General features: G+C 64.0%; 40 protein-coding genes and 1 riboswitch (1 of these 41 running past the window's edge). Of the genes, 17 read left to right on the forward strand and 23 right to left on the reverse strand.

The window, feature by feature from the left end; all coding sequences use genetic code 11:
* The first annotated feature begins 1 nt into the window (after window position 1).
* A complete protein-coding gene (kduD, locus tag DM806_RS19600; RefSeq protein ID WP_179044842.1) occupies window positions 2–727 on the forward strand; it encodes a 2-dehydro-3-deoxy-D-gluconate 5-dehydrogenase KduD in 726 nt (241 codons plus the stop codon).
* 90 nt (window positions 728–817) lie between these two features.
* Window positions 818–2,374, forward strand: a complete 1,557-nt coding sequence (locus DM806_RS19605; RefSeq protein WP_179044843.1) for a carboxylesterase/lipase family protein — start codon at window positions 818–820, stop codon at window positions 2,372–2,374.
* Window positions 2,375–2,543: 169 nt separating this feature from the next.
* Here the strand turns inward: DM806_RS19605 and DM806_RS19610 are convergent, their stop codons facing one another.
* The 3 genes from DM806_RS19610 to DM806_RS19620 all read right to left on the reverse strand — a co-directional run bounded on the left by DM806_RS19610 (window position 2,544) and on the right by DM806_RS19620 (window position 5,410).
* The gene (locus tag DM806_RS19610) at window positions 2,544–3,482 is read right to left on the reverse strand and encodes a DUF4424 domain-containing protein (protein WP_179044844.1); all 939 of its coding nucleotides are present in this window, start codon (window positions 3,480–3,482) and stop codon (window positions 2,544–2,546) included.
* A 105-nt stretch (window positions 3,483–3,587) separates the two neighbouring features.
* Window positions 3,588–3,986, reverse strand: a complete 399-nt coding sequence (locus DM806_RS19615; RefSeq protein ID WP_179044962.1) for a cupin domain-containing protein — start codon at window positions 3,984–3,986, stop codon at window positions 3,588–3,590.
* Window positions 3,987–3,988: 2 nt separating this feature from the next.
* A complete protein-coding gene (locus DM806_RS19620) occupies window positions 3,989–5,410 on the reverse strand; it encodes a pectate lyase family protein (RefSeq protein ID WP_179044845.1) in 1,422 nt (473 codons plus the stop codon).
* Between the two features lie 481 nt (window positions 5,411–5,891).
* Here DM806_RS19620 and DM806_RS19625 point away from each other — a divergent pair, with 481 nt between their 5' ends.
* Both DM806_RS19625 and DM806_RS19630 read left to right on the forward strand, forming a co-directional pair.
* Window positions 5,892–8,744 (forward strand): TonB-dependent receptor, encoded by a 2,853-nt coding sequence (locus DM806_RS19625; protein WP_179044846.1) that lies wholly within the window; start codon window positions 5,892–5,894, stop codon window positions 8,742–8,744.
* Between the two features lie 117 nt (window positions 8,745–8,861).
* Complete coding sequence (locus tag DM806_RS19630) at window positions 8,862–10,457, forward strand: family 43 glycosylhydrolase (RefSeq protein WP_179044847.1); 1,596 nt, start codon at window positions 8,862–8,864, stop codon at window positions 10,455–10,457.
* Window positions 10,458–10,779: 322 nt separating this feature from the next.
* Here DM806_RS19630 and DM806_RS19635 read toward each other — a convergent pair whose 3' ends face one another.
* The 5 genes from DM806_RS19635 to DM806_RS19655 all read right to left on the reverse strand — a co-directional run bounded on the left by DM806_RS19635 (window position 10,780) and on the right by DM806_RS19655 (window position 16,543).
* Window positions 10,780–11,511, reverse strand: coding sequence for a LuxR C-terminal-related transcriptional regulator (locus DM806_RS19635; RefSeq protein WP_179044848.1), 732 nt, complete (start codon window positions 11,509–11,511; stop codon window positions 10,780–10,782).
* Between the two features lie 576 nt (window positions 11,512–12,087).
* Window positions 12,088–14,208 carry a TonB-dependent siderophore receptor gene (locus DM806_RS19640; RefSeq protein ID WP_179044849.1) on the reverse strand — a complete coding sequence of 707 codons (2,121 nt, stop codon included), beginning with the start codon at window positions 14,206–14,208 and terminating at the stop codon, window positions 12,088–12,090.
* 103 nt (window positions 14,209–14,311) lie between these two features.
* On the reverse strand, window positions 14,312–14,635 hold the full coding sequence (locus tag DM806_RS19645; RefSeq protein ID WP_179044850.1) for a DUF3325 family protein: 324 nt from the start codon (window positions 14,633–14,635) through the stop codon (window positions 14,312–14,314).
* A complete protein-coding gene (locus DM806_RS19650) occupies window positions 14,625–16,238 on the reverse strand; it encodes a PepSY-associated TM helix domain-containing protein (protein ID WP_179044851.1) in 1,614 nt (537 codons plus the stop codon). Before DM806_RS19650 ends, DM806_RS19645 begins: the two co-directional genes overlap by 11 nt.
* Window positions 16,235–16,543 (reverse strand): iron transporter, encoded by a 309-nt coding sequence (locus DM806_RS19655; protein WP_179044852.1) that lies wholly within the window; start codon window positions 16,541–16,543, stop codon window positions 16,235–16,237. Before DM806_RS19655 ends, DM806_RS19650 begins: the two co-directional genes overlap by 4 nt.
* Window positions 16,544–16,635: 92 nt before the next feature.
* Between DM806_RS19655 and DM806_RS19660 the strand changes: the two genes are divergently transcribed.
* Window positions 16,636–18,942, forward strand: coding sequence for a TonB-dependent siderophore receptor (locus tag DM806_RS19660; RefSeq protein ID WP_179044853.1), 2,307 nt, complete (start codon window positions 16,636–16,638; stop codon window positions 18,940–18,942).
* 70 nt (window positions 18,943–19,012) lie between these two features.
* Here the strand turns inward: DM806_RS19660 and DM806_RS19665 are convergent, their stop codons facing one another.
* Entirely contained in the window at window positions 19,013–19,783 is a 771-nt protein-coding gene (locus tag DM806_RS19665; RefSeq protein ID WP_179044854.1) for an AraC family transcriptional regulator, read from the reverse strand.
* Between the two features lie 86 nt (window positions 19,784–19,869).
* Between DM806_RS19665 and DM806_RS19670 the strand changes: the two genes are divergently transcribed.
* Window positions 19,870–21,090, forward strand: coding sequence for an MFS transporter (locus DM806_RS19670; protein ID WP_179044855.1), 1,221 nt, complete (start codon window positions 19,870–19,872; stop codon window positions 21,088–21,090).
* Window positions 21,091–21,142: 52 nt separating this feature from the next.
* On the opposite strand, the gene DM806_RS19675 is transcribed toward DM806_RS19670, so the two are convergent.
* Entirely contained in the window at window positions 21,143–23,053 is a 1,911-nt protein-coding gene (locus DM806_RS19675; protein ID WP_179044856.1) for a CocE/NonD family hydrolase, read from the reverse strand.
* Between the two features lie 180 nt (window positions 23,054–23,233).
* Here DM806_RS19675 and DM806_RS19680 point away from each other — a divergent pair, with 180 nt between their 5' ends.
* Window positions 23,234–24,349 (forward strand): MFS transporter, encoded by a 1,116-nt coding sequence (locus tag DM806_RS19680; protein WP_179044857.1) that lies wholly within the window; start codon window positions 23,234–23,236, stop codon window positions 24,347–24,349.
* 12 nt (window positions 24,350–24,361) lie between these two features.
* Here the strand turns inward: DM806_RS19680 and DM806_RS19685 are convergent, their stop codons facing one another.
* The 3 genes from DM806_RS19685 to DM806_RS19695 all read right to left on the reverse strand — a co-directional run bounded on the left by DM806_RS19685 (window position 24,362) and on the right by DM806_RS19695 (window position 28,606).
* Window positions 24,362–25,657, reverse strand: a complete 1,296-nt coding sequence (locus DM806_RS19685) for a glycoside hydrolase family 28 protein (protein ID WP_179044858.1) — start codon at window positions 25,655–25,657, stop codon at window positions 24,362–24,364.
* 91 nt (window positions 25,658–25,748) lie between these two features.
* Window positions 25,749–27,182: an alginate export family protein gene (locus DM806_RS19690; RefSeq protein WP_256869408.1), complete on the reverse strand. Its 1,434-nt coding sequence runs from the start codon at window positions 27,180–27,182 to the stop codon at window positions 25,749–25,751.
* 83 nt (window positions 27,183–27,265) lie between these two features.
* Entirely contained in the window at window positions 27,266–28,606 is a 1,341-nt protein-coding gene (locus tag DM806_RS19695) for a dicarboxylate/amino acid:cation symporter (RefSeq protein WP_179044860.1), read from the reverse strand.
* Between the two features lie 207 nt (window positions 28,607–28,813).
* Between DM806_RS19695 and DM806_RS19700 the strand changes: the two genes are divergently transcribed.
* The 3 genes from DM806_RS19700 to DM806_RS19710 all read left to right on the forward strand — a co-directional run bounded on the left by DM806_RS19700 (window position 28,814) and on the right by DM806_RS19710 (window position 33,137).
* Window positions 28,814–30,565 carry a sensor histidine kinase gene (locus DM806_RS19700; RefSeq protein ID WP_179044861.1) on the forward strand — a complete coding sequence of 584 codons (1,752 nt, stop codon included), beginning with the start codon at window positions 28,814–28,816 and terminating at the stop codon, window positions 30,563–30,565.
* The gene (locus DM806_RS19705) at window positions 30,562–31,884 is read left to right on the forward strand and encodes a sigma-54-dependent transcriptional regulator (RefSeq protein WP_179044862.1); all 1,323 of its coding nucleotides are present in this window, start codon (window positions 30,562–30,564) and stop codon (window positions 31,882–31,884) included. The genes DM806_RS19700 and DM806_RS19705 overlap by 4 nt, the downstream gene beginning before the upstream one ends.
* A gap of 43 nt (window positions 31,885–31,927) precedes the next feature.
* A riboswitch (SAM-I-IV-variant riboswitch) is annotated at window positions 31,928–32,035 on the forward strand.
* Between the two features lie 10 nt (window positions 32,036–32,045).
* Complete coding sequence (locus DM806_RS19710) at window positions 32,046–33,137, forward strand: threonine aldolase family protein (RefSeq protein ID WP_218647584.1); 1,092 nt, start codon at window positions 32,046–32,048, stop codon at window positions 33,135–33,137.
* 5 nt (window positions 33,138–33,142) lie between these two features.
* Here the strand turns inward: DM806_RS19710 and hutU are convergent, their stop codons facing one another.
* Genes hutU through hutI form a run of 4 tightly spaced genes read right to left on the reverse strand, consistent with a single transcriptional unit; the run spans window position 33,143 to window position 38,349 of the window.
* A complete protein-coding gene (hutU, locus tag DM806_RS19715) occupies window positions 33,143–34,810 on the reverse strand; it encodes a urocanate hydratase (protein WP_179044863.1) in 1,668 nt (555 codons plus the stop codon).
* Window positions 34,811–34,823: 13 nt separating this feature from the next.
* Window positions 34,824–35,627, reverse strand: a complete 804-nt coding sequence (gene hutG, locus DM806_RS19720) for an N-formylglutamate deformylase (protein ID WP_179044864.1) — start codon at window positions 35,625–35,627, stop codon at window positions 34,824–34,826.
* Window positions 35,624–37,153 carry a histidine ammonia-lyase gene (gene hutH / locus DM806_RS19725; protein ID WP_179044865.1) on the reverse strand — a complete coding sequence of 510 codons (1,530 nt, stop codon included), beginning with the start codon at window positions 37,151–37,153 and terminating at the stop codon, window positions 35,624–35,626. Before hutH ends, hutG begins: the two co-directional genes overlap by 4 nt.
* Window positions 37,150–38,349: an imidazolonepropionase gene (gene hutI, locus DM806_RS19730; RefSeq protein WP_179044866.1), complete on the reverse strand. Its 1,200-nt coding sequence runs from the start codon at window positions 38,347–38,349 to the stop codon at window positions 37,150–37,152. Before hutI ends, hutH begins: the two co-directional genes overlap by 4 nt.
* Before the next feature lie 73 nt (window positions 38,350–38,422).
* On the opposite strand from hutI, the gene DM806_RS19735 reads away from it, so the two are divergent.
* The 5 genes from DM806_RS19735 to DM806_RS19750 all read left to right on the forward strand — a co-directional run bounded on the left by DM806_RS19735 (window position 38,423) and on the right by DM806_RS19750 (window position 42,603).
* Entirely contained in the window at window positions 38,423–39,790 is a 1,368-nt protein-coding gene (locus tag DM806_RS19735) for a formimidoylglutamate deiminase (RefSeq protein WP_179044867.1), read from the forward strand.
* A complete protein-coding gene (gene hutC / locus DM806_RS19740; protein WP_179044868.1) occupies window positions 39,787–40,485 on the forward strand; it encodes a histidine utilization repressor in 699 nt (232 codons plus the stop codon). The genes DM806_RS19735 and hutC overlap by 4 nt, the downstream gene beginning before the upstream one ends.
* A gap of 147 nt (window positions 40,486–40,632) precedes the next feature.
* Window positions 40,633–40,812 (forward strand): hypothetical protein, encoded by a 180-nt coding sequence (locus DM806_RS19745; RefSeq protein WP_179044869.1) that lies wholly within the window; start codon window positions 40,633–40,635, stop codon window positions 40,810–40,812.
* Complete coding sequence (locus tag DM806_RS27420; protein ID WP_256869409.1) at window positions 40,809–41,156, forward strand: hypothetical protein; 348 nt, start codon at window positions 40,809–40,811, stop codon at window positions 41,154–41,156. Before DM806_RS19745 ends, DM806_RS27420 begins: the two co-directional genes overlap by 4 nt.
* Complete coding sequence (locus DM806_RS19750; RefSeq protein ID WP_256869410.1) at window positions 41,110–42,603, forward strand: hypothetical protein; 1,494 nt, start codon at window positions 41,110–41,112, stop codon at window positions 42,601–42,603. Before DM806_RS27420 ends, DM806_RS19750 begins: the two co-directional genes overlap by 47 nt.
* A gap of 104 nt (window positions 42,604–42,707) precedes the next feature.
* On the opposite strand, the gene DM806_RS19755 is transcribed toward DM806_RS19750, so the two are convergent.
* The 6 genes from DM806_RS19755 to DM806_RS19780 form a co-directional block, all read right to left on the reverse strand.
* Window positions 42,708–44,855, reverse strand: a complete 2,148-nt coding sequence (locus DM806_RS19755; RefSeq protein ID WP_179044964.1) for a dipeptidyl-peptidase 5 — start codon at window positions 44,853–44,855, stop codon at window positions 42,708–42,710.
* A 214-nt stretch (window positions 44,856–45,069) separates the two neighbouring features.
* Window positions 45,070–47,871 carry a TonB-dependent receptor gene (locus DM806_RS19760; RefSeq protein ID WP_179044870.1) on the reverse strand — a complete coding sequence of 934 codons (2,802 nt, stop codon included), beginning with the start codon at window positions 47,869–47,871 and terminating at the stop codon, window positions 45,070–45,072.
* Window positions 47,872–48,189: 318 nt separating this feature from the next.
* Window positions 48,190–49,521 carry an oligogalacturonate lyase family protein gene (locus DM806_RS19765; RefSeq protein ID WP_372859645.1) on the reverse strand — a complete coding sequence of 444 codons (1,332 nt, stop codon included), beginning with the start codon at window positions 49,519–49,521 and terminating at the stop codon, window positions 48,190–48,192.
* Between the two features lie 17 nt (window positions 49,522–49,538).
* On the reverse strand, window positions 49,539–52,241 hold the full coding sequence (locus DM806_RS19770; RefSeq protein WP_179044872.1) for an exo-rhamnogalacturonan lyase family protein: 2,703 nt from the start codon (window positions 52,239–52,241) through the stop codon (window positions 49,539–49,541).
* A gap of 124 nt (window positions 52,242–52,365) precedes the next feature.
* Window positions 52,366–53,031: a DUF6250 domain-containing protein gene (locus DM806_RS19775; RefSeq protein ID WP_179044965.1), complete on the reverse strand. Its 666-nt coding sequence runs from the start codon at window positions 53,029–53,031 to the stop codon at window positions 52,366–52,368.
* A gap of 26 nt (window positions 53,032–53,057) precedes the next feature.
* Entirely contained in the window at window positions 53,058–55,811 is a 2,754-nt protein-coding gene (locus tag DM806_RS19780) for a TonB-dependent receptor (RefSeq protein ID WP_372859647.1), read from the reverse strand.
* 410 nt (window positions 55,812–56,221) lie between these two features.
* Here DM806_RS19780 and DM806_RS19785 point away from each other — a divergent pair, with 410 nt between their 5' ends.
* Both DM806_RS19785 and DM806_RS19790 read left to right on the forward strand, forming a co-directional pair.
* Complete coding sequence (locus tag DM806_RS19785) at window positions 56,222–57,160, forward strand: ABC transporter substrate-binding protein (RefSeq protein WP_179044873.1); 939 nt, start codon at window positions 56,222–56,224, stop codon at window positions 57,158–57,160.
* Window positions 57,157–57,671 carry the 5' portion of a molybdopterin-dependent oxidoreductase gene (locus tag DM806_RS19790; RefSeq protein WP_179044874.1) on the forward strand. The gene runs 1,780 nt beyond the window's last position, so 515 of the gene's 2,295 nt are visible here — the first part of the coding sequence; the start codon lies at window positions 57,157–57,159; its stop codon lies off the right edge, out of view. Before DM806_RS19785 ends, DM806_RS19790 begins: the two co-directional genes overlap by 4 nt.

Genomic DNA, 57,671 nt, shown 5'->3' on the forward strand with positions numbered 1-57,671 from the left:
GGTGGCGATCGTCACCGGCGCCAACACCGGCATCGGGCAGGCGATCGCGCTGTCGCTGGCGGCCGCCGGCGCCGACATCGCCGCCGTGGGTCGCACGCCCGCGCAGGACACCGTCGATCAGGTCCGCGCGCTGGGCCACAAGGCGGAGATCGTCTCCGCCGATCTTTCCAGCATCGAGCCGGTCCAGCGCGTCATCGACGAGACGCTGGAGAAGCTTGGCGGCCTCGATATCCTGATCAACAATGCCGGCATCATTCGCCGCGCCGACAGCGTCGACTTCACCGAGGAAGACTGGGACGCGGTGATCGACACGAACCTCAAGACCACCTTCTTCCTCTGCCAGGCGGCGGGTCGCCACATGCTGGCGCAGGGCAGCGGCAAGATCGTCAACATCGCCTCGCTCCTGTCCTTCCAGGGCGGCATCCGCGTGCCGAGCTACACCGCGTCGAAGAGCGGCGTCGCGGGCCTGACCAAACTGCTCGCCAACGAGTGGGCGGCCAGGGGCGTCAACGTCAACGCGATCGCGCCGGGCTATATCGCCACCAACAACACCGCCGTCTTGCAGGCCGACGAGACCCGCAACCGCCAGATCCAGGAGCGCATCCCGGCCGGCCGCTGGGGCGATCCCCGCGACATTGGCGGGGCGGCCGTGTTCCTCTCATCCAGCGCGGCGGGCTATATCCATGGCCATACGCTGGCGGTGGACGGCGGATGGCTCGCGCGCTGATCTGAATGTGCCGTGCTCCTGCGAAAGCAGGGGCAGGGATACCCAAGAGGAGGGATAAACCCTCCCGCATCCACAGGTAGAGGAGCACCAATGCCCGAATTCGACAGGCGAACTGTGATCGGCGCAGGATTGGCGCTGGCCTCCTCTCCGGCTTGGGCGGCGAGGGGCGATCCGGTCGTCATGACGCGCAATGGGCGCATTCGGGGAACGCGCGAAGGCGGGCTGAGCGTGTTTCGTGGGGTGCGCTATGCGCAGGATACGGCGCACCATCGGTTCCGTGCACCGGTTGCGCCGGAGCCTTGGCGCGATGTCGTGCCTGCCACCAGCTTCGCGCCGTCCTGTCCGCAAAAGGCTAAGCAGGACGCAACCAGCGAGGATTGCCTGTTCCTCAATATCTGGACGCCGGGGCTGGAGCCGGCCGCCCGGCGGCCGGTCATGCTCTATATCCATGGCGGCGCCTATTCCAACGGGAGCGTAGTCGATCCGCTGAATGACGGGCGACATCTGGCGAGCCGCGACGCGGTGGTGGTGACGGTCAACCATCGGCTGAATGCGCTCGGCTATCTTTATCTGGCGCGGCTCGATCCGCGCTTTGCCGATAGCGGCAATGTGGGGCAGCTGGACCTGATCCTGGCGCTGCGCTGGGTGCGGGACCATATCACTGCATTCGGGGGTGATCCGGACAACATATTGGTTTTCGGTCAATCCGGCGGCGGGGCGAAGATCACGACGATGATGGCAATGTCGGCGGCCCAGGGACTGTTCCACCGCGCCATCACCATGAGCGGGCAGCAGGTAACGGCGAGTGGGCCGATCAATGCGTCGCGCCGGACGACCGCCTATCTGGCGAAGCTGGGGGTGGCTTCCGGCGATCTCGATCCGTTGCTGACCATGCCGATCGAGCGGCTGGTCGAGGGGCTAGAGGCGGAAGATCCGATATTGGGCGGGGGCGTCTATATGGGGCCGGTGCTCGACATGCTATGGCTGGAGCGGCATCCCTTCTGGCCTGACGCCGCGTCGCAGGGCAATGCCATCCCGATGATGCTGGGCAACACGCTGGACGAGACGCGGGCCTTCATTGATCCCGACGGGCCGCTGCTGCGCGGGTTGGACTGGAGCAATCTTCCCGATCGAATGGCGAGGGAGTTGCGCATGGACCTGTCGCCCGAATGGATCGTGGCGCAATATCGGGCGCACTATCCCGACTGGTCGGCGGAGCGGATATTCTATGCCGCGACGACGGCCGGGCGAAGCTGGCCGGGGCAGGTGATCGAGGCGGAAGCGCGAGCGCGGGCGGAGGCCCCGACTTGGGTCTATCAGGTGGACTTTCAGTCGCCGACCCAGCCGAAGCGCGGTGCGCCGCATACCATGGATATCGCGCTGGCCTTCGGGACGCTGGATGCGCCGGGGTCGTTCACCGGCATCGGGGAGGGAGCGCGGAAAGCGTCGGAGGCAGTGATGGCGCGCTTTGCGGTCTTCGCGCGGCAGGGCGATCCCAATGGCGCCGGACTGGCGGACTGGGAGCAATATCGACTGGACCGACGGACCACGATGCTGTTCGACGTGGAGAGCCGACCGACCGACAATCCGAGGGGTTGGGAGCGCGAATTGTTCGCGCGGGCGCCCTATATCCAGCCTGGCAGTTGATAGGAAATATGGCGCTTAACTTCGCATATTTCCTGTGGATTCTGAAATGATATTCCCAATGTAGGAAATCATATTTCCTACATGGCGGCGGTGGAGCGAACGGGTGAAAGAGCCGCCTGGCTTCTACCATGCTCGGGACCGATAGGACAGGCTGGCGACACCGCGCGCGTCAATCGCCCCGACGGGTGAGGAAGAGGATGGAGAGATCTCTGTCGGGGCGCCAGTTGCTCTTCTTCATCTCGAAACGGGTCGGGCCGATCTTGCGGACGCCCGATCCGCAGAAGCTGACCAGATCCTCGGGCCGTTCCTTGTCGACGATCAGGCGAAACTCGCCGATCGGCTTCTTCCAGTTGCCACCGGTGACGAGAATATAGTCCAGCCATTCTTCCGTGTAGAGCGTATCGGTCGCGGCTGCGCGGCGCAGGGTCGCGAGCAAGGGCGGTTCGACGCAATGGCGGGCGATGGTCTCGCGCTCCTCGCCGGAGCCAAGCATCGTCCCCACCGTGCCGCCAACCGAGGGCTGGTAGTGATGCTCGACGATGACGGGCACGCCGGCAGGGAAATGCTGGACCCAATGATAGGTCGTGTGCAGTTCCCAGCCGGGATAACCGTCCGGGTCGATCAGGCCGAGCTTCGTCGCCTCGTCCCCCAGTGGCGCGGAAAGGCGGTCCAGCGCTTCCTGCGCATCGCCGCGATGTGGCGCGAGCGGAATGGCGTGGGCGCGCAGCCATGCGGCATGGTCGATCTTGTTCACCATCGCCTTCTGCTCCATCTCCATGGCGACCGGCTTGCCGTCGATCAGCGTGGTGAAGCCGAGGAAATTGTCGGGCGCATCGACCGGAATGGCGATGTCGACCTCGAAAAAGGCGCGGCCACCGACGGGAGGCAGGGGGAAGGCGACACGGCTGGTGACGTCCTTGCCGCTCCTATTGACGAAGACATAGCGGACATTGACCGCAGAACGGGATATTTCCAGATCTTCCCGCTGCATCTCGATCCTGTCGCTGCGCGTGAGGACCAGCCCGCCAGCGGCAAGTTGGGCGCTGGAGTCATTGGCCAGAGCCGAGGCGGGCAGGAGCGACAGGACGAGGGTTGTGAGGGCTTTCATACGCTTGGGATAGGCCGCTGCGACGCCGGCGTCACATATATTGAGCCTAATATTGGCATATGTTCCTATGCAGCCTCAGCCGTAGCGCCGAGGCGAGCCTGATCCCTACTTCTTGTCCATCACCGGATAGGAGATGATCAGCGCCAGCGGCTCCGTCCCTGTCTGCCTGATGCCGACGACCGCACCGTCATAGAGATAGGCTGCCATACCAGGGGTCAGCTTTCGGGTTTCGCCGTCGGAGGTGACGTCGCCGGTGCCAGAGAGGACATAATAGACCTCATCATGGGCGATGGGATGGAGGCCGATCGCGGCGCCGACATGGAGGATGCGCTTGCGGAACTCCATGCGGCGGGGCTGGGGCACCGCGTCGCTGATGCGATAGGCGGTGCTCATGCCGATCTGGCCATGGGGCGTCGGTTCCTCACGGCGGACGTCCTTCTCGTCGATCACGGCCATGGGCGGCGCGCCGGATGCGGCGGCCGCGGCCAGAAGAAGCATGGTCATGCTCATTTGCGATCTCCCGTCTGTTCACCCTGCCGCATCATCTTGTCGCGATCGGACAGATGTTCGGCGATTTCCGCCTTCTGGCCGGGATAGCGGCCCGATTTCGGTTCCATTATGTCGAGATTCCAATCGGCCTCGACGAAGGGTGCGCGAGTTTCGGCCATTTTCGGATAGCCGCCGACCTGTTTTTCATCGTCGATGATCTCGCCGCGCCCTTCCGCCACGAAGAAGAGGACGCGCAGATCGTCGGCGTCGCGGTCCCATGGGCGGGCGCCAGCATGGGCGAGGACATGGGTTTCGACCTCGCGCGTGGGAAGAAGCTGCGTGCCGGGCCACCAGATCGGCGGGGCGGGCAGCTCGTTCAGTTTTGCGCGGGTTTCGCCATAGCGGCCGAACATGGGGAGCGGCTGGCCGAACCTGTCGACGGCGATATTGTCCTTGCCATGATAGTCGAGGTCGCCGTCGCCGCCAAGCGTCAGGAAGGGCAGGCCGGCCGCAGTCGACACGCCGCCGCGCATGACGTTGCCCACGGCCGCGATCTTGCCGGTCTGATAGGGGTGATCGCCCCATTCGAGCGCCATGAGATTATAATGGACCGCGCGTTCGCCCGGATCATAGAGGATGTTGTTGACCAGTTCGACCTGACCGCCGCCCTTCACCAGCGGATTGCGCTCCACATTATGGGCGTAGAGATTGCGGTAGATGAGGATTTCGCTGGCATTGTCGTGGATCAGCGTGCCCTTGCTATGCTCACCCTTGGGGTGGCTGGCATTGGCGAGACCTTCGGCCGCGATATTGTAGGAAAAGGTGATGGCGTGGCTGGTATGCTGGCGCCATTCTTCCGGCGTCCTGCCCTCGAACCGGGGACCGGAGGCGGACATATTCTCGTCGATCGCCCAGGTGAAGGTGCAATGGTCGATGACGACATGATGCGCACCGACCGTCGACATGGCGTCGGCTTCCCAGCCGCTGAGCTTCGGCTGGCCGTCTACCCCGGTGCGGACGCGAATGTGGCGGATGACGACATCATGAGTGGCGATGTCGATGCCGGTCTTGATCAGGGTGATGCCGGGCGAAGGCGCGGTCTGGCCGGCGATGGTGAGATAGGGTTCGCTGATCTTCAGCGTTTCGCGCCCCATGTCGATGATGCCGGCGACCTCGAACACGACGATGCGCGGTCCCTTTGACTCGATCGCGGCCTTGAAGCTGCCAGGGCCGTCGCGGGCGAGGGTGGTGACGCGGATGATGCGGCCACCACGTCCGCCGGGCGTGGTCGCGGCCCAGCCGACAGCGCCGGGGAAGGCGAGTTGGGTGGCGTCAGCCTTGCGCGGGGCAGCGTCAGCGAGGGCGGGAAGAGCCAGTGCGGCGACCTGGAGCGGCAACAGGGCCAGCAACGGCAAAAGTGGGCGTGCCATTAGTTTCATTCTCCTCTCGCGAGCTTTCTTGACATCCTCGCCCGCGCGTTGCAACAAATTCTGACACCGGTGTCCATTCTTCTGGTCTCCGGCCCTGCATGAAAGGGATGCGGGTAAGGGGTCGGTCGGAGTCTGCACGCTCTGGCCGGCCCTTTTTGATGGCGCGGCATTGTATCGATCTGGCCGGTCTTGCCTGCATTTCCAATGGTCTGGGCGCTCGGAACGACTTTCAAAAATAGTTGATGTGGAATCAGCGGTTTGCGGGCCGCAGCCAGCGGGTGGCGAGAAATGGCTATCGGAGCATATTGACAGATATAATCCATCGGCGCATTCATGACACCGGTTTCCGCGAGGCGCCAATGACCAGCCAGAGCTGGCGGCGCGCGGGTCGGGAGAGGATGCGGCCAAAGGGAGGTGCGCTTCTTTCCGACCGGGATTGCCCGGAAATCACCTGCGCCAACGTCGCAGAGTAGATTTGGGAAGGGAGTGGATGAACGTGCGGAATCAGCAGGATAAATTTGCGGCTCGGCGCTGGTTGGCGGGGGCTTCCTTCGCGGCCATGGCGCTGACTTTGTCGACTGGCGCGCTGGCGCAGGATAGCACGCAGGCTGACGCTGCGCCGCAGACCGCCGCCGAGGGCGAGGTTGCCGATATCGTTGTCACCGGTTTCCGGCAGTCTCTGGGCGCGGCCATCAATCTGAAGCGCCAGACGGTGGGATCGGTCGATGCGATCGTGGCCGAGGATATCGCGAAATTCCCGGACCAGAATCTGGCGGAATCGCTCCAGCGCATTCCCGGCATCTCGATCCAGCGCGATGGCGGCGAAGGGCGCGCCATCACCGTGCGCGGCCTGGGCGCGCAGTTTACGCGCGTCCGGGTGAACGGGCTGGAGACGGTCGCGACCTCGACCGACGGGGCCAGCTCCAACCGCGACCGCGCGTTCGATTTCAACGTCTTCGCGTCCGAACTTTTCAGCTCGCTGGTGGTGCACAAGACGGCCGAGGCGTCGCTGGACGAAGGATCGCTGGGCGCCGTGGTGGACCTCAACACCGGCAATCCGCTGGCGGGGAAGAGTGGTTTTACGTTCGTCGGGTCGGCGACCGGCTCCTATAACGACCTGAGCAAGAAATGGGGGCCGCGCCTGGCGGGGCTGCTGTCGTGGAAGTCGCCCGACGGGCAATGGGGCGTGGCGCTGTCTGCGGCCTATTCCAAGCTCGACACACTCCAGATGGGCAATAATACGGTGCGCTGGTCGCAAGCGCGGTTCGACAGCGTCGATGGCACGCGCTGCTTCACGGCGCCCAATAGCGGCGGCAGCTATATTCCGAGCGCCGCGTGCGACGAGGCGGCGCTCGCCTTCCATCCGCGCATCCCGCGCTATGGCGAGATTGCGCAGGAGCGCGAGCGTCTGGGCGTGACCGGATCGATCCAGTGGGCGCCTTCGGACGCGACCAAGGTGTCGATCGACGGCCTCTTCTCCCGCTTCCGCGAGACACGCGAGGAGAAATGGGGCGAGGTGCTGCTGCGCTCCAACGAGCGGTCGATCGACGTGGTGAACCCGGTCTATGACAGCAACAACAATATGGTGTCGGCGACGCTGAACGACGCCTGGGTGCGGACCGAACATTATCTGCGCAAGTCGCAGACCAAATTCTACCAGCTGGGCGCGACTTGGGATCAGGATGTGAGCGACAGCTTGCGCTTCACCCTGCTCGGCGGCTTTTCCAAGTCGGACGCGTCGATCCCGGTCGAAACCACCCTGGTGTTCGACGACCGCGATGCGCAGGGCTATAGCTATGACTATAGCAATATGCGGCGTCCGGTGCTGACCTTCGGCACCAGCGTCACCGATCCGGCCAATTTCCAGCTCGCTGAAATCCGCGACCGGCCATCGTCGACCGTCAACAAGTTCCGCACCGCGCAGCTGCGCACCGAATGGGACGTGACCGATGGCTTCACGGTGAAGGCGGGCGCGGTGTATCGGCGCTTCTCCTTCGATACCGAGGGCTTCACCCGCGACACGGTGGTGTGCGGCAATGGCGGCGTCGACCGGGTGCTGGGGACGGTGAACTGCTCGCCGAGCAGCGCGTTCGGGCCGGGCGCCATCTATGGCCTGCCGGTGACGTCGGCGCTGGCGGAACTCTATACGCTCAAGGGCGCGAATGCGCCGGCGGGGACGACCACCCAGTGGCTGGTGCCCAATCTGGCGGCGGGTACCGACTACACCAATCTCTATGAGCGGGCGTTGGCGGTCGATGCGGGCAATACCCGCGGCGTGGTGGAAAAGACCACGGGCGGCTATATCCAGTTCGACGCCAAGGGCGATATTTTCGGGCTGGAATATGCGGCCAATGCGGGCATCCGTTATGTGAAGACCGACCAGAGTTCGACCGGCCTCAACAATGGTCAACTGGTCGGCGTGTCGCGGTCCTATGAGGACTGGCTGCCGGCGGCGAACATCGCTTTCTTCCCGCATCGCGACATCATCATCCGAGCGTCGGTGGCCGATGTGATGACGCGTCCGAGCCTGGGCAATCTGACGCCGGGTGGTTCGGTCGACGGCTTCAACTATCGCGTTAGCTTCGGCAATCCCTATCTCAATCCGTTCCGGGCGACCGCCTATGATCTGGCGTTCGAATGGTATTTCGCGCCGCAGTCCGTCTTCTCGGTCGCGGCATTCAAGAAGGATGTGCAGAGCTTCCCGATCAGCCAGACGATCACCGGCACCTTCGCTTCGACCGGCCTGCCGTTGTCGGTCATCCCGCCAAGCTCGCCCGCGGCGATCCAGCCGGAGCGTGCCGAGGGCTGGGCGATCAGTACGATCGTCAACGGCACGGGCGCAAGCCTGAAGGGGATCGAGTTGTCGGTGCAGGCGCCCTTCACCTTCCTGCCCGGCTTCCTGTCGCATTTCGGCGGCATCGTGAACGCTACCTTCGTGGATTCGAGCGCGGACTATACCGTGTCGGGACCGGCGATCGTGCCGGGCGGCGGCAATATCGCGGCGGTGCGCAACGCCACGCTGTTCGGCTTGTCGAAGCGCGCGTTCAACGGCACGCTCTATTATGAAGACGAGAAATTCTCGGCCCGCGTGTCGGCCAGCTATCGCAGCAAATATATCGACCAGAATAGCGGTACCGGCAATGTGTTCGAAGGCTATAACAGCACGATCAACGTCGACGCTTCGGTCCGCTACAAGCTGACCGACTGGATCGAATTGTCGCTGGAGGGCATCAACCTGACCGACGATTATCGCGATCGCTACACCGATCTGGACGCCAATCGCAATTATGAGCAGCTGCATTTCGGCCGCACCATTCAGCTGGGCGCGCGGTTCAAGCTGTAACTGCTCGGCCGGGCCGCCTCTGCACGGGCGGCCCGGCCTTTTTGGACTTTGTTGCCGCATCGCTTTTTGCGCAAAACCGGTTTCCACTTTTGCGCGCGATGCTCTGAAGGAGAGATCATGACCATCAGTCGCCGCGACGCCATGACAGCCGCTCTTGCGGGGAGCGCGCTTGCGCTGGGAAGCGGGCGGGCAGTGGCATCGGAAGCCGCACCAGCTCAGACGGTCGACTGGAAACGCGGCCTGGACAATCAGCGGATCGCCGATCTGGGCGAAGGGCGTTTCCTCAATCCGTTGATTTCGGGCGATCGCCCCGACCCCGCCATCCTGAAGGACGGCGCGGATTATTACATGACTTTCTCGACCTTCGAGAGCTATCCCGGCATCACCATCTGGCATAGCCGCGACCTGATCAACTGGCAGCCGCGCGGGGCGGCGCTCACCAGGAATATCGGGTCGGTCTGGGCAGTCAGCCTGGAAAAGCACAAGGGCCGCTATTTCCTCTATATTCCGATCAAGGCCGAGCCGAACAGCATCTTCGTCATTCATGCCAACAGCATCGACGGGCCATGGAGCGACCCGATCGACCTGAAGCTGCACAACCATATCGACCCCTGCCACGCGGTGGGGGAGGATGGCAGCCGCTGGCTGTTCCTGTCGGGCGGCGACCGCATCCGTCTGTCCGACGACGGGCTGTCGACGGTCGGCGCGGTCGAGCATGTCTATGATCCCTGGCGCTATCCCGACACTTGGGATGTCGAGGGGTTCGCGCCTGAAGGACCGAAGATCCATCGCCATGGCGACTGGTTCTACATGCTGACCGCCGTGGGCGGCACGGCGGGGCCGCCGACCGGGCATATGGTGATTGCCGCGCGATCGCGATCCATCCATGGGCCTTGGGAGCAGCATCCGAACAATCCGCTGGTCCATACCGAAAGCGCCGAGGAACGCTGGTGGTCGCGGGGCCATGCCAGCCTGGTCGAGGCGCCGGACAAGAGCTGGTGGGCACTCTATCATGGTTATGAGAATGGCCTCTGGACGCTGGGGCGGCAGACCTTGCTCGATCCGGTGGAATGGACCGCCGACGGCTGGTTCCGCATGACCGGCGGCGACCTGTCGCAGCCCATCGCGAAGCCGCGCGGCGGGCAGGCCTTGCCGCATGGCATGGCGCTGTCAGACGATTTTCGCGACCTGAAGCTGGGCGCGAAATGGAATTTCTTCCGCCCGGCGCCCGACGAGGCAAGCCGGGCGCGGGTGGAGAAGGGCGCGCTGATCCTGAAGGGACGGGGAACGGCGCCGGTGGACTCCTCCCCGCTGCTGCTGATCGCGGGTGATCCGGCCTATGAGTTCCAGTGCGATATCGAGATTGCGCCGGGCGGGACGGCGGGGCTGCTGCTTTTCTATGACGACAAGCTCTATTGCGGGCTGGGCTTCGACGAGACCCGCTTCGTCACCCATCAATATGGGATTGAACGCGGGCGACCGGCCAATCCCCATGGCCGCCGGATGACCATGAAAGTGACCAACCGGCATCATGTCGTTTCCTATCATCTGAGCGGCGACGGCGGGAAGACATGGAGCCGGTTCGACCGGGGCATGGAAGTGTCGGGATATCATCATAATGTGCGCGGCGGATTTCTGATGCTGCGGCCGGGGCTTTACGCCGCCGGGCCAGGCGAAGCGCGCTTCCGGGATTTCCGGTTCCGGGCACTCTGACCCCGTGTTTCCGGCAAAGACTCGCTCGAACGCCGCCGAGGGCAGCAGGAGCCAGGAATGATGATCGCGATCTCGCTGATCGTGTATGTGAAGATGCGCGACACGGCGCAGCACAGCCTGATCCGTGAGGATTGAAGGCGCGCGGCTGTGAAACCGACAGCGATCTGGACAATCCCATCGGGGTTTTATGCGCGGTTGGGATGAGGGATGGATTTAACATAATCCTTATTATCGATCATTTCGATAATAAGTGCCGGCGGTTAATCGACCCGATCGACCAACCGCCGGCACTGGAACGGCACTCGAAACCCGCAGCCCCTCTTCAGTTCGCCATGGCCAGCTTCAGATTGGCGGCCGGCCTTGCCGAACCCATTACGGGAGCAATGGATGCCATGTCGCTGGCGTCACCCGCCATGCCGCGGCTGACGGCCCAGATTGCGGCCTGCGTGCGGTTGCGGACCCGCAATTTGCGCAGGATGGCCTTGATATGCACCTTCACCGTGGCATCGGCGATCTGGAGCCGGCGGGAAATGACCTTGTTCGGTTCTCCTTCCACTAGGCAGCGCAGGATATCGACCTCCCGGGTCGAGAGGCTGTTGCCGATCGCCCCCGTGCTCCAATGATTGGGCAGTGACGAAAATTGCGATTTTCCAAGGGATTCAGCGATCTGCGACGGAAGAACCTTTTCTCCCAACGCCGTCAGCCTGAGCGCACTGGCCAGCGGCCGGCAGGATATCTGCTTGACGATATAGCCATCGACGGCACCGGTCATGAATGCGCGCGAGACATCTTCCAGTCCATATTCGTCCGCCATTATGACGATCCGGGAACTGGGAAAGCGTGCCCGCACTTCTTCACATGTAGCGAGGCCGTCATTGATATCGATCGCGTCGACGACGATTACCGTGTCCCCGTCCATTTCGCCATCGAGATCGAGCGGCCGGGAAACGGCATCATCGATCAGAAAATCTTCATCGATCAGGATTCGCCTCAATCCTTCCCGAATAATTTCATTCTTGCCCACAATGGCCAAATGAACTTGTGTGTCCAACATGTCCGATTTCCTCCCCACAGACGGTAACCACGGAACATGCGACCAATACAGGGAATTATCATATTCCCATTTTTATGATTCTATGGTGTTAGACTTAGCATAAATTTGTCATCAAAAAATATAGCAGTTTAAGATTCCCTTATCACCTGAAGAAATTGGTGGATGTACCAAAGCGGGATGAGATGCTTCAGGGGAAGTATCCTCCCCCTGTCCTTCACCGGCTTCATTCCAAGGATGGATTAGGGCCAAAGTCGGCCGAACGCATCAGGGCGCGAATGGCGACATGGTCGATCGAACGGGTAATGCGATCACATGCCGCCTTGACGCTGGCGGAAGACCAGGCCCCTCATCCCAAAGCGATAATCAAAAGACAGATGGAGCCGTAACGAAATAATCCCATCGTTCGCACGCCTAGTGGTCCGATTCTGACATTCGGCACCGCTGGAGGCCATGTCGCACACGAATGTCAGAATCTGTTCGGACCACTAGAAATATGTGATTCTAGTGGATTTTACGATTTTGACATTTGCAGACCCATCCCAGCCGCCAGGGGATGCAAATGTCAAAATCAATCCACTAGAATCTCCGGTTCAGGCTGATCATGAACGTCCGCGGTTCGCCGGGGGTCGTGCGAGTCAGGGACGCGGTCGGGAAATAGCGGGCGTTAAAGATATTGCGGACATTGGCCTGCAGCGACCAGTCATCGATCGTGTAGAACAAGGCCGCATCTACCAGCGTATAGGCCTTGAGCGCAAAGGGTGCGGTTGCGCCCACGACTGCGGAGGCGGTACTCGCCATCCGGCCGCTTTCATGATGCACCCCCAGCCCCGCCCCCAGATTGGCCAGCGCTCCATCCTGAATGGTGTAGCGGCCCCAGGCGTTGGCGATGTAATGCGGAATGGAGCCTAGTCTGGACCCGACCTGCAACCGGTTGTCGGCTGTGACGATGGCGTCCAGATAGGTGAAGGCGCCGGTCAGTTCCATGCCCGGCGCCGGTCGCCATGCCGCCTCGGCCTCGACGCCGCGGGTTCGCTGTTCGCCGGTCAGCACATAGACGTTGGGCAGCACGGCGTCCGCAGTCGCCACATTGGTGCGGGTGAGCTGGAACAGCGTGACCATGCCGGTCAGGCTGCCGTCGCCCCGCGCCAGCTTCACGCCGCCTTCATAATTGACGCCGCGCTCGGGCGGCAGCGGCGTACCGTCTGCCGATTTGTAAGTGCCTTGCGGATTGAAGGATTTGGCATAGTTGACATAGAATGATGCCCAGTCGGTCAGTGCCAGCGTGGCGCCCGCGCGCGGACTGAAGGCATTGTCGTTCACTTCCGGGCTGGGCGTGCCATTGCTGTTCGTGCGGCTGATCGCCTTGTCCCAGCGACCGCCCAGCGTGACCGTCAGCCCCTCGCCGAGCTTGACATGGTCCTGTATATAGATGCCGCGCTGCCTGGACAGGATGGCATAGGTCGTCGACGGAACGGCGGGATTATGGCTGCTGACCGTACCATAGACCGGATCATAGAGGTCCAGCGCATAGGGCATGCTGGTATCGTAGAGGTTGGTGTCATGGGCCGAACGTCGGCCATAATCCACGCCGATCAGCAGATAATGGTTGAGCGACCCGGTATCGAACCGCAGGCTGGCATTGGTGTCGACGCGGAAATATCTGCCATGCTGGTCATAAGGGCCATAGAAGGCGCGTGTCACTGTCCGGCGATCAGCGGATATGCCGGTGATGAACAGCCAGTTGTCCCAGCTGTTATGGAAGTCCTGATAGCGCAGCGACTGGTGGATGGCGACAGCATCGCTTAACTTATGGTCGAATACATAGCCCAGATTCCAATAGTCATTGTTCTGGACCGCCGGATATTCACCATCATTGATCGACAGGCGCCGGCTGAGTTTGCCGTTGGGATTGGGCAGCGCCGTGCCATAGGCCGTGGTCGGGGACCAGGGATTGATATGGTCGTCGACATAGCGGCCGAGCAGCGTCAATGTCGTGTCGGCATCCGGTTTCCAGGTGAGTGAAGGCGCCAGGAAAATCCGGCGCTGCCCCGAATGATGGACGAAGAAATCCTGGTCGCGATAGACCACGGGCAGCCGGGCCAGCAGCGTCCCGGCTTCGTTCAACGGGCCGTTGGCGTCCAGCGTGATTTCCTTGAAATCATAGGAGCCGCCGGCAATGCCCATATCGAGGAAGGCCTGATCCTGCGGGCGCTTGCTGACCAGGTTCACCATGCCCGAAATCGGTCCCTGACCGAACAGCCCGGATGCCGGCCCCTTGACCACCTCGACCCGTTCCAGCGCCGTCATCTCCGACGTGCCATAGCCGGTATCGTCGAGCAGGCCATCCAGATAGGTCGCGCCGGTGGATGCATTGAATCCGCGGATGTTGAAGCCGTCGAAAAAGCCGTAATTGTTGCTGCGGGACACGCCGGCGACATTGAAGAGCGCATCGGCAATGCGGCGCACCCCCTGCCCCTCCAGCAATTCGCGGGGAATGACCGAGATGGCCTGGCTGCTTTCTAGGGGCGCTATGTCCGCCTTGGCTGCGATGGGCGCTTCGAGCAGTTGGGCCGTAACGGTTATGTCATCGCGGGTTGCCGCCATCGGCGCGTCGTCGGATGATGCGCTCGCGACGGCGGGCAACGACATGGCGGATAGGATCAGCAGGCTGCTGGAGATCGACAGGCATGTTTTCATAAAGCCCCCATTATGTGGAGGGCGGCCTAGTATTATTGCTATAGACTCGCAATAGCTAAATTGCAATCATGCCGTTTTCGACTGCCGACCATATGCGCCGGCCTCATGCGCCGATCATCATCAGCAATGGCGCGAGAAGTAGCGAAGGCACCGCCAGCGTCAGGGCCAGCCGCGATCGCCAGGACTGGAGCAGCACGAAGAGCGCGCCGGCGACGCACATCTGCCAGATCCAGGCCACCAGCCCCTGCGACGGCCCGACACGCCATATGGCCACGATCAGCGCCGCGGCCAGCAACAGCCAGCCGATCAGCCGGGCCGTGCGCGGGGATGGCATCGCCGGTAGAGGCGGCGCCGGGCGATGCTTCTTGACGGCGAGCGCCAAGCTGACAAGCGCGGCATAGCTGATCAGGCCGGTTTCAAGCGACATCTGCAGCCTCCCGGGCTGGGGCGACCGCCGGCATGGCGGTCGGTCGGGGCGTCCGTCGCTTCGATGCCGGAGCGGTCTTGACCTGACCCGCACGCCACGCGCCGAAACCCAGCAGCGCAGCGATGGCGATCATCGCTCCATCGAAGGACAGGAACAACCAGTCTCCACCCGCGATGCTGGCGAACAGGCCGCGATCGGTCGTCGCCATATTGACCAGCGGCAACGCGGCAAAGGCGGCGGCGGACAGCGCCAGCGCCTCGACCCAGGCGCGCCGCACCGGGCGCAGCAGGGCCAGCGCCGCCATCCCGAACCAGGTCCAGAACATCGCCTTCACCTCCAGCTCCGCCCGCCCCTCCAGTCCGGCCGGGATCAGCCGGTTGGAGAGCAGGAAGGCGGCCATGCCGGCGGGCAGGCAGGCGATGGTGGCGATGTTCAGTCGCTCCACCAGGCGGAAGCCGAAAAAGGGCCTGGCGCCCGGCTTGCGCCGCTTGGCGGTCCAGAGCAGCAAACCCGTGCCGACCATGGCCGTACCCGTGAGGCCCAGCAGGAAATAGGTCCAGCGCAGCACCGGCCCGGCGAAATTGCCCAGATGCAGGCCCAGCATTACGCCGGCGGTCGTCAGCGCCGGTCCCGGCGGCGCCGATTGCGTCAGCTTCGCGCCGGTCGCGCCCGAATAGGTGATGGATTCGCCGCGCGCGTTCAGCCGTTCTGCGCCGCTGCGCAGGATCGTCACGGTCGCCGCCGCGTCATTCGGATTGCGGATGACGATGGTGCGCGGACGCCCACCCTGCCATTCGCGCGAGGCGGCGTCGACCAGCGGGCCGATCGGCTGGAGCGGCACGGCTTTGCCCAGCGCCTTGCCGTCGGGTTCGGTGCCATAGGCATCGGTGTAGAAGGCCGCCGGCTTGGGATAGTTGGCCGCGATCGGCCAGGGCATGTACATGACGAACAAGGTGATAAGCCCGGTATAGGTAATCATGGCGTGGAAAGGCAGCGCCAGCACCGCCGAGACATTATGCGCGTCGAGCCAGCTCCTCTGCCCCTTGTTCCAGCGCAGGGTGAAGAAATCGACGAAGATCCGCTTATGCGTGATCACACCGGATATGATGGCGGTCAGCATGAAGATGGCGCACAGGCCGGCAAGCCAGCGGCCCCAGGGATGGGGAAGCTGAAGCTGGAAATGGAAGCGGTAGAAATGCTCGCCGCCCCGCGTTTCCCGCGCGTTCAGCGGTTCACCGGTGGCTGGGTCCAGGTTGATCTCCGCCCTGCGCTTGCGCGGCGCCTTCGCCTCGGCGTCGGGCTTGGGCATGGCGAAGATGCGCGTTTCCGGCGTGCGGTCGTCGGGCAGATAGATATACCATTGCAGGTCGTCGGGCGACGTCGCCTGCATATGCGCAACGGCAGTTTCCGCCGCCTGTCGCGGGGCCACCGGCGCGAGATGCAGTTCCGGCTGCATCCAGCGGGTGATTTCGGGCCGGAAATAGCTGGCCGTACCGGTCAGGAACATGGCGAACAGAATCCAGCCGGCCAGCAGGCCCAGCCAAGTGTGGATCCACGCCATCGACTGGCGCAACCCCTTCTCGTCCGATGCCGCCTTGCTCATGGCCGCGACCCGATCGCGATCGTGAGGCCCGCCGACAGCAGCGCGCTTCCCCAGATGACCAGCGCTACCTTGAGCAGGCTGCGCTCGTGAAAGGCCCAGAGGCCGAACGAGGCGAGGATCAGGAAGGAGAGGATCATGCCCCAGAGCGTTGCCTCCACCCGTGCGATCGGCAGCAAACGTGCGCCCAAGGAAGCGATACCGGCGGCTGCGGCATAGCCGCCCACCAGCGCGGTGACGCACCGCGCGATCATATGCCAGGCACGGCGCGACGGCAGGAAAGATGGCAATAGGCTTTGGCGGTTCATACCGGTCCCCTGTGGCATGTGGGGTTGCGCATAGCCAAGCATGGCCCTAGTGGCAAACGCGAATTATTATCATTCGCAAACATGGGGGATTTATGCGACATTATCGGAAGGCCGCCCTGCTGGCCGCAACGGCCTGCATTTCATTGCTGGCGCCCGGCCTGGCCTGGGCCGAGGATGCCGCCGAATCGAGCGCCGACACGATCATCGTCACCGGCGTCAACGACAGCAAGGCGAGCACCGGCACCAAGACCGACACCCCGCTAATCGCCACGCCGCAGAGCATCACCATCATCGATCGCGAGGAACTGACCCGCCGGAACGCGCTGTCGATCAACGAAGCGCTGGGCTATGTCGCGGGCGTGTCGACCAACCAGCGCGGCGCGCTGGCGACCCGCTATGACCAGCTGGTGCTGCGCGGCTTTTCGCCCGGCGTCTTCCTTGACGGCATGCGCCTGATCGCCGGTCCCTATTCGACGCCGCAGATCGACTTCAACCGGGTCGACCATATCGACGTTGTGAAAGGGCCGGCCTCCGTCCTCTACGGCAACTCCACCCCCGGCGGTCTGGTGAACCTGACCAGCAAGATGCCCGAAGCGACCGCCTTCGGTCGGTTCGAGGGGCAGGTCGGCAATTATGACACGTTCCGCTTCGCCGGCGACGTCAACCAGCCGCTCGACAGCGAGGGCCGGCTAAAGGCCCGTCTTGTCGGCGGCTGGCAGAAGAGCGACAATCTGGCCGAGGGCGCCTTCAGCGAGCGCTGGCACGTCAGCCCGATGCTGACCTTCTCCCCCGATGCGGCGACCAGCCTGACCCTGATCGCCACCTATCAGCATACGCCCCATGGCGGCGGCTATTCGGGAACCCCGGCGGCTGGCACGGTGCTGCCAAACCCGTATGGCATCCTGCCGCGCAATATGAACACCGGCGATCCGGGCTATGAGCGCTATGACCACAAGGCCAAGTCGATCGCGGCCTTCTTCCGCCATGATTTCGACGAACATCTGAGCTTCGCTTCGAATCTGCGCTATCAGAACAACAAACTGTCCTATCGGCAGATCTACACGTCGGGCTTTGCCACCACCGGCACGGGCGCCAGCCGCAACAGCGACTATTCGACCATCATACGCGGCGGCGGCGGCGCGGACGAGGATTTCGATACGCTGACGATGGACAATCACCTGAACGCCAAGTTCGCCACCGGCTTCATCCAGCACAACCTGCTGGTCGGCGTCGATTATCAGCGCATCACCGGCGAAAATGTGCAGCAGTTCAACAGCGGCGTTACCGCCAATCCGCTGACCAGCATCCCCAATCTCAGCCTGTTCGCGCCAGTCTATGGCGGCACGCTGCCCAGTTTCGACCTGACCATCCTGTCGCCCAACTATACCAACACTTATGGCAAGCGCGACCAGCTCGGCGTCTATTTCCAGGATCAACTGGCGATCGGTCGGTTGCAACTGATCGCCAGCGGGCGTCAGGACTGGTATGAGCAGACCTCGCTCAACCTCAATCCGACCACGGCGGCGGCACGGGCCGCACCGGTGACGAAGCTGTCGCAGAGCGCCTTCACCATGCGCCTGGGCGCGCTTTACGAGTTCAAGTTCGGTCTGTCGCCCTATGTCAGCTATTCGGAATCCTTCGAACCGCAGGCCGGCACCCGCTATGTGACGGCGACCGAGACGGCGCCCTTCGTGCCGATCACCGGCCATCAATATGAGGCCGGCCTGAAATATCAGCCGCCCGGGATCAATGCGCTGTTCACCGCGTCGGTCTACCAGCTCAAGCGGCAGGGCAATCCGGTGTCCGACCCGCGCGCAGGCCAGAATGGCATCCCCGCCAATGCGACCGTCCAGATCGGCGAGACCCGCGTGCGCGGCGTCGAATTCGAGGGTCGCGGGGAAGTCATCCCCGGCTTCGATATCGTGGCGACCGCCAGCTATACCGACGCGATCATCACCGAAGGCACGGCGGCCATCGCGCCGACCGCCACGAACAGCGGCACGCCGACGACCACCGGCACCCGCCAGCTGGGCACCCCCAGATGGAACGCGTCCACCTTCCTCTCCTATGATTTCGGCAAGGCGCAGAATGTCGCGGGACCGCTGTCGGGTCTCAGCTTCGGCGCGGGCGTGCGCTATGTGACCGGTTCGGACGGCACGACCAACTATGCGGTCATCAACGGCGTGACCACCTTCCAGCGCTTTCATACCGGAAGCTTCGCGCTGGTCGATGCGATGCTGGGCTATGATCTGTCGAAGGTCGGGCTGAAGGGCTGGAGCGCGTCCGTCAACGCGGCCAATCTCTTCGACAAGACCTATATCAGCGCCTGCCCCTTCCTCAACAGCTGCTATTATGGCGGGCCGCGCACCGTCGTGGGATCGTTGCGCTTCAACTGGTAAGGCCGACGATCGGGCGGGACATGCAGCCCCGCCCGATCGGCTTTGCCCCATCCGCCCAAGGAAAAGCCCGTCAGGATGGGCGATAGCGGCTGGGAGGAACGCCCAATATACGCTTGAACATCGTGGAAAAACTGGCCGGACCATCATAACCCAGGTCGAGGGCGATCGTCGTGATCGCCTCCCCCTCCGCAAGCCGCGGCAGCGCGACCGACAGGCAGGCCTGTTGTCGCCATTCGGCAAAGCTCATCCCCGTTTCCTGCCGGAACAGACGGGTGAAGCGGCGGCGGTTCATCGCCAGGCCGTCGGCCCACTGGTCGATCGTGACGGTGGCGCGGGGCTGTTCCATGAAGGCATGGCATCGGGCCGCCAGCATCGCATGGCGCGGAAAGGGCACGGCGATCGGGATGACCGGCGCCCTGTCGACTTCCGCGACCAGCAATTGCATGACGAGCCCGTCACGTCCCTCCTCCGCATATTCGACCGGAATATCGGCTGCCGCGACCAGCAACTGACGCAGCAGCGGCGAGACGCCGACGATACGGCAGGCATCGGCAAGCGTCGGGCAGGCGGCCGGATCGATCAGCACGCTGCGGGTCTGCACCGATCCGACCATCCGCACGGCGTGCGGCGTGCCACCCGGTATCCAGATTCCCCGTTCCGGCGGCGCCACCCATGCGCCGTCGGGCGTGCTGACCGCGACCACGCCGCTCGCCGCATAGAGAAATTGCCCGCGCCGGTGCCGGTGCTCGGCAAGTTCGAAGGAGGGCGGATAGTCATTGCCGATCCCGACCACGGGCCGTGCCACATCTTCGAAATCATCCGGACGACGATGCTCGGTCATTGTCCCATTCTCAAAAACGAATGGCCCATATGCCGAAGCGGGACAAAAAGGAAAAGGCTAATCGCCCTTCCTGAAAGGAACGGACAATGCGCAACATAGTCGAAACAGCAGAAAGACCCCAGGCAACGGCGAGCGGCACGGTATTCGGCGTGATCGTGGCGATCAGCTTCTGCCATCTGCTCAACGACATGATGCAATCGCTGCTTCCCGCCATCTATCCGGGCCTGAAGACCGATCTTGGCCTCAGCTTCGGCCAGATCGGGCTGGTGACATTCGTCTATCAGATTACCGCGTCGATCCTGCAACCGCTGATCGGCCTTTATGCCGACAAGCGGCCCACGCCGCTGGCGCTGCCCGGCGGCACGCTGTTTTCGCTGGCGGGCCTCGCCGTCCTGTCGATCGCCCATGATTATGGGCTGGTGCTGGTCGGCGCTGCGCTGTTGGGCATGGGATCGTCGGTGTTCCACCCGGAATCCTCGCGCGTGGCCCGCATGGCGGCCGGGGGGCGGCATGGACTGGCGCAATCCCTGTTCCAGGTCGGCGGCAATGCGGGCCAGGCGCTGGGGCCGCTCGCCGCCGCGCTGGTCGTGATGCGCTGGGGCCAGTCCAGCCTTGCCTTCTTCGCCCTGCTGGCGCTGCTGTCGGGCGCGGTGCTGTGGAATGTCGCGACCTGGTACCGGCATCACGGCCTGTCGCGTCTGAAGACCGGCGGACATGCGTCGCTGGCGATCGCCCTGCCCAGGGGGCAGGCCAGGCGGGGCATCGCCATCCTGCTGGCGCTGATCTTCTCCAAATATGTCTATCTCGCCAGCCTGACGAGCTATTTCACCTTCTACCTGATCCACCGTTTCGGCGTGTCGGTGCAGACGGCGCAATTGCACCTGTTCGCCTTTCTGGCGGCGGTTGCGGCCGGCACCATCGCGGGCGGGCCGCTGGGCGATCGCTTCGGGCGGAAATATGTGATCTGGTTCTCGATCCTGGGCGCCCTGCCCTTCACGCTGCTGCTGCCCTATGCCAACCTGTTCTGGACGGCGCCGCTGACCGTCGCGATCGGCCTGATCCTGGCATCCGCCTTTCCGGCGATCGTCGTCTTCGCGCAGGAACTGGTGCCCGGCAAGGTCGGCATGATATCCGGCCTGTTCTTCGGCTTCTCCTTCGGCATGGGCGGATTGGGCGCCGCGCTGCTGGGATGGCTGGCCGACTGGATGAGCATCGAGACGGTCTACCGGATCTGTGCCTTCCTTCCCGCAATCGGCTTGCTGACGGCTTTTCTGCCCAATATCGAGGGAAAGCGGAACCAGGGCTGATGACCGGCAAGGGCACCGGCGGCATTTGCGGCCGGGCCATTGCTGCCTTTTGTCACGGCGCGATCGGCAACCATATCGCGCTCGCCGCGTCGCCGCCCCAGTGGATCGTCTCCGTGGCTTTCACATAGTCGCCGGGCCTGGCCTCCATGATCGATGGCACCCAGCTTTGCGGGTTGCGGTCATAGAGGGGGAAGAGGCTCGACTGGACCTGCACCATGATCCTGTGCCCCGGCAGGAAGACATGGTTCGCGTTGGGCAGCGACCATGTGAAGGCATAGGTCTTGCCCGGTTCCAGCGGCGCAGGGCTTGAAAAGCCGTTGACATAGCGGCCGCGGAAAATCTCGATCCCGATGCCCAGCTGATAGCCGGCCATCGTCGGGTCGGCGGAATTTTCCTGCGGATAGACGTCGATCAGCTTGACCACGAAATCGCTGTCGCGCCCGCTGGTTGCCGCGCGCAGGTCCACCCTGGGCGCGCCCATGATGTGCACCGGCTTGTCGAGTACCCCCGTCGTATAGCTCAGCACGTCGGGCCGACCATCGACGAAGCGCTGGTCATGGACCAGCCAGGTGCGCCATTCCTCCCCCTGCATATGGACGGGGCGCGGCAGCATCGGCACCGGCTTGGCCGGGTCGGAGACATAGCTGTCGCTGCCTTCCGACGGCTTGGTCCAGGACAGGCCGAACCCGCTCCCCAGATAGAGCGGCGTGTAATTCCCCGCCGGCCATCGCTGCGACACGTCCCAGCGATTGTCGCCCATCGCATAGGTCAGCACCGGCGGCGTGTCGCATTTGGGTGCATCGGTTTTGAGATGGCAGTCGAGGAACGGCTTCATGTAGCGGGTGCGGAACTGCAACCCGGTGTCGCCCTCCCATTTCAGCGGACCCAGCTCGCGCGCTTCATAATTGACCTGGCTGTGCCGCCACGGTCCGATCACCAGACTGACCATGTCGTTATTGGCGTCCTGCTTCTCCAGCGCCTGGTAGACGGCCGGCGCGCCATAGCTGTCCTCCTGATCCCATTGGCCCACGACCAGCATGGTCGGCACGGTCAGCTTGCGGTTTGCCAGCAGCTTGTCGACCGCCTGCCCCTGCCACCAGGCGTCATAGCTCGGATGTTCCAGCACCTTGCGCACCACCGGCAGGTCCATCAGCCCATAGGCCCGCGCATAGTCCGCCGCCGACCCGGCCGCCAGATAGGCGCTATACTCATCGCCCGTTCCCTTGGGCACCGCTCCGCCGCCCTTCTTCACCGTCTGGCCCAGATCGTAGTCGAAGGCGAAGGTGCGGAAGGCGCCATTGTGGAACCAGTCGTCGCCCATCCAGCCGTCGACCATCGGGCTTTGCGGCACGGCGGCCTTCAATGCCGGATGCGGATCGATCAGGGCCATGAGCGAGGTGAAGCCGAGATAGGAGGAGCCGGTAATGCCGACCCGTCCGTTGCTTTCCTTCACATTCTTCACCAGCCAGTCGATCGTGTCATAGGCGTCGGTGGCATGATCGACCTTGGTCGGGTTGAGCGGTCCGCGCAGCGGCCGGTTCATGACATAGTCGCCCTCCGACCCGTCGAGGCCGCGCACGTCCTGATAGACGCGGATATAGCCGTCATTGACGAATTCGGCGTCCATGACCGGCAGGATTTCCTCGATCCTCTGGCTGCGATTGCGGCTGGTCGCCTTATCCGCATTATAAGGCGTGCGGCTGAGCAGGATCGGCGCGTCCTTCACGCCCTTGCGATAGACGATAACGGTATAGAGCTTCTTGCCGTCACGCATCGGCACCATCACCGTGCGGCGGACATAGTCAGCCTGCGGCCGAACCCAGTCATAGGCCTTGACCTGCTCGTTGAGCATGGTGTCGGTCGCCGCATGCCCGCCATCCTGCGCGGAAACGGGTATGGCGGACAGGGTGATGGCGAGCGCGGCAAGAGCGGTGCTCGCGGCGATGCGGAACGTCTTTTTCATGGTTTCAGGAGGTGACTCTTCCATCGCGGCCGGTCAAGCGGGCAGATGATGCGACGGCCCGATATCCGCCGATGCGGCCTTGACCCGCGCGCGACTTTCAGGAAGGGCCATCGCATCCCGTTTCGGCGGAGGTGACGCTGGTCGCTACCGCCCCATCCGTCTGAAAGAATGATCGTGCGCTTGAGCCTCCTGACAGCAACGCGACTGGCCTTCATAGTGCCGGGCTATGCTATCTCAGCTTGGGCGCCGCTGATCCCGCACGTCCAGGCGCAGATCGGGCTGAACAACGCGCAGTTGGGCATGGCCTTGCTCGCGCTGGGCGCGGGATCGATGACGACCATGCCGATCGCGGGCGGGCTGGTGGGCAAGACGGGCTGCCGTCGGCTGTTCGCGGCATCGGGCTTTGCGGTTGCGTTCATCCTGCCGCTGCTGGCGATCGTGCCATCGGCATTGCTGCTCGCCATCACCCTTTTTGCGCTTGGGGTGGCGATGGGACTGCTCAGCTGCGCGCGCAACCTGCACGCCATTCATACCGAGCGGGCGCTCAACAAGCGCCTCATGTCCGGCTTCCATGGCTTCTACAGCGTCGGATGCATATTGGGCGCGGGCAGCATGAGCATCCTCATGGGGTCCGGCGTCGCGCCGGCGCTGGCGATCCTGACCGTCGCCATCGCGATCATGATTGGCGTCACCCTGTCCGCACGCCATATCACCGACGAGAGAAATGCGTCCGGTCCGGCCTATGCCCGGCCGCGCGGCGTCGTGCTGGCCATCGGCATCCTGTGCTTCATCGCCTTCATGGCGGAAGGGTCCGTGCTCGACTGGAGCGCGCTGCTGCTGTCCGGGCATTTCCGGCTCGACGCCGCGCGCGCGGGGCTGGGCTATGTCGCCTTCGCCACCACGATGACGGGCGGGCGGCTGTTGGGTGATCGGCTCGTTCGACGCTTCGGGGACCGGCTGATGCTCATTTCTGGTCCCGTGATCGCGGCCGCTGGTTTCGTGGTCGCCGTGCTGCCGCTGCATTGGACGCTGGCAGTGTTCGGCTTCGCCCTGGTGGGCGCGGGATTGGCGAATGTCGTGCCGCTGCTCTACAGCGCGGTCGGCCGCCAGACGATCATGCCGCAGAATCTGGCGCTTACCGCGGCGGGATCGATCGGCTTTGCCGGCATCCTAACCGGGCCGGCCGCGATCGGCTTCATCGCGCAATGGACCAGCCTTTCGACCTCCTTCCTGATCCTTGCGCTGCTGACGACGCTGGTCGCCCGCTATGCGCCCAGAACCATATCCAGAGATTGAAAAGTCGGAGCGTCAGGCCGACACAGGCCTTCCGTTCACTATGACATTTTCAAACCGCAAATTGGTCGCCCCCGACACCGCCAGCCTGTCCTGCGCGAGCTGAAGGTCGATATCCCGAAACAGGATATCGCTGATCGCGGTCTGTCCAGGGTTGGGCTTGACGACGCCAAACGCGCCGAAGCGCCCCTTCACGCCTGACAGCGTGACATTGCGGACGATGGATTTGGGCGGCTCCGCGCCACCCAGATTCTTGTACTGGCTCCACGGCTCGACCGAAATGACCATGCCGCCGGGATTGTCCAGTTCCATATCGCGAATGAGGATATTCTCATAGCGTTGCGGCGTGTCGGGACGCAACTTCAGCCGCACCAGCACGATGTCGCCCGTCACCCGGCAATTTTCCATGACGACGTCGCGAACGATCGTCGCCTCGCTGCCGCAGGCCAGCGCATGATGACCGCGCCGGAAATGGCAGTTGACGATCCGAAGATGCTCGACCGGCGGGCTGTCCTTGTCCTCCATGGCGTGCGGTCCCTTCGACCCCTTCGCCGCCACGCAATCGTCGGTCACGGAGAAATAGCAGCCATCGATGGTGACGCGCTGGCAACTGTCGACATCGACCCCGTCGGTGCTGGGCGCTTGCTTGTAATCGTCGGGCACCTCGAACCGGGCGCCGCGCACCAGCACATCCTGACATTTGTAGAGATGCAGGTTCCAGAACTGCGAATCCTTGAAGGTCACGCCCTCGACGGTCACGTTTCGGCTATTCTCGATCAGCGCCAGACGCGCACGAGGCAGGCCCAGATTGGGAAAGTTGGCGGGATCGGGCGCGGCATCATGCAGCTTCCAGAACAGATCCCAGATGGGCCGCCCCGCGCCGTCCAGCGTTCCTTCCCCGCTTATCTTCAGCCCGTCGCATTCGCTTGCGTTGATAAGGGCCGGCGTGAAATTTTCCTCGAAATGCCCCTCGATCCGTGTCCGCCGGGGCGGGAAATGCGCCATGTCGGTCGTGCATCGAAGCACGGCGCCCTTGTCCAGATGCAGATGGACCTTGGGCTTCAGGAACAGCGCGCCGCTGAGGAACAGGCCCGGCGGCACCACGACGGTGCCGCCTCCCTGCGTCGCCAGACGGTCGATCGCCGACTGGATCGCCTTCGTATTGATCGTGCTGCCATCCGCGCGTGCGCCAAAGTCCAGGATCGACACGGGCTTGCCTCCGGGCTGTTCCGCTTGCGCGAATGACGCGGCAAGCGGCGTGGTGAGGATCGCAGACGTGAAGGCGCGACGGGTGCAATTGCCAAGGGTCATGATCGCGCCTCTCCGGAACCGACCATGGAGATTATCCCACATGGTGCTTATCAATTCCATGATATAGAGTTCGCGCGGGACGGCAAGCGGATCAGAAGCGAAAACTGATCCAGCTCCCCAGAAAGGCCGAATTGGCATAGCCCGCGCGCCGCAGCACCGTATCCGCCCGCAGATATTCCGCCCGCGTCGTCAGCGTCAGCCGCGGCGCGATGCTGTAGATCAGCTGGGCGCGGAGCAACTGGGCGACGGCCTTGCCAGCGACCTTCTCCGTCCCGACATAGGGTGTGTAGTTGGCGCGGTAGACGGCGTCTTTCTCATCGTCGCGCCAGGTAAATTGATATTCCAGCGATGCGCGCAGCTTGTCGGTCGGGTTGAAACTGATGTTGGGCGCCACCGCGATCATGTTAGTCGCGGTCAGGAACAGGCCGTAGCTGAAATAAATATTGTTGCCATAGGGCGCATAGGCATTGCGCAGCGTGCCCTTGTCATAGCCGCCGCCCCCGCTGCCATAGTCGACATGCACGCCGATGCGCGGCGCGGCTTTGTCCTCGCCCAGCCGCCAGTTCTGCGCGAAAAAGGCCTGCCATGCCCGGATCGGCCGGTCCTCGAACTCGCCATATTGGTGGACCAGCGTCCAGTCGAGGTTGAGCCGTCCCACATCGCCCCACAACCGTGCGCCAGCATAATAGCGCACCGCCGGCGCCACGACGCCGCCCCAGGTGCCGACCCGGTTGCGCCGCCGCCAGAAGAAGGGGTCGAAGAACAGTTTCGATCCGCCCAGCCAATGGTTCGGCACGACAAAGCCCGCCGAAACGCCGCTGAACCGCCGATTTTTGTCCGGCACATCATCGCCCAGCCCGCCATTGCCGAGGTCGGTGGTTTCGAAATCGAACAGCGTCGCGCGCATCGTCGGCGTCCGCGCCCAGACGCGCGTGCCGTTCAGTACGAAGCGGATGGTGTTGTTGTCGCGCTGCGAGATCAGCAGATTGGGACCGTCGGTGAACTCCTGACGCCCATAACGCACGCCCAGATCGACATTGGCGATCCGTCCCTTCGCCTCGGCAAAATATTGCTGACGCACGAAGCTGTTTTTGAACGTGCCCGATGGCGTGCCAATATTCTTACCGTCGATCTGGCCATGGGCGACCTCGCCATAAAAGCGCAGATGCTCCCCGATATGCAGGTCGGCGCCGGCGACGAGACGGACGATATCCTGCCGTTGCTCCGGCCCCTCGATCAGTTGCGGATTGCTGGTCAGGTTCATGCGCAACCGCGCTTCGCCGCTCAGCGTCAGATAGATGTCCCCGTCGTCATCGAGCGGCAGATATTTGAGCCGGTCGAGCAGATCGTCGCGCCTGGCGGGATCGCGGTAGACGCGCCAGTCTTCGGCCCAGCGCGACAGATTATAGCCGTTGACGGTGGCGCCGTCGCCTTGCGCTGCGGCGGGGTAGATTGCGGGCGGGGTTTCCGCCAGAGCGGGGGTAGCGCAGGCGAGCGCCACCAGGCCCAGGAACGGGCGAGCCATCATGTCATCCTCTCCAATATGGAGGCGCTGCCCTCTCCGGGGGCGCCTTCCTTCTATATCTCAGTTCGTGATCTTAGTTTATGTCAGGCCGCCGCCAGTTCGCGCACGTCCTGCGTCGTCACCGGCGCGGACAGGCGACCGGACAAAGCGTCGTCCAGCTTCTGGCGATCCAGCGCCCCTTCCCACCGCGCGACGACGATGGTCGCCACGGCATTGCCGATGAAGTTGGTGAGGCTGCGGCATTCGCTCATGAAGCGGTCGACGCCCAGGATCAGCGCCATGCCCGCGACCGGGACCGTCGGCACGATCGACAAGGTCGCCGCCAGCGTGATGAAGCCAGCGCCGGTGACGCCAGCCGCCCCCTTGGACGACAGCATCGCCACGCCCAGCAGCAGGATTTCCTGCCACAGCGTCAGTTCAACGCCCGTCGCCTGCGCAATGAACAGCGCCGCAAGCGTCATATAGATATTGGTGCCGTCTAGGTTGAAGCTATAGCCGGTCGGCACGACCAGCCCGACCACGGACTTTTCGCAGCCGGCGCGCTCCATCTTCTCGATCAGGTTGGGCAGAGCGGCTTCCGACGAGGAGGTGCCCAGCACCAGCAGCAGTTCCGCCTTCAGATAGCGCAGCAACTTGAAGATCGAAAAGCCGGTCAATCGGGCAACCGTGCCCAGTATGACGATCACGAACAGCGCCGAAGTCAGATAGAAGGTCGCGACCAGCGCGCCCAGGCTGGCGAGGCTGCCGATACCATATTTGCCAATGGTGAAGGCGATCGCGCCGAAGGCGCCGATCGGGGCCGCGCGCATCAGGATCGACACCAGTTTGAAGACGATCAGGCTCAGCCGCTCCAGAAAGCGCACGACCGGCTCGGCCGGCTCGCCGACCAGACTGATGGCGATGCCGAACAGGATGGCGATCAGCAGGATCTGAAGGATATTGCCGCCGGTAAAGGCCCCCACCAGCGTCGAGGGGATGACGTCCAGCAGGAAGCCGGTCAGCGTGCTGTCATGCGCCTTGGCGGCATAGTCGGCAACCGCCGTGCCATCGAGCGTCGCCGGGTCGATGTTCATCCCCGCGCCGGGCTGCACGACATTGGCGACGATCAGGCCGACGACCAGCGCCAGCGTGGAAAAGGTCAGGAAATAGGCGAAGGCCTTGCCCGCGACACGGCCGACCGACCCCAATTCCTTCATGCCTGCGATGCCGGTGACGATGGTCAGGAAGATGACCGGCGCGATGATCATCTTCACCAGCTTGATGAAGGCGTCGCCGAGCGGTTTCAGCGCCTCGCCATAGGTCGGCCAGAAATGACCGAGCAGCGCGCCCGCCATGATCGCGACCAGCACCTGCACGTAAAGCTGCGAGGCTATGCCGCGCTTCTTCGGCGGCGCAGCGGCGGTCGGAAAATTCTGAGTGATCATTGCAGGCGCTCCATCTCCACGGCCGCAGGCTATGATTGCGAACGGCCATATTCAGCTTCGCGCGGCGCTGCTGATCGGGCAAGAATTTCGATAAATCATTTATATTACTGATATTATTAGATAATATCTCACGTCCGGTGATATTTTTGTGGAAACCGTGTCGATTTCGGCATCACGGCAAAGCCATTTGTGTGATAATCCACACAAATGCTGTCTACCCGAGTCTTCCGGCTATGGCCCATATTGCTCATTGCCACGCTCGCGGCGGCCTGCTGGTTGTTTGCCGATCGCTACGGCCATAATGCGCGCAGTCAGTTTCTGGCGGACCAGCGCAGCGACGCCGCCATGCAGTCCCGGTCGATGCTGCGCCTGCTGGAATCGGAATTACAGAAATTCCGCCTGCTTCCGGCCGTACTCGGCGAATATTCGGATGTGCGCGCTGCGCTCCAGTCGGGCCATGCCGGGGCAGCGCTCAACGATAAGCTCGCGTCGCTCGCCGACAAGACCGGTGCGGCCGCCATTTATGTCCTGAATGCGCGCGGCCTGTCGGTCGCCGCGTCCAATGCCGACCAGCCGAACAGCTTCGTCGGACAGGATTACAGTTTCCGTCCCTATTATCAGTTGGGATGGCGCAAGGGCGGCGGCGAATATTTCGCCCTCGGCACCGTCAGCCACCGCCCAGGCCTCTATCTGTCGCGCCGGGTCGAAGGACCGAAAGGACCGATCGGGGTCATCGTCGTCAAGGTCGAATTCGATGCGATCGAGCGCGCCTGGGCCGATCGACGCGCCTGGACCTTCATCGCCGACCAGAATGGCATATTGTTGCTGAGCAGCGATCCCGCCCGCCGCTTCCATGCGCTGCACCCCGTGTCGCCGCACCTGCGCGCTCGCATCCAGCGCGCGCTTCAGTTCGGCAGCGCACCGTTGACCCCATTGGGCATGACGATCGCACAGGACGGCCAGACGCGCCTGCGCGACGGCAGCGAGGCGATGACCGCCATCCTGCCCGTGCCGGTTGCCGGATGGCGCCTCTATCATGTCGTGCCGATCGATGCCGGCCTGGCTGCGGCCGGTCGCCAGACCCGGATCGCGACGCTGCTGTTCGCGGCGCTTCTTCTGCTGCTGATCGGCGCCGGCATGTGGCTTGCGGCGCGGCGTCGCCGGACCACACGCGACCGCGCCAGGCTGGAACGGGAAGTCGCGGTGCGGACCGAGGCGCTGGCGCATGAAATGGAGGCGCGGACGCTGGCCGACCGCCGCTATCGGCAGGCGCGCGAGGAACTGGCGCATGCCAACCGGCTCGGAACCCTTGGCACCATCTCTGCCGGCGTGGCGCATGAAATCAACCAGCCGGTGGCGACGATCCGCACTTTCGCCGAGAATGCGGCCCTGTTCCTCGACCGGGATCGCCCGGACAAGGCGGGCGCGAACCTGCATGAAATCGTCGCCATGACCGACCGGATCGGCAGCATCACCGCGCAGCTTCGCCGCTATGCCCGGCGCGGTGTCGGGGAAATCGGGCCGGTATCGCTCGCCGATGCGATGGATGGCGTGCGACTGCTGGTTGCGGACAGGTTCCGCAGCGCAGGCGTGCGGCTGACCCTGCCCCAGCCCGATCCGAAGCTGCAAGTTCGCGCCGGTCGCATCCGCCTGGAGCAGGTGCTGGTAAACCTTCTCAACAATGCGCTAGAAGCAGTTGTTGAACAAGAAAATTCCTGGGTCGAGGTCGTGCTGAACGACAAAAGCGAGCAATTGTTGCTGGACGTGCGCGACAGCGGGCCGGGCATAGCCGAAGCCCTGCGCGACGATCTTTTCATGCCCTTCGCCACCTCCAAGCCGGGCGGGCTGGGCCTTGGCCTGCATATCGCGCGCGACATCATGGTTGAGTTTGGCGGCGCGCTCGACCTGATCCCCGACGATCCGCACACCTTGTTCCGCATGACATTGGTAAAGGCATGACCGACACCCCTTCCCTGCTGTTGATCGACGACGATGACGCGCTGCGCACGGCACTGGCGCAATCCTTCGAACTGGCGGACCTGCCGATCCACTGTTTCGCCGACGCGGCCGAGGCGCTGGCACGGCTGGATGCCGGGTTCGACGGCGCGATCATCTCGGACATCCGCATGCCGCGCATGGACGGGCTGGAACTGTTCCGCCGCATCGCCGCGATCGATCACCAGATCCCCGTCATCCTGATGACCGGCCATGGTGACGTGTCCATGGCGGTGTCGGCATTGAAGCAGGGCGCCTTCGACTTCATCGCCAAGCCCTTCGCCACCGATCATCTGATCGCCGCCGCCCGCCGCGCGCTGGAGATGCGGCAACTGGTGCTCGACAACCGCCGCCTGCGCGCGGCGGCGGACGAAAGCGCGGCGGGCGAGCCGCTGATCGGCGAAAGTCCCGCTATGGTCCGCCTGCGCGAGAATATGCGCCAGATCGCCGAAGCCGATGTCGACGTGCTGATCGAGGGCGAGACAGGAACGGGCAAGGAACTGGTGGCGACGTTGCTGCATCGCTGGAGCCGGCGGCGGGGGCGTCCTTTCGTCGCGATCAACTGCGCCGCGCTGCCGGACACGATCGCGGAGGCCGACCTGTTCGGTCAGGAGGGGCGCACGCAACTCACCCAGTCGGGCCGCATCGCCCGCGCCCATCGCGGCACATTGTTCCTCGACGAGATCGAAAGCAGCCCGGCGCGGCTCCAGGGATCGCTGCTGCGCGTGCTGGAGGAGCGGGAAATCCATCCCGTCGGCGCGGAGCAGCCGCAACCGCTCGACATGCGCGTGATCGCCGCGACCAAGCCGGGGATCGAGACGAGCGTCGCCGAAGGCCGCTTCCGCGCCGACCTGCTCTACCGCCTCGACATGGTGCGGCTGCGCATCCCGCCGCTGCGCGACCGGCGGGAGGATGTGCCGTTGCTGTTCGGCTATCTGCTGCATCAGGCGGCCGAACAGATGGGGCGTGACGTGCCGCAGGTCGGGGCAGACGTCCGCGCATGGCTGACCGAGCATGACTGGCCGGGCAATGTGCGGGAACTGGCCAATTACGCCAAGCGCATCCTGCTGGGCATGCAGATGGATGGCGGCGCGGCGGAGGACCGGATGCCGCTCAGCCAGCGAGTCGAACGCTATGAGGCGGCCGTCATCCGCAAGGTGCTGGAACGGGTTCAGGGCGATGCGCGATCGGCCATGGCGGACCTGCACCTGCCGCGAAAGACCTTCTACGACAAGCTCAACCGCCACGGGATAGAGATTGACGATTATCGACGGCGGGACTGACGACCGGCGCATTGACGCGCCATCCGCGCGCGGTTAGAGGCGCGTCCAGCATCAAGAGTCGGGTCGACGCCCGACACCAACCTGCTCCCGAGCAAGGTGGTGCCCCGTTCCGACGGGGGATGTGGCCGGACCGGCAACAAACGGGACAACAAGCCACATATATGCGTCGGCCCGCCTCGATCGAGGAAGGACAAGACGTGACGAACAAGACGCAACAATTCGCCAGCGACAATTATGCCGGCATCTGCCCCGAGGCATGGGCGGCGATGGCGGAGGCGAACCGGGATTCCGCGCCCGCCTATGGCGAGGACAGCTGGACGGAACGTGCTTCCAATGCCTTCCGTGCCCTTTTTGGTACCGATTGCGAGGTATTTTTCGCCTTCAACGGCACGGCCGCCAACTCGCTGGCGCTGGCGGCTCTGTGCCAATCCTATCATAGCGTCATCTGCGCGGCGTCGGCCCATGTCGAGACCGACGAATGCGGCGCGCCGGAATTCTTTTCCAACGGGTCCAAGCTGCTGGTCGCCGCGAGCGAAGATGGCAAGCTGACGCCCGAGGCCATCCGGTCGCTGGCGACGAGCCGGTCGGACATCCATTTCCCCAAGTCGCGCGTCGTCACCATCACCCAGCCGACCGAGACGGGACGCGTCTACACCGTCGAGGAAATCCGGGCCATCGCGGCCGTGTGCCGCGACCTCGGCCTCAAGCTGCACATGGACGGCGCGCGCTTCGCCCATGCCTGCGCCACGCTGGGTTGCGAGCCGGCGGATATCACATGGCGGGCGGGTGTCGACGTGCTGTGCTTTGGCGGCACCAAGAACGGCATGGCGGTGGGCGAAGCCATTCTCTTCTTCGATCCGGCGCTGGCGCAGGATTTCGACTATCGCTGCAAGCAGGCGGGACAACTTGCCTCCAAGATGCGGTTCCTGGCGGCGCCATGGGTCGGCATGCTGGAAAGCGGCGCATGGCTGAGGAACGCCGTCCATGCCAATGCAATCGCAACCCTGCTCGCCGACCGCATCGGCGATCTTCCGGGCGTCGACATCGTCTTTCCCGTCGAGGCGAACGCGCTGTTCCTGCGCGCGCCCGATCCTCTGCTCCAGGGTCTGCGGGACCGGGGCTGGCGTTTCTACAGCTTCATCGGCGGGGCTGCGCGCTTCATGTTCGCATGGGACGCAGATCCTGCAATCGTCGAGGCGTTGGCGGCGGACATCATCGACCTCGCTCTTGTAGAAACGATGACGGCCGCCTGATCGCCTCAGCCCAATATGCCGGGCAGGTCCAGTCCCTTGTCGCGCGCGCAATCGAGCGCTTCGGCATAGCCCGCATCGGCATGGCGCATCACCCCGGTGGCCGGATCGTTCCAGAGGACACGCTCCAGCCGCCGCGCGGCCGCTTCCGTGCCGTCGGCGACGATCACCATGCCGGCATGTTGCGAATAGCCCATGCCGACGCCGCCGCCATGATGGAGCGATACCCAGGTCGCGCCGCTGGCGGTGTTGAGCAGGGCGTTGAGCAGCGGCCAGTCGGACACGGCGTCCGAGCCGTCCCGCATCGCTTCCGTCTCGCGATTGGGGCTGGCGACCGACCCGCTGTCCAAATGGTCGCGGCCGATGACGACCGGCGCCTTGAGTTCGCCCTTCGCCACCATCTCGTTGAAGGCGAGGCCGAGCCGGTGCCGATCCCCCAGCCCGACCCAGCAGATGCGCGCGGGCAGGCCCTGGAAACGGATCTTCTCCCGCGCCATGTCGAGCCAGCGGTGGAGATGCGCATTGTCGGGCAGCAGTTCCTTCACCTTCGCGTCGGTGCGGTAGATATCCTCCGGATCGCCCGACAGCGCCGCCCAGCGGAAAGGCCCGATACCCCGGCAGAAGAGCGGGCGGATATAGGCCGGCACGAAGCCGGGGAAGTCGAAGGCGTTGGCGACGCCCTCATCCTTTGCCACCTGTCTGATATTGTTACCATAATCCACGGTAGGCACGCCGGCCGCCTGGAAATCCAGCATGGCGCGGACATGGATCGCCATCGATGCCTTAGCCGCTTTCGCCACGGCCTCCGGCTCGCGCTCGCGCCGTTCGATCCACTCGGCGACGGTCCAGCCGGCGGGCAGATAGCCGTTGACCGGATCATGCGCCGACGTCTGGTCGGTCAACAGGTCAGGGCGGATACCGCGCCGATGAAGTTCGGGCAGGATTTCGGCGGCATTGCCGAGCAGGCCGACCGAAACCGGTGTCCTCGCGGCAACACTCTCCTGGATGATCGCCATCGCTTCCTCGATGGTGTCGGCGGCGCGGTCCAGATAGCCGGTGCGCAGGCGCATCTCGATCCGGCTGCGCTGGCATTCGATCGCCAGACAGGAGGCCCCGGCCATCACGGCCGCCAGCGGCTGCGCACCGCCCATGCCGCCCAGCCCCGCCGTCAGCAGCCAGCGCCCCGACAGGTCGCCGCCATAATGCTGGCGCCCCATTTCGACGAACGTCTCATAGGTGCCCTGCACGATGCCCTGCGTGCCGATATAGATCCAGCTGCCAGCGGTCATCTGCCCGTACATGGCCAGACCGCGCTTATCGAGTTCGTTGAAATGCGCCCAGTCCGCCCATTTGGGGACGAGATTGCTGTTCGCGATCAGCACGCGCGGGGCATCGGCATGGGTCCGGAAAATACCGACCGGCTTGCCCGACTGGACGAGAAGCGTCTGGTCATCCTCCAGCCGTCGCAGCGCGTCCACGATCCGGTCATAGCTTTCCCAGTCGCGCGCGGCGCGGCCGATGCCGCCATAGACGACCAGTTCCTCCGGACGTTCGGCAACGTCAGGATGGAGATTGTTCATCAGCATCCGCAGCGGCGCTTCGGTAAGCCAGCTTTTCGCCGAAAGAGCGGTGCCTGTGGCAGGCTTGATGATACGGCTGTTGTCGAGGCGAGTCATGAATGTCTCCTGCTCAGGCGCGGGCGAAGGCGATGCACGCCGCGACGATGGTCTTGAGGTCGTCGATCAGCGGTGTCGCGGGATCGAAGGGGGGCGGCCAATTGTCCGGGGATGGATGCGCCGGCTCATCCAGATAGCCGCGCATCGCCAGTTCCATCTGAATGGCGTGGATGCCGTCGGCCGGGCGGCCATAGTGGCGCGTCGTCCAGCCGCCACGGAAACGACCGTTCAGGACATGGCTGCGTCCGCTGGCCTCGACCGCGCCGATCACCGCCTTTTCCAGTGTTGGATCGCAGGTCACGCCGCCATCGGTGCCGATGTTGAATTGCGGTAACGCGTCGTCGAACAGGCGCGGAACATGGCTCAGGATCGAATGGGCGTCGTACAGCACAACCTTGCCATGCGCGTTACGCAGCCGGTCCAGCTCGGCCGCCAGCGCGGCATGATAGGGATCGAACCAGCGTTCGCGGCGCTGCGCAATCTCGCCCATGTCCGGCCCCGCATCGCGGTAGAGCGGTTCGCCGTCGAAGGTCGTGGTCGGGCACAGCGCCGTCGTCGCCTGCCCCGGATAAAGCGAACGCCCGGACGGATCGCGATTCACGTCGATCACGCTGCGCGACATGCGGGTACGCACCGTCGTCGCGCCCATGTCCGCTGCAAAGCCATAGAGCCTATCGACCCACCAGTCGGCATCCTTGCGGGCAAGCCAGGGCGATACGAAACGCGCCTCCAGCTCGGGCGGAATATCCGTGCCCGTATGCGGCAGGCCAATCAGCAGCGGCACGTCGCCGCGACGGATGTCCAGCCAGCCGGTCATGCCAGCCCCGGCAGGCCGATCCCGGCCGCCACGATCAGCGCGCCCGAGCGGACGAGGGCGTTTGCCGCTTCCATGTCGGGATGGAAATGGCGGTCGTCCTCGAGCATCGGCACCTCTCGCCGCAGGCAAGCGCGCACGCGTTCCAGCCCCTCGCTGGAGGTCAGCGGCGCATGGAAATCGCAGCCCTGCGCGGCCGCGAGCAGCTCGATCCCGACAACTGCGCCGGCATTGCGCGCCATGTCGAGCAAGCGCCGGCTGCCATGCGCCGCCATCGACACATGATCCTCCTGATTGGCGGAGGTCGGCAGGGAATCAACGCTCGCGGGCGTGGCCCGTTGCTTATTCTCCGACACCAGCGCGGCGGCCGTCACCTGCGGGATCATGAAGCCGGAATTGAGGCCCGGCCTGGGCGTGAGGAAGGCGGGCAAGCCGGACAGGGCCGGGTCCACCAGCATGGCGATGCGCCGTTCGGTGATCGACCCGATCTCGCAAATGGCGAGCGCCAGCATGTCAGCGGCGAAAGCGACTGGCTCGGCATGGAAATTGCCGCCCGATAGCGCTTCGTCGGTATCGGGGAAGATCAGCGGATTGTCCGATACGCCGTTCGCTTCGATCTCCAGCGTGGTTGCCGCCTGCCGCATCAGGTCGAGGACCGCGCCCATCACCTGCGGCTGGCAGCGCAGGCAATAGGGATCCTGCACGCGCGCGTCGTCCTCCAGATGGCTGGCGCGGATCGCCGATCCGGTCATCAGCCGACGCAAGGCATCGGCCGTCTCGATCTGGCCCGGCTGGCGGCGCAACGCATGGATACGCGGATCGAAGGGCGTGTCCGATCCTTTGGCGGCCTCGGTCGCGAGCGCCCCTGTCACCAGCGCGGACTGAAACAGGGTTTCCGTCTCGAACAGTCCGGCAAGCGCATTGGCGGTGGAGAATTGCGTGCCGTTGAGCAGCGCCAGCCCTTCCTTGGGACCGAGCGTCAGGCGACCTAGGCCGGCGCGATCGAGCGCATCGCCGGCCGGCAGGCGCTGCCCATCCTGCTCGATCTCGCCCACGCCGATCATGGTCGCGGCCATATGCGCCAGCGGAGCCAGATCACCACTCGCGCCGACCGATCCCTGCGATGGCACCACCGGCGTCAGCCCTGCGCGCAACATCGCTTCCAGCAGAGCGACCGTCTTGGGCTTCACCCCCGATGCGCCTTGGGCCAGGCTGGCAAGTTTGAGCGCCATCATGAGCCGGACCACGGGCACCGGTGATGGATCGCCCGTTCCCGCGGCATGGCTGAGCACGATATTGCGCTGGAGCGTCGCCAGATCCTCGTCGCCGATCTTGACGCTTGCCAGCTTCCCGAATCCGGTGTTGATGCCGTAGACGGGCTTGTGCCGGGCGATGATGCGCTCGACCGCCGCCGCGCTGGCCGCAATGGCCGTGGCGCTGGCTCCGTCAAGGCGTGGCGTCGCCCCGCGATAGATGGCGCGCCACTGGGCCAGACTGGTTGCGCCGGGGGTCAGGATGATGTCGCTCATAGGCCTTTCCAGATGCGGGCATGGAGCGGGTTCAGCCCCATGCGATAGACAAGTTCGGCAGGACGCTCGACGTCCCAGATGGCAAGGTCGCAGCTCTTTCCGGCTTCCAGCGTGCCGACCTCGCCCATCAGCCCGAGCGCACGCGCAGCGTTGCGGGTCACGCCAGCCAGACATTCCTCGACGGTCAGCCGGAACAGGGTCGCCCCCATGTTCATCGCCAGCAACAGGGATGTGAGTGGCGACGTACCGGGATTGCAGTCGGTCGCGATCGCGATCGGGACGCCGGCCGCGCGCAGACCGTCGACCGGCGGCACGTTCGTCTCACGGGTGAAGTAGAAGGCGCCGGGCAACAGCGTCGCGACCGTGCCGGCCTTCGCCATCGCGGCGATCCCGTCCGCGTCGAGATGCTCCAGATGATCGGCGGACAGCGCCCCGGCCTCGGCGGCGAGCTGCGCGCCGTGCAGGTTCGAGAGCTGTTCGGCGTGGAGCTTGACCGGCAGGCCCAGTCGCTGCGCCGCATCGAACATGCGCGCCGTCTGCGCCGCGCAAAAACCGATCCCCTCGCAAAAGGCGTCGACCGCATCGACCAGTCCAGCCTCGGCCGCAGCGGGCAGCATGTCGTGGCACAGCGCCGCGATATATCCGTCGGCATCACCCGCAAATTCGGGCGGCAGCGCGTGGGCGCCAAGGAAACTGGTGCGAACCCGCACCGCACGCGCCACGCCAAGCGTGCGCGCGGCACGCAGCATCTTCATCTCATCGCCGCGCGTCAGGCCATAGCCGGACTTGATCTCGACCGTCGTGACGCCCTCCGCGATCAGCGCGTCGAGGCGCGGCAACGCGCTGCCCACAAGATCCGCCTCGCTCGCGGCGCGCGTCGCCGCCATGGTCGACACGATGCCGCCGCCCGCGCGCGCAATCTCCTCATAGGACGCGCCCACCAGACGCAATTCGAATTCATGGGCGCGATCGCCGGCATGGACCAGATGGGTGTGGCAGTCGATCAGGCCGGGCGTGATCCAGCGGCCGTCGCACCCGATCGCATGCTGCGCATCGAACGCGGGCGCGTCGCTTGCGGGCCCGGCATAGACGATGCGCCCGTCGATTGCAGCGACGACACCCCGTTCGACGACGCCCAGCCCTTCGCCCGTCATCGTCGCCAGGCGCGCATCCTTCCAAAGCCGATCGCATCGCATGCCGAATCTCCTTGCCCCGAAGCATTGCACCGAACATCTATAATGTATAGACATAATTGCGGAGGCCCGGCCGATGACCATAGACCCACGCAGCAACAGCTTTCATTTCGCCTCGGCGCTCCTGCCCGACGGTTGGGTGGAGAATGTCCAGATCGTTGTCGCCGACGGCACGATCACCTCGATCGATCCCGGCATTCCCCCGCAATCAGGGGACGAGCGGCTTGGCGTCGCCCTGCCCGGCCTGCCCAATCTGCACAGCCACGCCTTTCAGCGCGGCATGGCTGGCCTGGCCGAGCGGCGCGGCGCCAGCGACGACAGTTTCTGGACGTGGCGCGAGACCATGTATCGCTTCGTCGATCGGCTGACGCCCGACCATCTTCAGGCGATCGCCGCGCTGGCCTATGTGGAGATGCTGGAAAGCGGCTTCACCCGCGTCGGCGAGTTTCATTATCTGCATCATGACCGGGATGGCCGCGCCTTCGCCGATCCGGTCGCCATGAGCGCGGCGATCGTGGCGGCGGCGCAGGAGAGCGGGATCGCCCTCACCCATCTTCCCGTCTTCTACGCCCATGCCGGATTTGGCGGCATCGCTCCCGGCGAAGGCCAGCGCCGTTTTATCCATGACCTGGACAGTTTCGGCGGCCTGCTGGAACGCCTCCGCACCCTGCTCGCGCCGCTGCCCGACGCGGTGCTGGGGATCGCGCCGCACAGCCTGCGGGCGGTGACGCCGGAGCAGTTGGGCCGGCTGGCGACGATGGCGGACGGCCCGGTGCACATCCATGTCGCCGAACAGGTCAGGGAAGTGGACGACTGCATCGCCTGGAGCGGGCAGCGGCCGGTCGAGTGGCTGCTTGCCAACATGCCCATCGACAGGCGCTGGTGCTTCGTCCATGCGACTCACATGACCGGGACCGAGACACAGGCATTGGCGACGAGCGGCGCAGTGGCGGGTCTGTGCCCGATCACGGAAGCCAATCTGGGCGACGGCCTCTTCCCGGCCCCCGCCTTTCTGGCGGCGGGGGGGCTGTTCGGGATAGGATCGGACTCCAACATCCTCATCGACGCGACAGAGGAATTGCGCCTGCTCGAATATGGCCAACGGCTGGTCGCGCGGGGACGCAACATTCTCGCTCCGACGGGCGGATCGATAGGCGGCACGCTCTATCGGGACGCCGTTCGGGGCGGAGCGCAAGCGCTGGGCGCACCAGCCGGATTGACGGTCGGCGCACCGGCAGATTTCCTGACGCTGGATGACACGCATCCATCCCTGACCAGACGAAAGGGCGATGCCCTGCTGGACAGCCATGTCTTTGCCGCCGGAAGATCGTCGGTCGACAGCCTGTGGCGGCGCGGCCGCCGGCTGGTCGAAAAGGGACGCCATATCCATCGGGATTTCATCGCCGCCCGCTATCGCGACGTGCTGACGGACTTGCTGGCGTGAAGCGATCGTCATTGCATGACCGCATCCGCCAGGACATTGAAAGAAGGATCATGTCCGGCGCCTGGGAAGCGGGACACCGCATCCCGCCCGAGCATGCGCTGATGTCCGATTATGGCTGTTCGCGCATGACCGTGAACAAGGCGATTTCGGCGCTCGTCGAACGGGGCCTGATCGAACGGCGGAAACGGGCGGGTAGCTTCGTAGCCGCGCCCAAGGTCCATCGCGCGGCGATCGACATCCCCGATATCGCGGCCGAAATCGAGGATCAGGGCGGCCGCCACGAACTGGACATGCTCGATCGGACGGAGCGGGCGGCCGGACCGCGCGATCGGGAATTGCTGGCGATGGGCAGTGGCCCGGTCCTTGCGTTGACCTGCCTCCATCGCGCCGATGGCCTGCCCTTCGCGATGGAGGAGCGGCTCATCAACCTCATGATCGTGCCGCTGGCGCGGGAGATCGATTTCATCCTGGAAAGCCCCGGCCGATGGCTGCTGGGCCATGTGCCCTGGACGGATGCCCGGCATCGCATCACCGCGATCGCCGCAACGCCGGTGATTGCCGGGCATCTTGGCCTGCGGGAGGACGCGCCCTGCCTGTCGATCGAGCGCTGGACCTGGCGCACGGCCGAACGCATCACCTATGTCCGGCAGATCTATCCCGGCGACCATGCGCTGACAGCCCGCTTCATCGCGTAGAGCGGAACGGAAAGCATCGTGGGCCAAGCCATTGCGATAGATCGGGCAGCATGGTGACAAATGCTGAAACATCCTTGAAATAGCTGGGCAAAATGACGCCTGCATAGCGGCCTTCACACCATTTTCAGCCCTGTTCAGGATGACATAATGCCTTCTTTCCCTCTGCCGATCCTTGCCACCATCGCCGCCCTTGGCATCGCCGCCTCGCCGACCCATGCAGAGCCGGCACATGGCCGGGCAGCGCCCACACGCGCGACGCAGGCAAAGGTGCCGGCCGCCGGAAAGACGGCCGACAATCGCCATCGGAAGGCCCGCCAGGGGCCGTGATCGGCGACATACCCGCCGAAAACCAGCTCAACCGCGCCGACATCGACGCCTATGGCGTCGGCAAGATCAGCGAATTGCTCGACGAAATCGTCGCGCAGACCCAGAGCAATCAGGGACGCAGCGACGACGGCCCGGTCGTGCTGGTAAACGGCAAGCGTGTTTCCGGCGTCAACGAAGTCAGCGACCTGCCGACCGAGGCCATATTGCGGCTCGACATCCTGCCGGAGGAGGTCGCGCTGAAATATGGCTATGATGCGCAACGCAAGGTCGTGAACATCATCTGCCCTGCTCGGCCGGATGCAGACCCGGCGCGCCACGGCCCTGTCCGACAGCGCCAGCGCTAGCCTGCTGGTCAACGGCAAGCTGCTGAAACTGCCCGCCGGCAATATGGGCGTGAACCTGCGCTTCAGCGGCGACACCAGCGCGCTGCGCTCCACCAGCGAGGAAGCCGGCCTCGCCTCGACACGGACGGCGCGGCGGACCAATGGCGGGGCGCAGATCAGCATCGACGTGCCGATCACCAGCCGGCGCAATGGCTTCCTGTCGGCGCTTGGCACATTGACGGCCAATGCCAATGCGTCCGTCACCCAATATTCCGATTATGGCGCACTTGGCACCTTCGGCTATGGGCTGAGCTGGACGCCGCGCACCGGCATCAGCTTCATCGCCGCGATCAACAACGACCGGTCCGCACCGACGCTGGAAGAACGGAACGCCCCGACGATCACGACGAGCAATGTCCGCATCTACGACTATGTTCGCAGCGAGAGCGCGACGGTGACGCAGGTGAGCGGCGGCAATCAGGACCTGAGGGCCGATAATCGCCATCAGCTCAAACTGGGGGCGACGGTGAAGCCCTGGTCGAAACGGAATCTCAGCCTGTCCGCCAATTATGTCAGCAGCCGGACCCGCAACGCGATCATCGACCTGTCGGGCGCGGCGCCCGCGCTGGAAGAGGCATTCCCCGACCGCTATGAGCGTGACGAGGACGGCACGCTCATCCGTATCAACAGCCGGCCGGTGAACGTCGCGCGGGAAGATCGCGAACAGTTCCGCTGGGGGATAAACTTCACGTCCGTGCTGCGCGCGCCCAGGCGACCGACGCCGCCACCGGGCTTCGCGCCGCCCCCCGGTCTGGATGGCGCGAGCCCGCCGGACGATGCCGATATTCTTGTGACCGGGCGGCGCGGCGAGGATGGGGCGCCGATGCCCCCGCCCGGAGGCCCTCCGGGCGGGGGACGCGGGGGGCCGGGCGGCATGGGGCCACCGCCGCCCGGCGGTCCGGGCGGCGGACCATTTGGCGGCGGCAGCGACAATGGCGCGCGGCTGCAATTCTCGCTCTACCACAGCATGGTCCTGCGCAATGCGGTGCTGTTGCGCGAAGGCTCGAACTGGATCGACCTGCTCGACGGCGGCACGCTGGGCGGCACCGCCCAGTCGCGTCACAGCGTCCAGCTGAGCAGCGGGATCATCGACAATGGCGTGGGCCTGCGCATCGACAGCAACTGGAAAAGCAGCGCCCATGTGTCCGGCGACCAGAGCCAGGCCGGCAGCGATCTGCGTTTCGGTTCCCTGCTGACCTTCGATCTGCGCCTCTTCGCCAATATGGCCAACCGCTTCCGCGGGCAAATCTGGGCGCGCGGCATGCGGGTCAGCCTGTCGGTCGAAAATATGCTGAACAGCCGCCAGACGGTGACGGACGCCAGCGGCGCGACCCCGCTCGCCTATCAGAAGGCCTATCTGGACCCCGAAGGCCGCACGGTCCTGCTGACGCTGCGGAAGATATTGTAGCGGGCGGGGCCGTCGCCCCGCCCACCCCCTAGTATTTGTTTGTTTTCCGTGATTTCCGAGCCGCCAGATGATTCCATCTGGCTCGAAATCACTCCAACGTCCGATCAGGGTGTCTTCGTTTCCACCGGCGCGGCGAGCGGGCCGCCCGTCACTGCCGGGGCCCCCTTCAGATAATGGGCCAGCCAGCCCTGCACTTCGCGATAGAATTGGCGGCTGTCCTCCGGCTTGGTGATCCAGTGCCAGGCATCCGGGAAGATCAGCAGGCGGCTGGGCACCTGCATCCGCTGCAAGGTCGACCAGGTTTCCAGCGTGTTGGACATGGGCACGCGATAGTCGCGCTCCCCCGCCGTCAGCAGCATGGGCGTCTTCCAGTCCTTGGCATAGGTGATCGGGCTTTGGTCGCGCCACACCTTGCTGTCGCCCCAGGGGGGACCGCCGCTCGCCACTTCGCGGCCATAGTTGAAGTCGCTGGTGCCCCATTGGGTCAGCAGATCGACTTCGCCCGCATGGCTGACGATGCATTTGTAGCGGGTGGTGGTCGCTTCCATCCAGTTGGACAGATGCCCGCCATAGCTGGCGCCGCCGATACAGGCATTGCCAGTGTCGATAAAGGCGAAGCGCTTGCCGGCTTCATCCACCGCCTGATTGATCTCGTCGGCCGGGCCGCGCAGCGGGTCCAGCTTGATCGCGCGCGAGAAGGCCTCGCCATAGCCGGTCGACCCCGTATAGTCGGTCATCAGCACGACATAGCCGGCGCTCGCCAGCAGATGATAGTTCCAGCGCAGGCCGATCTGGTCGGCGTTGGACGATGCCGGACCACCATGCATCAGCACCATCAGCGGATATTTCTTCGCCGGATCGAAGGCCGGCGGCGTCACGATCATGTTATGGATGCGACGACCTTTTCCCGATGTGAACCAGAAATGCTCCGGGCTGGACCAGTCGATCGTCGCCGCCAGCTGGGTATTCACATTGGTGAGGTTGCTGTGCCGCCTAGCCCTGGGGTCGATACGAACGATCTCGACGGGATTGATCGCGCTGCCATAGCTGGCGATCAACTGGGGCGCCTTCGCATCGGATGGGATGTCGATCGCGGTATAGCCGCCGACCTTCGGCGCGATCACCAGTTCCGGTTCACCGCCAGAAACGGCCACGCGATAAAGATTTTCCATCCCCGCGTCCGGCACGGTCAGGTAGAGGGTCAGGCTGTCGGGCGTCACGGCATAGCCGTCGACCTCACGATCGAACTGGCCCGTAAGCGGCGTCGCCGCCCCGCCGGCCGGCCAGGCGACGCGTTGCAGGCGTGCGAGATCATAGACTTCCTCACTCTGCGTGTTGAACTTGAAGATCAGCGTCTTGCCGTCGGGCGTGAATTTGGGATCGCCATATTCGCCCGGCGTCGATGTCACCAGACGCGGTTCGCCGCCATCGGCCGGCATGCGATAGAGGCCAAAATTCACGCGCGCATGTGCCGCATTCCAACGCTCGGTGGTTGCAATGAAGATGATTTCTTTGCCGTCCGGACTCCAGGCAGGCGACAGGGTGGAGCCGCCCTCATTCTTCGCACTGCCGCCAAAGCCTTCGGCCTGCGCCAGCTTCGTCGGCGACATTATGTCGCGCGGTGCCGCGCCCTCGGCCAACGACTGAACCCAGAGGCTGGGCCGCTTGTCGTCCAGCCAGTCGTTCCAGTAACGGATCGGGAAATGCTCATAGACGCGCATGTTGAACTTGCGCGCCTTGCGGTCCGCGGCTGCCTTTGCGTTGGCATCGACGTCCATCGCGCCGGGATAGACCTGGCTCTCGAACAGGATCGCCTGCCCGTCCGGGCGCCATTGCGGATTGCCCGCGCCGGTCGGGATATTGGTCACGCGCCGCGCATCGCCGCCCGCAAGATCGAGCATATAGATTTGCGCGACGTCATCGCCTTCGCGCTTTGCGGAGAAAGCGATGCGCCGGCTGTCGGGCGCCCAGACCGGATCGCTTTCGCCCGCCTTGGTCGCCGTCAGGCGGCGTGGTTGCGCGGATCCATCTGCGGGAACGATCCAAAGGTCGGTGACGGCTGCGTCCTTGTCATAGGAAGGCTCGGCCAGCGGATAGACGACCCATTTGCCATCGGGACTGGTCACGGGTGCACCGACCCGCTTCATCATCCAGAGCATCTCGTGCGTCAGCACCTGCTTGGGCTGGGCCAGCGCAGGCGCTGCACAGGTTCCGGCAACCAGTGCGGCCGACAGCAGCAAACGGGATATCATCTTCACGGTCCAAATTCCCGACTATCCAAAGAAATGCCTGTCGATGAGCATAAATTGCACGATCGTGCAATGCCTTGACGGATCGGGCGACCGAAACGCAACCAGGCCCGCACCGCGACGGTACGGGCCTGGCAAGGCCGGCGACCGGCTCAAAGCCGATGCAAGGAATGCCGGTTCGATCCGGCCGGGCGTGTCGGCGCCCGGCGGATCATCGTCAGAACTTCACCGACGCATTCACGAAGAAGGCGCGGCCATAGGCGTCATAGGTCGATGGATAGGTGTTCGCCTGATCCTGATTGTCGCCCATGATCGGCGGCTTCTTGTTGAAGACATTGTTCATGCCGATCGACCAGCTGAAGCGTTCCGTCGCCTGCACCTGCAACGCCAGGTCGAATAGATTGTAGGATTTGATCTTCTCGACCGTGTAGGTCGTGGTGTCGTCATCGTCCCGGACGCTCGACAGGTAGCGATGGGTCACGCCCAGCGTGATCGGCCCGCTGGTCCAGGTGATACGGTTGTTGAGCCGCAGCTTGGAATAGGGGTTGCCGCAATTGATGCCGAACTTGCCCGCGCAATTCTGGTTCAGCTCCGCGATCGCCGCCACCGGATTGAGGTCGTAGCGGATCAGGCGGGTGCCCGCGACGCGGAAGGCGAGCTTGCCGGTCTTGGCGCCGAACAGGCCGAAGTTAAGCGGCACGCTGTAGTTCAGTTCGAAATCGACGCCGGAGGTCTTGAGGCCGCCAGTGTTCGACTGGAGGTTCACCGCCCCCTCGATCTCGCTGCTGGTCGCATTGCGCGGCAGGAGCGAGCAGTAACTGCTGTCATATGGCGTCCAGCCATTCGCCTCGTCACCATAGCAGGCGCGGATGATATTCGCCGTACCGGCAGTGGAAATATAATTGTCGATCTTGATGTTGTAATAATCGACGGTCAGCGACAGGCGCGGCGCGAAGCTGGGTTGCAGGACGACGCCCAGGCCCCAGGTATTCGACGTTTCTTCGCGCAGGTCGGGATTGCCGCCAGTCACGGAGTCGATCTGCGAGCTGCCGCCGTAAAAATCGGTGCCGAGCGCGCTGGACGACACGCCACTGGCCAGACAGCTGGCCGACAGGGTGGCGCTGGTCGTGGCGGCAGAGGTCGCGCAGGGATCGGTCGCGGTCGGGAAGTCCTGCGACTGGCCGGAATAGAGTTCATAGACCGATGGCGCACGCACGGCCCGGCTATATTGGCCGCGGAAGGTGATGTCCTTGATCGGCGCATAGATGAGGCCCGCCGAAAAGGTGCTGACATTCTTCGCCGCAGTCGAATAGTGCGAGAAGCGATAGGCGCCGTTGAAGTCGAGCTTGTGGACCAGCGGCAGGTCGGCGAGCAGCGGCACGCTGATTTCCGTGAACAGCTCCTTCACATTATAGCTGCCACCCAGCCCCTGACCGGCGTTGAAGCCGACCACGTCGCCCGAGGACAGCGCTTCGTCGGGATTGTAGCTGCCCTTTTCGGACCGATATTCCGCGCCGATGGCGATCCCGGCCGGGCCGGCGCCCAGATCGAACAGATTGCCGTTGGTGATCGCTGCGTTCGCCACCTGCTCGGTGATGATGCTGACGTTGCGGGTGGTGATCGAAATGAAGTCGGCGGCCTCGTCGCTGATATTTCCCGCACCGAAGATATTCAGCGGGACGCAGCCATTGCTGGTATCGGAACAGACGAGATTGCCGTCCGCATCATAGGTCGTCCGCAGCGCCTGCTCGACCCGGCTGCGCGAGACATTGCCATATTGGGTTTCGACCTGCTTGGTCCGCGAATAGCTGTAATAGGCGTCGTAATTCCAGTCGCCGCTGATATTGCCCTTGGCGCCGATCAGCGCGCGGTACGCCGTATTGTCGACATTGGAGATGCGGTCGCCCACCTCGGTCAGGCGGCGATAGATGTTGGCGGAGGTATAGCCGTCGCCATCCGTGTCGCCCGCCGCCAGCAGCGCCTGCGATTCCGCCGAGAGGAAGGAGGAATCCGTGTCCAGATCGACCGTGCCGGTGAAGGGCGTGGGCGCCAGCTTGTTGCGGACCTTATTCTTGATGAACTGGCCCTCGCCATAGAGGGTCAGGTGATCGCTGACGTCGAAATGCGCCTGGCCGCTCAGCAGAATGCGTTCCTGGGGCACCTGCAGATAGTTGGAGGGGGCATAATTATAGGCGTCGGTCGCCGCGCTATAGGCCGAATAGCTGCCGTCCTGGCCGAACTTATACTGGCTGTTGTTCAGCGCCATGCGCGTGCCGGGGATCGTCCCCGATCCGCCTGCGACCAGATTGCCGTCGCCATCATCGGTATAGGTTTGTTTGGTGTAGCTGCGCGCGCTCTGGTCCACGCCCTGGCGCTTGATATAGTCGGCATAGAGGGTGATGTTGCCGCGCTCGTCGGCGAAATTCTGACCCAGCAGGATGTTGCTGTTGAAGGTGCCGCCATCGCCTTCTTCATTCAGGCGATAGTTGGCGTTCGCTTCCACCCCAGAGAAATTCTTCTTCATCACGAAGTTGATGACGCCGGCGATCGCGTCCGACCCATAAACGGCGGAGCGGCCGCCCGACACCACCTCGACATGGTCGATCAGGCCGGCGGGGACGGTGTTGAGGTCGACCACCTGATTGGAGTCATAGGACACATAGCGATGGCCGTCGACCAGCACCAGCGTGCGCTGGGCGCCCAGGCCGCGCAGGTCGGCAGTCGACACGCCACCGCCCGGATTGTTCGACGCAGCGGTCGTGCTGGGGATCAGCTGCGGCAGATCGTTGATGATCGCCTCGACATTCGCCTTGCCGCTGAGCTTCAGCTCCTGCGCGCTGACGATCGAAATGGGTGACGCCTGTTGCAGGTCCGGTCGGGCAATGCGCGATCCGGTGACGACGATCGTGTCCTCACCGGCGGCCGCGGTGTCTTCGCTGGCCTGAGCAAAGGCCGGCGTCGTCAGGCCGAGCAGGATCGTCGACGCCAGGAGGCGCCGGCTGAATTGAGCCGATATCATGATATGCTCCCTTCGATTTCGCTATGTGCGACCCGTGCAGTTCTCTGATCGGCTGCATCGAGCTGGTGCTCCGATTTGCCGAGGGAGCAGGCAAATCGTCAATGTTGCACATCTGTTAAATGACAGGTTTTTCGCGCGTGTGACTTTTAAAATACAGTTATTTCAAGATGTTGCATATCTTGTCGTAATATTGCGCAATGGCGGAAATGTTTCGCCACATCGCCGGTCCCAAACCGGTGAGGCGCGCGCACCGCCGCGCGCCGCGCGCGCAGGATTCGGTCTGGCGCGGGCGGTGCGATGATGATCGGGTTCGCGCCCTTATGGCTGTGCGGGTCCGCTGCGCGCGACACGAACGGCATAAACCTGGTTGCTGCCGTCCATGTTGGAACGGAAGATCATCCACTTCCCGTCCGGCGTGAAGGTGATGTTCGGTTCCAGCCGATAGTCATGGCGGCGCATGTCGACGATCTTCTCCGTCTCCAGCGTGCCCGGCGCGATCAGATCGGCGGCGTTGTCGGCATGGATGCCGGCCACGTCCGGGATCGCCCTGGGCGTGAAGAGGTAGAGATATTTGCCGTCGGGCGCATGGGCGACCATCTCGCTGTCGCCGCCATCGCCGGAAAAGCGCTTCAGGTCGGGCGTCTGGTTATAGTGGACCGACCACATGTTGCGATCGACATGATACCATTGACGCTTGCCCGTCGCGATCTCGTAACCCGCCAGCCAGAACACCTCGCCACGCGGCGTCTGGAGATCATACCAGATCCACTTGCCGTCGGGCGAGAAGAACTCGTGCCCGGCAATTTCCATGTTCATCGTGCGCTTGTGGACCTGCTGCTGGCCGCTGCCGTCGGTACGAATGGTCCAGATGCGGTCGACCTTATGCCATGGTCCTTCATGGCAATATAGGATGAGGCCAGGATCGGTGGGCGAGAACTGGACATGGTTGAGCCAGTCGGTGGAGGCGACCACCACCTTGCGTTCACCGGTGCGGATGTTGATGGTGAAAATCTCCATCGGGATCTTCGCTTCCAGACGTTCATTAAGGCGCACTTCCTTCGCCTCGGCAAAGCTCAGCGGCTTGCCGTCAGGCCCGTTGGCGGCATAATTGGCTTGGCCGAACTGCTGCTTGATTTCCGGCGCCTTGCCCTTGGCCGTGCCATCGGGCTGGAGCGGCTTGTCGCTCGCCGCCCATTGGCCGAGCAGCAGCGTCTCGTCGGCATTGATCGACCCGATCGATCCCTTGGCCACGGCCGCGATCTTGCGGACCTTGCCGCTGTCGATGTCGGCGGCGAAGATGGTGGTCGCCCCCGCCCCTTCGTTGCGGCCATGGCTGGCATAATAGACGCTGCGCGTCTTGCGGCCGGTGAAGAGGAGTTGCAGGTCGGCCCCCTTGACCAGCGGCTTGATGCTCCAGTCCGCCAGGGTCACGACGCTGATCCCGTCCGGCGTTGAGATGACCATCTTGTCGCCTTGCGGCGTATAGCTGTTCTGGTGGAAATAGAGGCTGGCCGCGCCGCCCGGCTGGTCGGTGATCTGGACGATCTCATGCCCGGTCAGCGCGTCGGTCCATTGCTTCACCGGCTTGGCCGATAGGCCGCTGCCCCAGACCAGCGCCAGCAAAGCCAGCGCCGAAATGCCGCTCTTCATGTCTCTCATCCTTCTCTTCAGCCCTGCACCGGCAGCGCATCGGGGATGAGCGCCAGATTCTCGATCGCGGCAAGACCCCATTGGGCCGCCGCATTGGTGGATACGTCCGGCCATTCGACCGTCGGCGCGATGACCTTCGCCCCCGTCAAGGTGACACGCGGATCGCCCTTCGACAGACCCTGCCCTGCCTCGCCGGACAGAAACTCTTCCCACGCCCGGCGCGCCATGGCGGCGTCCCCCGTCTCGCGGGCAAGATAGGCGGTCAGGCGCGAATGCCCCTCCTTCAGGTTGCGACTCTTGTAAGGCTCATGGAATTCCGCCTCCCACTCCGCCTTGGGCGCGTTGAACCAGCGGCAATAATCCAGCCAGGCCTTGCGATAATGGGGCACGTCCAGCAATTGGAGCAGCTCCGCATTGACCTCCAGCGCACCGAACACGGCATTGAGGTGCGAGAGGCTGATCTTGTCCCCTTCCCCCATGAAGCGTCCGGTCGCCAGATCATAAGGCGCGCTGCCCGCCAGCCAGCCACGCTTCAAACGGCCGATACTGTCCATGCCGGCCATCAGCCGATCGCGCCACTTCCGCTCGCCCGTCCGCTCCCATTCGGTGAGCCAGGCCGAAGCGACCGAACACCACATCGTGCCAAAGCTGAGGTCGATCACGCCTTCGGGCAGCGGGTTACGCTCTGCGCCCGGCACTTTGCGGCCGATTTCGACGTGGCGGAGCGCCTGGTCGGAATCGAGCAGGTCGCGCATCAGGTCGCCGACCCGCTCGTCCGCGGTCAGATAATAGAAGATACGGCGATAGATGGCGTTGCTGACGCGCGGCTGCTTGCTGCTGTCGCTCCAGTGCTGGACGCCATGGCGGGTGCCCAGACCCTTGAAGCGGCCCATATGATAGACGTCGACTTCGCCGCCATGGCGCGTCATCGCCTCGGCAAAGCGGAACAGCTTCGGATCACCGGTACGCAGCACACTCAGCCACAGCCACAGGTCGGGCGACAATTCGCTATTGTCCCAGGCGTAGCCGCCAATGTCATAGCGCCACTGATGCCGGTCGAAATCATAGGTGTGCATGACATCGCCATGGTTCCAGAAACCATACCAGCGGCGGCGATCCACCTCGCTTTCGTAAAAGGCGGCGAGGTTGCCGATCTGGTCCTCGATCCGCGCCTTCATCGGAGAGGAGCGATCGGGCAGACCCCAAGGACCGAAGACGCCGGCCATATGGATGCGCTCCGGCGTCGCCATCAGTTGCGGCGGCACGGCATTGGCCTGCGCCATGGCGGAAAGGCGCTCGGCTTCCGGCGTGGCGGCGCAGGCCCAGAGCGTCAGTTCGCTGGTGCGGGCAACGCCGGTCGCGCTGTCCCAGCCCGGCTCATAATCCTCATAGGTAATGGCCAGCCCTTCATTCTGGGCGTCATAGCCTTCCATCCCCAGCACCCCGCGATAGGGGCGCATGTCCATGGGTTTCGCGTCGGGCGACCAGAGCCACAGGCTGAGCGCTGCCTCATCACCGGCCGCGCCGCGAATGTCGATCTGGGCGGGATGACGCTGCCAGAAATAGCGCCCCGCCATCGCCACGCCGCCCTGTGGCGAGCCGACATAGCCCAGCCCCAGCGCACGGGTGCCTGCGGTCGAGTCGACCCAGGCATGGCCCGGTTCGGTGCGCTTGGCGATGGCGAAACCGTCGGCGGTCAACTGGCTGAGGCTGAAGTCGCTCCAGGTCGGGATGCGGTCCAGCAACGAACGGACACCCGGCGCGATGCTGTCCAGCGCGACCGCCTTGCCGGCGATCTGCGCCGCGCGGGCCGCTGCGCCCGGATCGCGGCGCAAGCCGGTCAGCGGGCGAACGGCTTCGGAGAAGAGGCTGCCCTCTGCGGTGGCGAGACGGACATGACGGTCATGCGGCGCGCCGGCCATGGGGACGGCGGTGCTGAGGCCGATGCTGCTGACGAAATCCTTCGCCGGATCGCCGTCGAAGATGAAGCTGTGCATGACGCGCAGGTGATCGCCGCCCGCATAGGCATAGAGGCGCAGGGTGAAGGGCAGCATGGTCCGCCCTGCCCCTGCATGCACGCCTTCCAGCTTCACGACCGCGCGGACCGGTCCCTTCTGCTCGACCGTCACCTTGTCGATCCGCCCGGTGAGGCGGGTGCGCTTGCCGTCCTCAGGGGCATCGTCGACGCTCGCGACGAGGGAGAGCGCACCCATCACCTGCCGCTCGCCCGACCATGCGCCTGCGATGACGGCCTGACCCGAACGCGGAATGCGCCAGCGGGTCGTACCGCTGACGATCTCCACGGCATCGGCGCTTTCGCGCAGCAGCACGGGCGCGGCGGGTGCCTGGGGCTTGCCGGGGACGACGTCCAGACCAGCGAGCTGCGCCATGCCCGCAGGCAGGGCATGGGCCGACCATTTGAGCGAGCCGTCGGGCCAGGTCGCCAGCGTCCAATGCTGCGACGCCAGCGATGCGCCATCCTTCCCGCGCAGGCTGAGCGGCGCACTGGCCCGCACCGCACCGCGCGGCCATGGCACGCCGAAGGTCTGGCCAAGGCTGAGCGCCGGCGCTTCGCCGTCGATCCAGCGCACCGGCGTTTGCGGCACGCCGCGCGTCGATCGCGTGGCTGCGAGTGCCTCGGGCGGTAGCATCGCAGCCGCCCCACCCAGCAGACCCAGACTCAACATATCGCGCCGCTTGACCGTCAGATGTCCGTTCATGTCCCCCTCCTTGGCGGGGCCGGTTTAGAGCATGTTCCGATTAGATTTGATCGTAACATGCTCTATTTTCTTTCGTTTTCCGTGATTTCCGAGCCGCGAAATGTTTCATTTCACTCGAAATCACTTAGGGCCGGCTGATCGAGAAATGGCGTAGCTGGATATGGCTCTGCGTCGTGCGCACGCCAAAATGGCCGTGCCGGTAAGGCTCGTCGTCTGTCATGTCGAAAAGGATGGCGCCGTCCCGTTCCACCGCTATGCGCTGCCGATCGGCGATCAGCCGCAGGTGGAACCAGCGATTAGGCTTGAGCATGTCCGCCTTGCCGGGCCGGTCATGCTGCGGCAGCAAGGGACGGTTCCCCACCTCGCCGACATAGCGGCGCATCCGCGTGGTCGTGTTGCGATTGCCGCCGATGCCCACATAATAGGTCCTCAGCAGGTCATAGTCCTGGAACAGGCCGCTGCGCCGCCTGGCCAGCACCGATCCGTTCGGCGCGGCGGGATCGGTCGCCATCCAGAAGGCGTTGACGTCGCTGACTTCGTCATGCGGCCCGCCGGCGGACACGGCCCGGACCTCATAATCGATCGCGACAGGACCGGTCAGTTCGGGCAGGAACCACAATGTCAGCCCGGCCGGCGTATCGATGTCGAGCACACCGCCTTGTGCGCTCACCTGCGCGTCGCCCGCCGCTTCGATCCGCCATTGACGAAGACCATGGCGGAAATCGTCGCGGTGGAGGATGCGGCCGGGCGCGCGCGCCGCCACTGGCAGACAAGCCAGCGCGGCGAGCATCGCCCGGCGGTCGAACCCGGTCGGGATCACAGTTTCAGGCGAACGCCGCCATAGACCCTGCGGCCGAAGGTTTCGATGATGGTCCGGCGATAGACGCTGTTGGCATTCTCCTTGCGCGTGGCATCAAGCAGGTTGACCCCTTCGAGGAAGAAGGACACGCCGGGCATCACCGTGATGTTGAGCGATGCGTCGAGCTGGCCATAGGCCTCCCCGAATTCGGGGTTGTTGCCACGGCCCTGCGCCACGATCAGATATTTCGATCGCCAGTTATACGCACCGCGCAGGCTGACGACGTCATCCTCATAATAGGCCGAGACGTTGTAGGCATGATGCGACAGGCCCTGGAACGGCAGGGATTCACCGGTGAAGGCGTCCTTGCCTTCATAGCCGCTGTCCTTCGAATAGGTGTAGTTGGCGATCACACCCATATTCTTGACGACCGGCACATCGATGAAGTCGAACGCAACCTGCGCGCCCGCTTCGACACCGTTAATCGTCACTTTTTGCGTTCCGTTGGTCGGCACCGTAATATTGTAGATGGTCCCGTCCGCAGCTTCGAAGCGCTCGGTGGTATTCTGAATGAAGCTACTGATTTCCTTGCGGAAATATGTCACCGACGCGAAGCTGGTCTTGTTGATATAATATTCGAGGCCAGCGTCATATTGCCGCGCCCGGAACGGTTGCAGCGTCGGATTGCCCCGCGAGCCGGACAGTCCGACAATATCCAGCGTGAAGCGCGGCGCGAGTTGTTGCGGCACCGGGCGCGCCATCACTTCGGTCGCGGTCGCGCGCGCCATCAGCTTGTTGGGGATCAGTTCCGCCTTCAGGTTGATGGACGGCAGGAATTCGGTGTTCTTGCTGTCGAATGCGACGGGCGTGATGACGGGCGGCGGGACCGGCAGGCCCGGCCCAGGTGCACGCTGCGCCGTGCTCTGATAACCGGACGTATCCACCTTGGTATTCACGACGCGCGCGCCGATCACGCCGCTGACCGGCACCGCGCCGACATCGAACGCGAACGCCGCCTGCGCGAACCCTGCAAGATTGCGTTCCTTGACCTGCCATGTGTCGGTGTAGGTCTGGCACGTGCCGTCCCGTGTCGCCGGACAGCCACCGGCTGCGAAGGGATCGGGAATACCGACCGCATCGGCCACCGCTTGATTCATGTTGAGCCATGCCGTGTAGCCACCGTCAAAGCCCAGGTTGCCAGTATGGAAGAATGGTGCCGTGCCGAGCGAAGCATTGCTGCCGATGATTGACTGAATCTGGTTCTGGACCGCCGGATTGCCGACCCCGCTCAAAACCGTCTGGCGGCTGAACAGCTTGGAATTGACCTCCAGGTTACGCGCCTGAGCACCAATCTTGAAGGATGTGAACGGGCCACCGTCGGGCTTATATTCCGCATCCAGCTTGGCCATCTTTTCGGTCTGATCGTCATAGCGCGGACGGCGCAGAACTGTCAGCTGGTTGATCCCCGCTGTGGTGGTCGGATCATTGGGCAGAGTGATCTGCGGCGCTTGCTGTGGATTGTTATAATCCACGATCAGGCGCGACATGCCGGTAACGGCCGCCGTCGCGTTGATCTCGTTATTATAAGCCTTCGCCTTGGAGTAAGAGATTTTCGGCGTCAGCGTCAGCTTGCCCGTGGTCCAGTCGCCGCCAATGGCGACATTGTAGGTGGTGCGGGTAATATCGCCCAGAATGTTGCGATAGGATACACCGAGCTGGCTGGCCGCGCCGCTGTTATTGATCATTTCGAGATGCTGGACGGTGTTATCCGGCCCCATTACTGTTCTGGCGGTATCGACCGTGCCGCCGGACGTGCCGGTTTGCAGGAATTGCGACGTCACCGACTGGATCGAACGGGTCCAGTTGCTTTCCAGATACAGGTTCAGATCGTCGCTCGGCTTCCATTCGACAATACCGTTCAGGGCATAGCGGCGGGTTTCGAGACGGTTGATGACGTAGCGCGGAATGTCGGGGAAGAATTCGCCCACGCCATCGCCATTCAGGTCATAGGGCTGCACACCCGGCGTCACGCGATCGCTATCCAGTTGCACCCAACCCGTGGTGCGCGCCTGATGGCTTTCGACATTGCGGTTTTCGAAAGTGCCCGACACCAGAACGCCCAGCGTGCCGTCAGCGAAGGTATCACTGCCGATGATAGCCAGGCGCGGGTCCATATGGTCGCCGATATCAGCGTAGATGGCCTGCGCCGACCCTGCAAGATAAGGCTTGCCGCCATTGTCGAATGGGCGACGCGTGATAACGCGCACGGTGCCGCCGACACCGCCTTCGGTCATGTCGGCGGTCGCGGACTTCACGACCTCAAGCCGGTTGACGAATTCGGAGGGCAGGTCACGGAAGTCAACGTCCCGTCCGCCGCCAACGGATGTCGAAAGCGCGGTCGTGCCATTGATCTCGACGCGATTGAGTTGCGGATCGGCGCCGCGAATGGTGATGCCTGCACCTTCGCCGTCGGCGCGGTTAAGCTGAACACCGGTAACGCGCTGCAACGCCTCGCCGACATTCTTGTCGGGGAACTTGCCGATATCCTCCGCCGAAATCGCATCCAGCACCTGCGGCGCATTACGCTTGGCGTTGAGCGCGCCCTGAAGGCTGCTGCGGATGCCGGTCACGACGATATCCGTGTCGGCGACATTCTCCTGCTGGGGGCCGCCGTCCTGCGGCAGCGCTTCCTGCGCAGCCACGGCCAGCGGTGTCACCGCGACCAGCGCCGCATAGGAAATCGAAGCAAGTTTCACATGTCGCAACCGCACCAGTCATCCTCCCTTTACCAACATTCCACATGTTGGAATTCAATTACGTTATTTGGAAAAATGACCCCTCCTTGTCAAGCCACTGTTTTTTAAGGCGGACAGAAGGAGGCATGAACGCGACGGAAAGAGTCTGTAAAAATTAAATAAGTGAATGATATTATTGATATTATTGATATTATTGGAGATTCCAAATTTGCCCCGCCACGGATCGAGGCGGGAGGGATGCGGAGGGATCCGATCGCCCGACAGGGGCGGCGACAGGCTTCAGCCGCCGGGCGGCACCGCGATGCGTTGCTGACCGCCACGGCCCGTCCAGCTTGAGCGGGACTGCCCTGCATATTTACGATCGTCATGCCTCAACAGGCGCTTCGATTGCTAGACAGGCGGTCATCCCTGGGGGTTTTCGATCCATGTCCACAATTATCGACCGTCGTTCCGCGCTGCTTTTCATGGCCGGCTCCGCTCTGTCGGCCTGCGCGGGAAAAGGTGCGGCCGACGCGGGGACGTTGTTCGTCGGGGACCAGCGTGGCGGGTCGCGCGTCGTGTTGCAGGGCGCCAGGCGGCTGGACAAGGTTCCCTATCGGATCGTCTGGTCGCAATTTCCCAATGCCGCCCCATTGCTGGAGGCGCTGAACGCGGGCGCGATCGACAGCGGAATCGGCGGCGATTCCGCCTTCATCTTCGCCGCAGGCACCGATGCACGGATCAAGGCGATCGGCGCGCAGGCGACGCGCGGCATGGGACCCGTTATATTGGTGCGCCGCGATTCATCGATCCGATCGCTCGCGGACCTGGCGGGTCGCAAGGTCGCGACTCCGCGCGGGTCCATCAGCCACAATCATGTGCTTTCGGTGCTGGAAGCTTATGGCCAGCCCTATGACGCCGTGAACTTCGCCTTTCTCTCTCCTTCGGACGGCCGCGCGGCATTGCAGAGCGGCGCGGTCGACGCCTGGGCGATCTGGGATCCCAATGCCGCCATGGCGGAACAGGAAGGCGCCCGCATTCTGCCCGGCAAGACGGATCTCGTCCCTGGCTATGGCCTGATGTTCGGGCGCGAAGGCGCGATTGCCGACAAGCGCGCGCTGCTCCAAGACTATCATGATCGCCTCTATGCCGGCTGGGAATGGTCGGCGAAGAACCGGGATGCCTATGTCGAGCTGATGCACAAGGATACGGGCCTCGCCCTCGACATCCTGCGCATCAGCCAGGGCCGCGCGGATCGTTTTCCCGCCAGTGTCGATGCGGCGCTGATCGCGCAGCAACAGGAAACGGCCGACCGTTATTTCCGCGCCGGCGTGATCGACCGCAAGCTGGACGTCCGGCCACTGTTCGACACCAGCTTTTCATGACCCGCTATTCCGCCGCCCATTGGGGCGTCTACGAGGTGTCGCCGGGGGAGGACGGCGCGCCTCTACGCCTGTCGCCCCTTCGTAACGATCCTGATCCCAATCCGATCGGTCTCGACCAGTTACATGATGACGTGGCGCGGCTGCGCATCGCCCGGCCGGCGGTGCGCAAGGGCTGGCTGGAAAACCGTGCGCGAACGGGCCGGGGTGAGGAACCCTTCGTGGACCTGCCCTGGGACGAGGCGCTGGATATCGTCGCCGCCGAAATCGCACGGGTACGCCGCGACTATGGCCATCACGCAATTTTCGGCGGCTCCTATGGCTGGGCCAGCGCCGGCCGCTTCCATCATGCCCAGAGCCAGCTCCACCGCTTCTACAACATGCTGGGCGGCTACGTTCGCAGCGTCGACAGCTACAGCCTTGGCGCGGGACGCGTGTTGATGCCGCACGTCGCGACAAGCATGGACGACAGCAATCTGTCCCACACGAGCTGGGACGTGCTGGAATCGCATTG

The organism is Sphingobium lactosutens (assembly GCF_013393185.1).
Taxonomy (GTDB): domain Bacteria; phylum Pseudomonadota; class Alphaproteobacteria; order Sphingomonadales; family Sphingomonadaceae; genus Sphingobium; species Sphingobium lactosutens_A.

Excerpts from the sequence above, each read along its gene's own strand:
- DM806_RS19750 (WP_256869410.1), top strand. The coding sequence starts at position 41,110 with ATGCAGACCCGGCGCGCCACGGCCCTGTCCGACAGCGCCAGCGCTAGC.
- DM806_RS19705 (WP_179044862.1), top strand. The coding sequence starts at position 30,562 with ATGACCGACACCCCTTCCCTGCTGTTGATCGACGACGATGACGCGCTG.
- DM806_RS19650 (WP_179044851.1), bottom strand. The coding sequence starts at position 16,238 with ATGAGCAAGGCGGCATCGGACGAGAAGGGGTTGCGCCAGTCGATGGCG.
- DM806_RS19630 (WP_179044847.1), top strand. The coding sequence starts at position 8,862 with ATGACCATCAGTCGCCGCGACGCCATGACAGCCGCTCTTGCGGGGAGC.
- DM806_RS19695 (WP_179044860.1), bottom strand. The coding sequence starts at position 28,606 with ATGATCACTCAGAATTTTCCGACCGCCGCTGCGCCGCCGAAGAAGCGC.
- DM806_RS19700 (WP_179044861.1), top strand. The coding sequence starts at position 28,814 with ATGCTGTCTACCCGAGTCTTCCGGCTATGGCCCATATTGCTCATTGCC.
- hutU (WP_179044863.1), bottom strand. The coding sequence starts at position 34,810 with ATGACTCGCCTCGACAACAGCCGTATCATCAAGCCTGCCACAGGCACC.
- hutI (WP_179044866.1), bottom strand. The coding sequence starts at position 38,349 with ATGCGATGCGATCGGCTTTGGAAGGATGCGCGCCTGGCGACGATGACG.
- DM806_RS19615 (WP_179044962.1), bottom strand. The coding sequence starts at position 3,986 with ATGACCATGCTTCTTCTGGCCGCGGCCGCCGCATCCGGCGCGCCGCCC.
- DM806_RS19760 (WP_179044870.1), bottom strand. The coding sequence starts at position 47,871 with ATGATATCGGCTCAATTCAGCCGGCGCCTCCTGGCGTCGACGATCCTG.
- DM806_RS19665 (WP_179044854.1), bottom strand. The coding sequence starts at position 19,783 with ATGACCGAGCATCGTCGTCCGGATGATTTCGAAGATGTGGCACGGCCC.
- DM806_RS19785 (WP_179044873.1), top strand. The coding sequence starts at position 56,222 with ATGTCCACAATTATCGACCGTCGTTCCGCGCTGCTTTTCATGGCCGGC.
- DM806_RS19610 (WP_179044844.1), bottom strand. The coding sequence starts at position 3,482 with ATGAAAGCCCTCACAACCCTCGTCCTGTCGCTCCTGCCCGCCTCGGCT.
- DM806_RS19755 (WP_179044964.1), bottom strand. The coding sequence starts at position 44,855 with ATGATATCCCGTTTGCTGCTGTCGGCCGCACTGGTTGCCGGAACCTGT.
- DM806_RS19690 (WP_256869408.1), bottom strand. The coding sequence starts at position 27,182 with ATGGCTCGCCCGTTCCTGGGCCTGGTGGCGCTCGCCTGCGCTACCCCC.
- hutG (WP_179044864.1), bottom strand. The coding sequence starts at position 35,627 with ATGACCGGCTGGCTGGACATCCGTCGCGGCGACGTGCCGCTGCTGATT.
- DM806_RS19770 (WP_179044872.1), bottom strand. The coding sequence starts at position 52,241 with ATGAACGGACATCTGACGGTCAAGCGGCGCGATATGTTGAGTCTGGGT.
- DM806_RS19605 (WP_179044843.1), top strand. The coding sequence starts at position 818 with ATGCCCGAATTCGACAGGCGAACTGTGATCGGCGCAGGATTGGCGCTG.
- DM806_RS19735 (WP_179044867.1), top strand. The coding sequence starts at position 38,423 with ATGACCATAGACCCACGCAGCAACAGCTTTCATTTCGCCTCGGCGCTC.
- DM806_RS19685 (WP_179044858.1), bottom strand. The coding sequence starts at position 25,657 with ATGACCCTTGGCAATTGCACCCGTCGCGCCTTCACGTCTGCGATCCTC.
- DM806_RS19710 (WP_218647584.1), top strand. The coding sequence starts at position 32,046 with ATGCGTCGGCCCGCCTCGATCGAGGAAGGACAAGACGTGACGAACAAG.
- DM806_RS19640 (WP_179044849.1), bottom strand. The coding sequence starts at position 14,208 with ATGAAAACATGCCTGTCGATCTCCAGCAGCCTGCTGATCCTATCCGCC.
- DM806_RS19675 (WP_179044856.1), bottom strand. The coding sequence starts at position 23,053 with ATGAAAAAGACGTTCCGCATCGCCGCGAGCACCGCTCTTGCCGCGCTC.
- DM806_RS19625 (WP_179044846.1), top strand. The coding sequence starts at position 5,892 with ATGAACGTGCGGAATCAGCAGGATAAATTTGCGGCTCGGCGCTGGTTG.
- DM806_RS19765 (WP_372859645.1), bottom strand. The coding sequence starts at position 49,521 with ATGAAGAGCGGCATTTCGGCGCTGGCTTTGCTGGCGCTGGTCTGGGGC.
- DM806_RS19660 (WP_179044853.1), top strand. The coding sequence starts at position 16,636 with ATGCGACATTATCGGAAGGCCGCCCTGCTGGCCGCAACGGCCTGCATT.
- DM806_RS19635 (WP_179044848.1), bottom strand. The coding sequence starts at position 11,511 with ATGTTGGACACACAAGTTCATTTGGCCATTGTGGGCAAGAATGAAATT.
- DM806_RS19670 (WP_179044855.1), top strand. The coding sequence starts at position 19,870 with ATGCGCAACATAGTCGAAACAGCAGAAAGACCCCAGGCAACGGCGAGC.
- hutH (WP_179044865.1), bottom strand. The coding sequence starts at position 37,153 with ATGAGCGACATCATCCTGACCCCCGGCGCAACCAGTCTGGCCCAGTGG.
- DM806_RS19645 (WP_179044850.1), bottom strand. The coding sequence starts at position 14,635 with ATGTCGCTTGAAACCGGCCTGATCAGCTATGCCGCGCTTGTCAGCTTG.
- DM806_RS19745 (WP_179044869.1), top strand. The coding sequence starts at position 40,633 with ATGCCTTCTTTCCCTCTGCCGATCCTTGCCACCATCGCCGCCCTTGGC.
- DM806_RS19655 (WP_179044852.1), bottom strand. The coding sequence starts at position 16,543 with ATGAACCGCCAAAGCCTATTGCCATCTTTCCTGCCGTCGCGCCGTGCC.
- DM806_RS19775 (WP_179044965.1), bottom strand. The coding sequence starts at position 53,031 with ATGCTCGCCGCGCTGGCTTGTCTGCCAGTGGCGGCGCGCGCGCCCGGC.
- DM806_RS19620 (WP_179044845.1), bottom strand. The coding sequence starts at position 5,410 with ATGAAACTAATGGCACGCCCACTTTTGCCGTTGCTGGCCCTGTTGCCG.